We start from the raw sequence: 57,671 nt of genomic DNA on the forward strand, positions 1-57,671 counted from the left end.
ATTGGGGGATCAGCGCCAGCTCTCGGCCGCGAAGCTGGCGTTGGCGTGACGCGTTAAGCGGTTTGCCTTGATAGTAAAGCTGGCCGTTTAAGCGTGCAGGTGTTGGCAGTAAACCCATAATGGCATAAGCCAATAGGCTTTTTCCGGCACCGGAGGCGCCCACCACTGCATGAACCTCGCCAGGGAACACCGTTAGTGAAAATTCATCCAGGCAGGTGGCCCAGTCGCGCTTCCACCAGGAGGTATACAGAGGTAGCTGTAGCGATAATTGATCAATTGTTAACACGGTAGGCCTCCCATCAATAGTTTTACAGCCAGTGGTTTTTACAGCCAATGGTTTCTGAAAAGCGCTAAAGCGCACGGCGTAGGTGGCTTGAGAGGCGCTCGAAACCCAGCACCATCAGTAACAGCCCCAAGCCGGGAAATACTCCCAGCCACCAGTAACCGCCGCTTAAGTAGCGCATGGCATCGGCCAGTAATACGCCAATAGCGGGCTGACTGGGGCTTAAACCAAAGCCCAAAAAGGTCAATGCGGCTTCGTGGAGAATTGCGTGGGGAAACAGCAGTAACGCGCCGACCAGGCAATGGGGAATAAGATGGGGGAGCAGGTGGCCGTGGAGCACAAACCAGCGCGATTTACCTAGAGCGCGGGAGATGCGCACATAGGGCGCCTGCCGCAATTGCCACAGCTCGGCACGCAGCACCCGGGCTAGGCTTGGCCAGTGAGTCACCGCAACGGCAATAATCACTGCCTGGGTACCGCCACCCAGGGCAAAAGCGATCAGCATTAATAAAATCAAATGAGGCACGCTAAGCAGCGTATCAATCAGCAAACTAACCAGTGCGTCCAGCCGCGCTGACAGCGTGGCTATCGCTGCCAGGCTCAAGGCAATCAGCGTGCTCAGTAGCGCCGCCAAGCAGCCCACCCAGAAGCTTAGTGCCAGCCCCGCCAGAGTGCGCGCCCAGAGTTCACGGCCCAGCGCGTCGGTGCCCAACCAGTGGTCAACGCTGGGCGGTGCCAGGCGGGCGTCAAACTGCATCTGTTGCGGTGAATCACCCAGCAGCCACTGGCTAGCGACTAGTCCCATGACCAGCAGGGCAGTGGCACCCAGGCTGAAGGCGGCACGAAGGCGCGGTTGAGCCTGACTCATAAACCACTTGCCTTAATGCGCGGGTCAATAACGCCATACAGGCTATCGGCGATCATATTGCCGACGCTGACAAACAGGGCGGTAAAGAGTGCGATGCCCAGCAGCAGTGGGACGTCACTGCGCAGGCCCGCCGCCACTGTGGCTTGACCTAAGCCGGGGTAGGCAAATACCTGCTCGATTAAAATGGAGCCGCCAAACAGTTCGCCCAGTGAGGCAAACGCTAGCGTAATCGCCGGTACACTGGCATGGCGAAGACCGTGACGCCAAGCCACATCAAGACGGCTGGCGCCCTGAGCAAAGGCGTGGGTAGCAACGTCGGAGCGCATTAGCTCAAGCATGCGGGTGCGGGTGTGCAGGGTGATACTGGCGATGCCCAGCAGTGCCAGGGTAGCCACTGGCAGCAGTAAATGGTGCAACCGTGTGGCGAGGGTGACTTCCTGGTTTAACGCCCCGGCGGGGCCTGCGCAGCAGGTGGGTGTCCATCCCAGGGTTACCGAAAATAGCAGCACCGCAAGTATCGCCAGCCAAAAGGCGGGCGTGGAGGCGGTAATAAAGGCGTAGGTGCTGATGATGTTATCCAGCTTGGAGCCCTCTTTGGCACCCGCCACAACCCCGAGGCTAAACCCCACCAGCGCAGAGAGTAGCCAGGCACTGCCCAGTAGCGCAATGGAGCGCTGAAAGCGCTGAGCGATTACCTCACTGACCGGCTGGTTGTATACGTGGCTCCAGCCTAAGTCACCACTGACTAACTGGCGCAGCCAGTGGCCAAATTGAACGGCAGCTGACTCATCAAACCCCCAGCGTTGGGCAATCAGTGCGCGCTGCTCTGGGCTCACTTGGGCCATTTGTGGGCCTAGGTAGGCATCAACGGGGTCAATGGGGGCGGCCATCATAAGCCCATACGACACCAGGGCGACGCAGGTTAATACCAGCGCCAGGCGAGCCACGCGCTTGGCGATAGGCGCAATTAGTCGCACGTCCAGCGCCACTCAAGCAGGTTGGCGGTGATTGGCCAGCCGTGGCCGTGGGGCGCTACACCTAGATCTCCGACATCTAAGCAGGTATTGGTAAAATAGACATGCTCAAGATTGACCAGCCAGGCCCAGCTACTATCGCCGCGTACTCCGTAGCCGGTGGTGCCGTCCCACTGCGCTGCCTGCCACTCGCGGTTGGCTTGCTCAAGGCTAGACGCCGCCTGGGCGGCGTCCAAGTGGGCATCCACCTCTGGATTAGCGTAGAAACCACTGTTGTAGAAACCGTTGCCCGCATGCTGACTGTGGAAGAGGTAGTAAACTTCCTGGGGGCTATGGCTGCCAAAACCGAACATAATGGCATCCTGGTGCAGTGCTTCGCGCTGGATTTCGTCCCAGTGACGGCCGGTGGGTTGTATCTCAATTCCCAGTGGACGAACCATCTCGGCACTGACTTCCGCAAGCAGCTGTCGGGTGGTATCGCTGGAGGGGTAGGTAAGTCGAAAGCTAGCGGGCAGGCCACCTTTATAGCGCAGGCCATCATCGCGTAGCTGCCAGCCTGCGGCATCGAGTATCTCCTCCCCCGGTCAAGGTCGGGCGCGGCAAGGCGTTCATCGCTATCGCTCCAGGGGAGGCCGTCCGCCGGGCCAAAGGCGGGGCGCCCATAACCGTGCAGTGCCACTTCCACTAGCGTATCGCGGTCAACCGCAAGGTTGATCGCCTGACGTATAGCAATATCTGCCGTCACATTGTTACCAATCGGCGCGCCGGAGGCGGCGTGTTCGCCATTGGCAGGCTGCATGGGAAAAAGAATGCCGCGATTATCGACACTCTCCATAATCACCCGCTGCATATGTGCTGGCACATTGGCCGCCAGGGCAGGAGGAACCGAGGCGATATCCACTTGGCCAGCATGGGCGGCACTTCGCGTGGCGTCTTCACCGGTAAAGAGAAATACCAGCCGTTCAAAAGCAGGCGTAGGGCCATAGAAGTAAGGATTACGCTCAACAATTAGCTGCTCGCCTTCCTGCCACTCTACCAACTGATAGGGCCCAGACCCCAGGGGATGGCGGCCATACTGATCACTGTAGCCGTTATCACGCTCGGCGTGGGGCACAACGCCCAGTGTCAGCAACTGGTCGATAAAGGTAATGCGCGGGGCCTTCAGGCGGAGCGAAACAGTGTGCTTACCCAGCGCGGTTGCTTTAGCCAGGGCGCTAAGATCCGCTCGCCCGCCCGCCTGGGCCGCCGCATTAAAAGTATAAGCCACATCTTCAGCGGTCAGCGGTGTGCCGTCGGCAAAGCGGGCGTCCTCGCGAAGTGTAAGTGTCCAGGTCAGGCGGTCTTCAGAAAGCCACCACTCAGTGGCCAGCTCTGGCTGCGGCGCAAGATCCTTGCCCCGTGAGAGTAGCGTCGACTGAAACAGTGGATTGCCATACTGCCCCCAGCCCAGCAGTGGGTCGAAACCCTGTTCGGGTTCGCCGCCAATGGCAAGTACCAGCTGTTCTTTTGCCTGCACAGTGGAGGCTACGACTAAACAACTTAGCGCAATACCCAGTAAGATGGGCCGAGTTGGTTTAGTCATCGCTTTATCCTTTATGCTGTTAGCGTCACTAGTATGATGTTTTTACAATAACATCATACTACCGGTGGTGGCAGCGCATGCAAAGTTAATCAGTACAGGGGGCGTGAATGCAGCGTGTAACGGTAACGCTTGATGAGGAGCTGGTGGCAGAAGTGGATGCGTTGATGCGCGAGCGCGGCTATCAAAACCGCTCAGAGGCGATTCGCGATTTGACCCGCAGCGGCTTAAAACAGGCGAGAGAAGAGGCTGCACCTGACTCGCCCTGCATGGGCGCGCTGGTGTATGTCTATGATCATGCCGCTCGGGAGCTGTCCAAGCGTTTAACGCGTCACTCCCATGACCATCATGACCTGACGCTTTCGACCCTGCATGTACATATCAACCATGACAGTTGCCTGGAAGTGGCGCTGCTCAAAGGCCAGGGGCGGGCGCTCAAACAATTTGCTGCTGAAGTCACTTCGTCGCGCAGCGTGCGTCATGGGCAGTTAGTGCTGATACCTGACGAGTAGGCATAAAAAAGGTGACCCTGAGGTCACCTTTTCTGATCGGTAGCGCGAGCGTCTTAGTGCTCAACGCCGCCTTCGCCGTGCACGTGGCCGTGCTCGACTTCTTCAGCACTTGCTTCCCGTACTTCAGCGATCTCAACATCAAAGTTGAGCTGCTGGCCGGCCAGCGGGTGGTTGCCATCGACAACGACCGTATCGCCTTCGACTTTCTTGACGGTCACCATCAGAGGGCCGCCTTGAGTCTGGGCTTGGAACTGCATACCCGGCTCAATGCTTTCAACGCCCTGGAACGCGTCGCGGGGTACTTCTTGCATCAGCTGCTCTTGCAGCTCGCCATAACCCTCTTCAGGGGATACGGCAACGTTCAGCTTCTCGCCTGCTGCACGACCTTCCAGCTCTTTTTCAAGACCCGGAATAATGTTACCAGCGCCGTGGAGGTAGGTAAGCGGCTCACGGCCTTCGGAACTGTCTAGCACTTCACCTGCATCGTTGGTCAGGGTGTAGTGAAACGCGACAACCGAGTTTTGCGCAATTTGCATGGAATAACCTTTCGGTGAGTGCATGTCCCAATATGGTAACGCGTGTGCGCCGGCTTGTCAGGGGGTAGCGACGCTTTTTCCTACTCACCACTTTCGGCGGTATTGCGCGTCAGGGTGACCAGGGATACCCTACAACCATCATTTTTTCCTTTGCCCTATCACTTTTGGAGCATGTAATGACGATCTTGATTATTTGGCTTATCGCTTTTTGCCTGATTGCTTATTTTGTCTATCAGCGCTGGAATAGCGGCGTTAGCGAGGGGTTAGATAAGGTGTTGCCCGGTTTTTTGAAAAGCCATGGCGACAATCGCTATCTATGGGTGATTACGCTGGCAGTGTTGGGGGCCACCACCCTGGTGCAGCCGGTTGAAATGCTGCTGGTCGTCATCCTGCTTGCCCTGATTGGCTGGGCAATCATGGCGCTGGCTAAATGGGCTGGGAATAAAACCCATCACTAAGCTGTTCGCGATAAAATAAAAAGCCCGGTCCTCTCATTTGATGGCCGGGCTTTTTTGATACTTAAGCGCTAGATTAACGCTCTCGATTAATAGGGGGCCACGCTCATGTTGGCGCCATTGCCAATCAAACGCACACGCTGGCCGGCTTGGAACTGGCGATCCGCACGCTGAACGACAACCACGTCGGTACCGTCATCGCGACGAATTTCCATCTCCAGCGCATTAACGCGGTTAGTCGCATCTTCAGCGGCCGTACCTGCCACAGCGCCGCCCAGGGCGCCTGCCACAGTCGCCAACTGACGACCAGAGCCACCGCCGACTTGGCTACCCAGAAGACCGCCGATAACCGCGCCACCGCCGCTACCTAAAAGGCCGCCGGCACGGCTTTCCGCTTGGATCTGCACCGGGCGAACCGCCACGATAGTGCCGTAAGTAACACTTTGACTGGTTTTGGCTTGGCTGCCGCGATAGACATCACCAGAGTAGCCAGACGTATTGGCACAGCCTGCCAGCGTGAGAATGCTCAGTGCTACAACAGGTAGAAGAAGACGTTTCATTAAAACCTCCAGAGTGTCTATTTTTATAGCTGTCATCCATTGGCCTGTTATCCATATAGCGCTCATAACTGGGCAGGCACAGAGTAGATGCAGTTATAGAACAGTGTTCGTTAAAGATAGCCGATGCTAACGGCTTTGACCAGCGTTCATGAAAAAAGATCAAAGTTGGTAGAGCAGTCGCCAAAAAAAGCTTAACCAAGAGTTTAACAGCGTATTAAGAAAACAGTGTGCAAATACGTATAACCAAGCAAAAACAGGAGACCCGAAGGCCTCCTGTTGCAGGGGGACATAGTGAACTATGGTGTTGAAACCTGCTAATTAGCCAAACTGGTTCATGGTGTTGTCTTTGCCACCGGCTTTGAGGGCGGCATCGCCGTGGAAGAACTCTTTATGGTCATCACCGATATTGGAGCCTGCCATATCCTGGTGGCGAACGGTTGCAATCCCTTGGCGAATTTCCTGACGCTGTACGCCTTTCACGTAAGCCAGCATCCCTTCATCGCCGAAGTAGCCTTTCGCTAAGTTGTCGGTGGACAGGGCAGCCGTGTGGTAAGTTGGCAGCGTGATCAGGTGGTGGAAGATGCCCGCTTCGCGAGACGAGTCACGCTGGAAATTGCGTGTCCACTCATCGGCCAACTGGCCAAGTTCGGTCTCGTCGTACTCTGCGCTCATCAGCTTGTCACGCTGGTAAGCGGAAACGTCTTTACCCTCTTCCTGCCATGCATCGAACACCTGCTGGCGGAAGTTGAGCGTCCAGTTGAACGACGGAGAGTTGTTATAGACCAGTTTGGCATCCGGCACGACCTGGCGAATGCGGTTGACCATGCTGGCGATCTGGCCAACGTGGGGCTTCTCGGTTTCGATCCACAGTAGGTCGGCGCCGTTTTGCAAGCTGGTGATGCAGTCCAGTATAACGCGGTCTTCGCCGGTACCGGGTTTAAACTGGTAGAGGCCCGAAGCGAGGCGCTTGGGTTTAACCAGTTTGCCGTTCTGCTTGATGACCACATCGCCGTTGTTGATATCGGCGGCGTTTTCAATCACATCGCCGTCCAAAAAGCTGTTGTACTGGTCGCCGAGATCGCCTGGCTCGTTGGTAACGGCAATTTTTTGCGTCAAACCTGCGCCGAGTGAGTCGGTACGCGCGACGATAACGCCATCTTCAATGCCGAGTTCCAAAAAGGCGTAACGTACGGCGTTGATTTTGGCCAGGAAGTCCTCGTGGGGCACAGTAACTTTACCGTCCTGGTGACCACACTGCTTCTCATCAGAGACCTGGTTTTCCAACTGGATGCAGCAGGCGCCCGCTTGAATAAACTTCTTGGCTAACAGGTAGGTGGCTTCTGCATTACCAAAGCCAGCGTCGATATCAGCAATAATCGGTACGATATGAGTTGCGTAGTTATCGATTTTACCGATCAGTTCCTGCTCTTTTGATTTGTCGCCAGCCTCTTTGGCTTCATCGAGGGCGCGGAACAAGTGGTTAAGCTCCCAGGCATCGGCTTGTTTTAGAAAGGTATAGAGCTCTTCGATCAGGTTCGCGACGGAGGTTTTTTCGTGCATCGACTGGTCGGGCAGCGGGCCGAACTCGGAGCGTAGCGCGGCAACCATCCAGCCGGAAAGGTAGAGGTAGCTACGTTTGGTGGTGCCAAAGTGCTTCTTGATCGAGATTAGCTTCTGTTGACCAATGAAGCCGTGCCAGCAACCTAGCGACTGGGTGTACTGGGCGGTATCGGCATCATAGGCGGCCATATCTTCGCGCATGATCTTGGCGGTGTAACGCGCAATATCCAGGCCGGTGTGAAAGCGGTTCTGTGCACGCATGCGAGCGGCATACTCAGGTTTGATGGTTTCCCACTTGCCGCCTTGAGCTTCGCGTAGTTGGGCCATGGCTTTGATATCGTCGAGCAGTCCTGTCATGAGCTTATCCTCTTCGGGCTGGATAGTGTTTCGCAAATCAGCTTTTGCTTATGCTGCACCTGCGAAGTTGTATTTAGCATTATTGATTTTCGTGATTGTGTCTCTAGGTCAATCGTCTCTCATGCAAACGTCTTGAAAGCTGGAAGCAGTAACGCTAGAGACCTCAGCTACAGCGTTGAGCTTGATGGATTGACCCAATCCGCTTAACGCTGCAATGCAATAACTATCCACGAGGATGGCGCCTTCAACAATTGACACTTGGGGGCAGAGGCCGTTGTAACCCGACGACAGGGAGGTAGAGGAAGGGAGGGTTTGTGTAGTCGTTTTTCGTCAAGATGGCGGCAAGAGCGCATAAAAAAGCACTGCCGAGGCAGTGCTAGAGATCAATCAAGAGGGCTTGTTAATCGAGCGAAAGCGTCATTTCTCGATGAGGGATGCCTGCATCCAGAAACTCATCGCCATGGGCGATAAAGCCTAGACGCTCATAGAACGCCAGTGCGTGTACCTGGGCACTCAGGGCCACTTGGGAGTGGCCCGCATGGCGTGCCGCTTCAATCGCGGCCTGCATCAGCAGTACACCAATACCGGTGCCGCGGGCATTAGCGAGTACGGCGACGCGGCCTATATGCCCGTCGGGCAGCAGTCGTGCGGTGCCTACCGGCTGCTGATCAAGCATGGCGAGAAAGTGCTGGCACGCCGGATCCAGGCCATCCCACTCCTCATCCTGGGGCACGCTCTGTTCTTCAATAAATACCTTGCGGCGGATCTCGCTGGCCGTTGGGCCCAGCGTTTCCCAACTGCCAGTGCTAATGTGGGTAATCGCCATTAATACTCCTCGTCGTCATCACCTTCATCACTCATAAAGCCGAGGCTGCCGGTATTGACCAACTGGGTGATGAGCGCAGTTGCGCCGTCAAGCTCAAGGTCTTCGGCGTAGAGAGGGGTGGTGTCGGCTAGGCGTTTGGCTAATTCAGTTGAACAGGCGTGGCCGTCACCATCCACAAATAGCGTGGTACCGCTGGCATCGCGACGCCAGGCAAAGCGTGAGCCAGGCATATGGTAGAGCGGCTCCCCCTCTTGTAGTTGAGCAACAAGCGCCTCTTCGTCCAACGGTGTTTCAAGCGGTACCACTTGATCGACATATTTTGGCTGAGTCATCACCCGGCCAAACCACTGGGCAATCTGAGTAGGGTTATCCAGCGTCGACATAATCAGCTGACGCATACGCTCAACGGCTGCGTCGTCCAGTTCACCGACCTGCTGAGCAGGCGCCATGCCCGCATCGCTGTAACGCTGAGAGGCAGGCAACTGCTCACCCAAATAGTCGGCGTAGGAGGTGATCGCCTCATCGGCCGAAGGAGCGCGAAAGCCAACTGAAATGGTCATGCAGTCATCGCTTTGGCTAACGCCGTGATGCGCCCAGCCGGGAGGGAGATAAAGCATGTCGCCGGGGTCAAGCACCCAGTCGGAGTCGGGCTCTACGGTGAATTCTTTCAGGATGCGGAGATCGATACCTTGGATGATCGGCGCATCTTCCGTGAGCTTGCCGCCCAGCTGCCAGCGGCGGTGGCCGCTGGCCTGGAGTAAAAAGACATCGTACTGATCGATGTGCGCACCCACATTTCCGCCAGGAGGTGCGTAGCTGATCATCACGTCATCGAGCCGCCAACGAGGTAGGAAGTCAAACTCATTCATTAGCGCAGCCACCGATGGAACATAGTGGTCAACCGCTTGCACCAGAAGGCTCCAGTTTTTTTCCGGGAGCCGTTCAAAAGTGGCTTCATCGAAGGGGCCGTGGGAGACCTGCCAAGGGCCATCCGGGCCCTCCTCTTCAACCAAACGCGCCTCTACGCCAGGCTCGCAGGCGAGTCCAGCCAGCTCATCGGCTTCAATCGGGCTGATGAAGTCGGGCATGGCGCCACGAATCAGCAGCGGCTTTTGCTGCCAATAATTGGCCAGAAAGTCTGCAGCGGTAAGATCGCCCAGCAGTGTTAGCGGCTTATCGTGATGGTTCATGGCGTGTCCTGGTGTAGTGGTCGCAGTAACGTTGGTCACAGCAAGTTGGTCACAACAAATGGGTTACAGAGAGTTTAACTGATGTGTCAGTGCTTCGGCTTGCGCCTGGGCATTACCAATATAGTTGGCCGGTGAGAGCGCCTTCAATTCGGTTTTGACCTCGCTGGGCAGTTCAAGGGTATCAATAAACGCCGCAAAGCCTGCTTGGTCAATACGTTTGCCACGAGTCAGTTGCTTGAGTTTTTCATAGGGCTTTTCAATACCGTAACGGCGCATCACCGTTTGAATCGGCTCGGCGAGCACTTCCCAGCTGTTATCCAGATCAGCATCTAAACGCTCAGGGTTGGCTTCAAGCTTGCTGATGCCTTTGAGGCTGGCGTGGTAAGCAATCAACCCATATGCCAAGCCTACGCCAAGGTTACGCAGCACGGTGGAGTCAGTCAGGTCGCGCTGCCAGCGGGAGATCGGCAGCTTTTGCGCAAGGTGGCTAAGCACAGCGTTGGCCAGGCCCAGGTTGCCCTCGGAGTTTTCAAAATCAATCGGGTTGACTTTATGTGGCATGGTCGAGGAGCCAATTTCGCCCTCAACCGTGCGCTGCTTAAAGTAGCCCAGTGAGATATAGCCCCAAACGTCGCGATCGAAGTCGATCAGGATCGTATTGAAGCGGCAAATGGCGTCAAACAGTTCGGCGATATAGTCGTGGGGCTCGATCTGGGTAGTGTAAGGGTTAAAAGTCAGCCCTAAGCCTTCCACAAAGGTACGCGCATTGGCCTCCCAATCGATCTCCGGGTAGGTGGTCAGGTGGGCGTTATAGTTGCCCACAGCGCCATTGATTTTGCCGAGCACTTCCACCGCTTCGATCTGCTTCAGCTGGCGCTTAAGGCGGTACGCCACGTTGGCCATCTCTTTGCCCAGCGTGGTCGGGGTGGCGGTTTGACCGTGAGTACGCGACAGCATCGGCTGGGCGGCGTGGGCAATGGCTAGCTTGGCAATGTCATCGGCAACCTCGTGCATGGTGGGCAGCATGGCGTTCAGGCCGTCGCTGAGCATTACGCCGTAAGAGAGGTTGTTGATATCTTCGCTGGTGCAGGCAAAGTGAATAAATTCGGTGACCGCATGCAGCTCGGTTTGGCCTGCAATCTTCTCTTTTAGGAAGTACTCAACCGCTTTGACGTCGTGATTGGTGGTGCGCTCGATCTCTTTGATGCGTTCGGCATCCGCGATAGAAAACTCACGAATCAATTGCTCAAGGAACGCGGTAGCCTCAGCAGATAAGCGCGGTACCTCGGTAATCTGAGCATGCTCAGCCAGGCGCTGTAGCCAGCGAACCTCCACAATCACACGGGCGCGAATAAGGCCGAATTCACTGAAGTGTTCGCGCAGGGCGGCGGCTTTGGAGGCGTAGCGGCCGTCGACGGGGGAGGGGCGGTCAAAGCGGAGAGTTGCATGGCATCGTTTCCAGGAGGTTCGAAAGAAAATTAGTCGAGAGCAAGTTAATTGAAAAGACGTCGATCGAGAACAGAGTAGCCGTCTAGTTGAGGCTATCCAGTGCCCGGCGTAGCGCTTTACGCTGGAATACCAGTTTCCAGCGGCGACCGCCTTGCTGGTGCCACAATAATCCAAAGCGAATCCCCGCCATTAAGCAAGCGCGTACACGCTCAGGCATCATGCGGCTCTGCAGCAGTGATGGATCCCTTGCACCACAATGCGGGTTTTAAAGGTGGATATCGTTTCTTGGTACGCTTCCCCAAGACTGGCCACCACGTTTTCATGGGTAGTGCCAAAGTGCTCGGCTTGACCCTGAATGCGGGTTAATTTTTGGCCCAGTGAATCCATCATGTCGTTATTGGTACGCAGCTTATTCATTAGCATCAGCAGCGAAAAACCGTAGCGCAACACCACCGGGTTCGCCTGCTTACGCCCCACCAGGGCTTCTAAGGTATCCAGGCCGCGGCGCAGATTATTGGGGTGCCCGCCATAAATCGCCTCGAAGCTTTCCGGGTTAGTATCCACAGTGGCCTCAATCAGCGTTTCCCAGGCGCGGGTGTCGACCTGCCCGGTGCGAGCCAGCTCATCGACCAGGCTGGCGGCTTGAAAGACGCCAGCAAGGGCAAGTGCTTGGCGGACTGCCGGAGAATCGGGGGCGCGATGAATCGGGGTAGGATTCATGCAGCAGCCTCCGCGGCTTTCTTCCAGGTAGCGCGAATAACGCCGCGCCCAAGCATATGTCGCCATCGTAAAGCACCAACGACTGGCCAGGGGTGACCGCCCACTGCGGGTCGTCAAACGTGACCTCAACGCCACCGTCGGGCAGCGCGCGCATTTCACAGCCGCAGTCGCTTTGCCGATAGCGTGTTTTGGCGGTAAAGCGCCCCTGCTGAACCGGCGGCTCACCCGCCACCCAATCCATGGCCTCTGTGACCAAGGTATCGGAGTAGAGCAACTGGTCATGCTTACCCTGCACCGCGATCAGTACATTGCGATCAAGATCTTTTGCCGCCACGTACCAGGGGTCTTCGGAGTAGTTGGCAAGCCCGCCAATGCCTAGACCCTGGCGCTGGCCCAGGGTGTAGTACATCAGCCCCATATGTTTGCCGATGACATCGCCATCCGGCGTTTCAATGGTACCGGGCTGGGCGGGCAGGTACTGCTGGAGGAAATCGCGAAACCGGCGCTCGCCGATAAAGCAGATGCCGGTGGAGTCTTTTTTCTTAGCGGTGATCAAATCGTGCTGTTCTGCAAGCGCGCGTACGGCGGGCTTTTCCAGCTCACCTACGGGGAACAGAGTACGGGCAATGGCGGCTTCTGGCACTGCATGCAGGAAGTAGCTTTGATCTTTATTGCTATCCAGGCCTTTCAGCAGGCGCGGGCGAACATCGCCATCGCCTTGGCTAACATGCCCTTTACGAACATAGTGACCAGTGGCGATTTTGTCGGCTCCGAGCATTTCAGCGTACTCAAGGAAGACCTTAAATTTGATCTCCCGGTTACACAGAATATCCGGGTTGGGCGTGCGGCCCGCTTTGTATTCGGCTAAAAAGTGCTCGAATACATTATCCCAATACTCGGCGGCAAAGTTAGCGGTGTGCAGTTTAATGCCCAGTTTGGCGCAGACCGCCTCGGCGTCGGCGAGATCCTCTTTGGCCGTGCAATATTCGGTTCCGTCGTCTTCATCCCAGTTTTTCATAAACAGGCCTTCGACCTCATAGCCTTGTTGCATGAGGAGAAGGGCCGAAACGGACGAGTCGACGCCGCCGGACATACCGACAATCACTTTGCCATTAGCGGCTGTGGCGGATGACTCAGTGGTGGATGAGCCTGGCGTAGTTGGTTCAGTGGATGACATGGGCATCCTCAGTTGAAGTAGGGTGCAAATAAGCAGTGTGCAGTTGGGCGAGGATTATACACGATGGGGGGTAATGGCTTCGAGTGCTTCACTCGCGAATCACCGACAGGGGATAGCCAGGCCCGCTGAGTGCATCCTCGATACGTTTGAGTACCAGCGGGCTGCGTAGGCGCGCCTGCTGATCTAACGACCGTATTTGCTCAATGGTAAGCCAGTGGGTGGCAAAGATATCCGGGTCGAGGGGGAGGTCGAGTTGATGAAGCGGCGCAGCAATAAAGCCGTGGCTGTGAAACGTTTGCCCTTCGTCGGTATGAAATACGTATAAACCCAGATATCCGGTGAGCGATACCTGCCATGCAGTCTCTTCCAGTACCTCGCGCAGAATGGCCGCTATGGGACCTTCGCCGGGTTCAATATGCCCAGCGGGCTGGTTAAACACACTTTGCGGGCCGCCACGCTGCTCTTCTACCATCAAAAAGCGCTCGCCCTGCTGGATGACGCAGGCCGCCGTGCTGCGAATAAGGCTCATCAGGGGTTCCTGCGTTTTGTGGTGGGCCGCCTACGCTGATCTTTTCGCGGAGCAATCCGTCGCTGACTTGGGGGCGTATTCGTCGGTCTGGGCGCGTGTAGGGCTTCTTTGCGCCATTCGCCAGGTGCCAAACCATCCAGCCGCCAGGGGCCGATAGCTACGCGAATCAAGCGCAGGGTGGGGTAGCCGACATGAGCAGTCATACGGCGAACCTGGCGGTTACGGCCTTCGCTTATGGTTAGCTCCAGCCAGCTAGTCGAGGGGTGGCGTTTGGGGTCGATGGGAGGGTGGCGTGGTGCGGTCGTAGGCGGATCTATTCTGTGCGCTTTGGCCGGCTGCGTTGGGCCATCTTTCAGCGCAATGCCTTGGCGCAACGCCTTCAATGCCGTGTCATCGATTTGCCCTTCCACCTGGGCCCAGTAGGTTTTGGGCTGCTTATGGCGCGGATGAGAAATGCGGTGAATCAGCTCGCCATCATCGCTGAGCAGCAGTAGGCCTTCAGAGTCGTAGTCAAGTCGTCCTGCGGGGTAAATATCTTTCACATCGACATAATGCGCCAGGGTTTGCCGCCCCTCACGGTCGCTGAATTGGCTCAGTACCTGGAAAGGCTTATGCAGTAAATAAAGGTTGCTCATGACTTCTCGTTGCCCCTTTTACTTTCTATTCGCTCTCAGGAATGGGTATGTCGACAATGCGCACGGCGGGCAGCGCTGGTATACTCCGGCTACCTGATGGGGCGCCCATCGTTGAGCTCGCGCTCCGCTCAAGATTTCTTGCCATCGCAGCGAAAAGAGAGAGGTTAACGCAAAAATGACCAAAACGCCGAAGATCATCTATACGCTCACTGACGAAGCGCCCGCGCTCGCGACGCACTCCCTACTGCCGATTATCGATGCCTTTACCGATTCTGCCGGCATTCAGGTAGAGACCCGCGATATTTCCCTGGCCGCTCGCATCATTGCTCAGTTCCCTGACTATCTGAGCGAAGAGCAACGGATCGGCGATCACCTGGCGGAGCTTGGCGAACTGACCAAGACCCCAGAAGCTAACATTATCAAATTGCCCAACATTAGCGCCTCTCTGCCTCAGCTAAAGGCGGTGATTAAAGAGTTGCAGCAGCAGGGTTACAAACTTCCTGACTACCCTGAAGCGCCTCAAAGCGATGAAGAGAAAGACATTCAGGCGCGCTACGACAAAACTAAAGGCAGCGCCGTTAACCCGGTGTTGCGTGAAGGTAACTCGGATCGCCGCGCTCCGCTGTCGGTCAAGAATTACGCCCGCAAATATCCCCACCGCATGGGTGAGTGGAGCAGCGACTCCAAGTCCCATGTGGCGCATATGAGTGGAGGCGATTTCTACGGCAGCGAGAAGTCCGCGCTGATTGAAAAAGCCACCGATCTCAAGATCGAGCTGGTCGCTAAAGACGGCAGCACCACGGTGCTCAAGCAGAAAACCTCGGTACTGGAAGGCGAAGTCGTCGACGCTGCGGTCATGAGCCGTAACGCGCTGCGTCGTTTTGTGGCCGACGAAGTCGCTGACGCAAAAGCCAAAGACGTGCTGTTCTCGCTGCACCTTAAAGCGACCATGATGAAGGTCTCTGACCCGATCATGTTCGGTATGGTGGTCAGCGAGTTTTATCAGGACGTGCTGAGTAAGCACGCAGATGACCTCCAGCAGGCGGGCTTCGACCCCAATAACGGTATCGGCGATCTCTATTCGGCCATTAAGTCACTGCCGGAAGAGCGCCAGACCCAGATTGAGGATGAGATTCAAGCACTTTATGCCGAGCGCCCGCGTTTGGCGATGGTGAACTCCCATAAAGGGATCACCAACCTGCACGTGCCCAGCGATGTGATTATCGATGCTTCCATGCCGGCGATGATCCGCGACTCCGGTAAAATGTGGGGCGCCGACGACCAACTGCACGACGTCAAAGCCGTCATTCCTGATCGTTGCTACGCCGGTATCTATCAAACGGTCATCGACGATTGCAAACAGCACGGTGCCTTTGATCCGACGACTATGGGTAGCGTACCCAATGTAGGTTTGATGGCCCAGAAAGCTGAAGAATACGGCTCCCACGATAAGACCTTCCAGATTCCTACCGACGGTACCGTACGTGTCACCGATACCAGCGGCAATGTAGTGCTTGAGCACAGCGTTGAGCAGGGCGACATTTGGCGGATGTGCCAGACCAAGGATGCTCCGGTTCGCGATTGGGTGAAGTTGGCGGTTAATCGTGCCCGCGAAAGCGGAACGCCGGCTATCTTCTGGCTGGACGCCCAGCGCGCCCACGATGCTCAACTGATCAAGAAAGTCGAGAGCTACTTAAAAGAGCACGATACCACTGGCCTGGATATTCGTATCATGACGCCAGAGGAGGCCATGCGCTTCTCTCTGGAGCGTATCCGCAAGGGCGAAGACACTATCTCCGTCACTGGTAACGTACTGCGCGACTATCTGACTGACCTGTTCCCGATTATGGAGCTCGGCACCAGCGCCAAGATGCTCTCAATCGTACCATTGATGAATGGCGGTGGCTTGTTTGAGACCGGCGCTGGCGGCTCTGCTCCCAAGCACGTTCAGCAGTTGCTGGAAGAGAACCATCTGCGTTGGGACTCGCTGGGCGAGTTTTTGGCCCTGGCGGCATCCCTTGAACACCTGGGCAGCACCTTCGATAACGCTCGGGCAAAAATGCTGGCCAAAGCGCTTGATCAGGCGAACGGCAAGTTCCTGGATAGCAACAAGTCGCCGTCGCGCAAAGTGGGTGAGCTGGACAATCGCGGCAGCCACTTTTATTTGGCGCTATACTGGGCTGAAGCGTTGGCAGAGCAGAGCGAAGATAGCGAAATGCAGACGCTGTTCAAACGCTTGGCTGACGCGCTAACGGCCAAAGAAGCGACCATTGTCGATGAGTTGAACAGCGTTCAGGGCCAGCCTGCGGATATTGGTGGCTACTTCCACCCGGATCACGAGCTGACGGCTAAGGTGATGCGCCCCAGCCAGACTCTCAACGAAACGCTTGCCATGGTCGCAAAAGGCTAATAGAGACCGCCTGTGATTAGGCTGAATGACCCCCGTCCGCTTGGCGGGCGGGGGTTTTGCATTGCACTCGCTATTGCGCTCTGTAATATTTTAAGTTTTCCATGAACCCTTGCTGATCGAAAGCGTCTTACGTTTAGGCTAATAAGCTATAGTAGTTAAGAAATTATAGTAGTTAAGAGGCTACAGTTAAGAAACTACACTAGTGAATTGGCGATGTGAGGTCTGATAAACGCTTCCATCGGTCAGTGTCGAGACAACCAACCGTGCAGCTTATGCCCAACCAAGATAGTTCATACTTGACCGTGTTACCCGTAAAAGCGGGGATGACGCGGCCAGATATGCCCGATGAAGATGGTGATATAGCGGTACAGTCAGCAGAACCGGCGCTGGCGCAACCACCGCTTTATAAGGTAGTGCTTCACAACGACGATTACACGCCGATGGAATTTGTCATTGAAGTGCTGCAAGATTTTTTAACATGGACAGCGAGACGGCCGTTCAGGTCATGCTCGCCGTACATACCCAAGGAAAGGGCACTTGTGGCGTGTTTACGCGCGATATAGCCGAAACAAAAAGCTATCAGGTAAATGAATATGCCCGTGAGTGTGAGCACCCGTTGATAAGTGATATTGAGGCCGCCAATTAAAAGCGTTGAGAAATAATTGGTGGTGAGGCTTGCAACCGTGCCATTTGTACCCGATGTTGAGAGTGCCGGTCGACTAAATTGATCCGACGCAAGCCCTAGGTGGCGACACGCCCTAGGTAGTAGCGAAAAGGGGACTGCCATGCTGAGCAAAGAACTTGAAATGACCCTGAACACGGCCTTCACCGTGGCGCGCTCAAAGCGCCATGAGTTTATGACCGTTGAGCACCTGCTGCTAGCGTTGCTAGATAATGCCTCAGCGGTAGACGTACTGAAGGCCTGCGGGGCTAACCTCGACAAGCTGCGGTCCGATCTGCAGGATTTTATTAACTCGACTACGCCACTGATTCCAGAAGGCCAGGGTGATCGTGAGACCCAGCCCACGCTTGGTTTTCAGCGTGTTTTACAACGGGCGGTCTTCCACGTTCAGTCATCTGGCAAAAGCGAAGTGTCCGGTGCCAATGTGTTGGTGGCGATCTTTTCCGAGCAGGAGAGTCAGGCGGTATACTTCCTTAAGCAGCAGAACGTTGCGCGGGTCGATGCAGTCAACTACATCGCCCATGGTATCTCCAAAGTGGCCGGTCACGGGCCGTCTCCCTCGCCTTCTTCACCTGAGAGTGAAGACGCGGAGGAGGGTGGCAGTGAGGGCGCTGCGCATCCGCTCACTGGTTACGCTACCAATCTCAATGAACAGGCACGGCTGGGTAAAATTGATCCGCTGATTGGCCGCGACCACGAGCTTGAGCGCGTGGTACAAATTCTGGCCCGTCGGCGCAAAAACAACCCGTTGTTAGTCGGTGAGGCGGGTGTAGGTAAAACCGCAGTGGCCGAAGGCCTTGCCAAGCGTATCGTCGAAGAAGACGTTCCCGATGTTATTGCCGATGCAGTGGTCTACTCGCTGGACATGGGCGCGCTACTGGCCGGTACCAAGTACCGTGGTGATTTTGAAAAACGCCTCAAAAGCCTGCTGAGCGAACTACGCAAGCAGCCTAACGCTGTGCTATTCATTGATGAGATTCACACGGTGATTGGTGCAGGTGCCGCCTCTGGTGGCGTGATGGATGCGTCCAATCTGCTCAAGCCGCTGCTTTCTTCGGGCGAATTGCGCTGCATTGGTTCGACTACGTTCCAGGAGTTCCGCGGCATCTTTGAGAAAGATCGTGCTCTGGCACGGCGCTTCCAGAAGGTGGATGTGATGGCACCGTCGGTGGAAGACACCATCAAAATCCTCAAAGGGTTGCGTTCACGTTTTGAAGAGCACCACGAACTTAAGTACACCGATGGTGCGCTTGAAAGTGCCGCACGCTTAGCGGATCGCTACATCAATGACCGCTTCCTGCCCGACAAAGCGATTGACGTGATTGACGAGGCAGGGGCTCACCAGCGTCTATTGCCGCCAGAAGTGCGCGCCAAGACGATCGATGTCGAGCAAGTGGAAGCCGTGGTAGCGTCCATTGCACGTATCCCACCGAAGAGTGTTTCAAGCTCCGACCGCAAGCTGCTCGAGAAGCTGGATCGTGACCTGAAGATGCTGGTGTTCGGTCAGGATGAGGCGATTGATAGTCTCTCTGCGGCTATTAAGCTGTCCCGGGCCGGGCTTAAATCTCCCGATAAGCCCGTTGGTAGCTTCCTGTTTGCAGGTCCCACCGGTGTGGGTAAAACCGAAGTGGCCAAACAGCTGGCGCATATCATGGGTATTGAACTGGTGCGCTTTGATATGTCCGAGTATATGGAGCGCCATACCGTATCGCGCCTGATTGGTGCGCCTCCAGGCTATGTCGGTTACGACCAGGGTGGTCTACTGACTGAAGCGGTGACCAAGCAGCCGCACTGCGTGTTGTTGTTGGACGAGATTGAGAAAGCGCACCCGGAAGTCTTTAACCTGCTGCTGCAGGTCATGGATCATGGCCGCTTAACGGACAACAACGGGCGTGAAGCGGACTTCCGTCACGTTATCGTGATTATGACCTCTAACGCTGGTGCGGAGCAGGCGTCGCGTCGCTCCATTGGCTTCCAGCACCAGGATCACTCCACCGATGCCATGGAAGTGATCCGCCGTACCTTTTCACCGGAGTTCCGCAACCGCCTGGACGGTATTATTCAGTTCCACTCGCTGCCGGTCTCGGTGGTGCGCAATGTGGTCGACAAGTTCTTGATCGAGCTACAGGCGCAGTTGGATGAGAAGCGTGTTCAGCTGGATGTAGACGACATGGCGCGGGATTGGCTGGCCGATAAAGGCTACGATCCTGACATGGGTGCACGCCCAATGGCGCGCCTCATACAAGAGAAGCTGAAGAAGCCATTAGCCGAAATGATTCTGTTCGGAGAACTGGCTGATCAGGGCGGTATTGTCCACGTTAGCCTGGAGGAGGGCGAGTTGCACCTTTCCACAGAGACTGAGATGGCAGATGCGCCCTGAAAAGGGCGCTAAGCCGTGCTAAAAGCTATCTTTCTAATACTCATGCTATATGCATAAAAACGCAGCGCCCTGTCATCGACGGGGCGTTGTCGTTTTTAGTGAACCGCCATTGACGCTGATCGGCGCTGTCGTTAAAGGACAGTCTAGCTGGAGCAGTTAAAATCAGCCGAGCGCGTTAATGGTGTAACGACTTAGCGCGAGCGGTAAACGATACGGCCTTTAGACAGGTCGTAAGGTGTCAGCTCAACTTTTACCTTGTCGCCGGTCAGAATGCGGATATAGTTTTTGCGCATTTTGCCGGAGATATGAGCGGTAACAACGTGACCGTTTTCCAGCTCAACCCGAAACATGGTATTCGGAAGGGTATCGACGATAACGCCTTCCATTTCAATATGATCTTCGCGTGCCATATAGGCATGTCCTCACTGATGAGTTAGTAATGTCATTATCGGTCAGAATTTGAGTGCCGCTAGGTGGGCACTCAAGAAACAGCGCTATATTGTGCCGTAAGCCCGTCGTCAAGGCAAAAAAGCTGGCATTTTTAGCGAATCAGCGGCCGCCAATGGCGTCCATCGAGTATTTCCAATGGCGCGAAAGCCTGCTTGTAGCGCATCTTACGGCACTCTTCGATCCAATACCCTAAATAAAGGTGCGGCAGCGCTTTTTCGCGGCTGAGCTCGATGAGCTGAAGAATGGCAAAAGTGCCTAGTGAGCGCTTATCCAGAGTCTCGCTAACGGCAAAGAAGGTGTAGATTGCCGAGAGCCCATGCTCCAACTGGTCGAATGCAGCCACACCAACCAGCTCTTCGTCGAGGTACATCTCCATCAGATGGGCATAGGACTCATCAAGGGTAAGGAAGGTGCGGTACTGCTCGCGGCTGGGCGGGAACATATCGCCGTCAGCATGGCGCTGACGAATGTAATTCGCGTAAAGCGAGTAGTGAGTAGATGCAAAGTGAGCAGGTACAATGCGGACGTTTATATCGGCATTGCGGCGCCAAATTTTTCGTTGTGTGCGGTTAGCCGCAAACTGGTCAACCGGAATACGCACCGAGCGGCAGGCGTTGCAGCCCTCACAGTGAGGGCGGTAAAGATGGCGCCCACTGCGACGAAACCCTAGCAGCGCCAGCGAGTCATAGACACCTGGAACGGGCGACTCCTGCGGGTCGAGAAACAGCGTTGTCGCTTCCTTGCCGGGTAAATAGCTACAGGCATGCGGCACGGTAAGGAAAAAGCGCAAATCCCGCACCGGCCGACGCGGAGTGTTACTACTCACGGCCTGCCTCCTCATTGTAAAAAAATGGTTGGAACAGAATAAGTTCGTCACGATGGTTCATCACTACGCATTACCCTCGGTGGCAATCGCCTTAAGCCAGAGCGATGCAGGAACAGTGGGTGTTTCAGTGGGTGACGTGGTAAACGTAAATGCCTTATCGGGTAACCAGTTTTTAAGATAGTTGATGAATGCCTCGCGAGCGACTGTAATAGCGCCCAGGCTTGCCAGATGAGGCGTGTGCATTTGGCAGTCGATGAGTTTTCCGCCATGTTCGCGCATGGCCCTGGCGAGATGGGCCAGCGCTACCTTCGAAGCATCCGGGGCGTGGGAGAACATCGACTCGCCAAAAAACACCGGCCCCATGGCGATGCCATACAGCCCGCCCACCAATTGGCCGTGTTGATGGACTTCGATGCTATGAGCAATACCTAGAGCATGCAGCAGCCCGTAGGCCTCGCGCATTTCGTCTGTAATCCAGGTGCCCGCCTCTTCACCACGCGGGGCGGCGCAGGCCTGAATCACCTGATCGAAGTGTTGATCCAGGGTGATATGAAAGCCACCATGGCGTAATCGTTTGGTGAGGCTACGACGCTGCTTAAATTGCTCAGGTAGGAGTATCATGCGCGGGTCTGGACTCCACCACAAAATGGGGTCGTCGTCGCTGAACCAGGGAAATATGCCCTGCCGATAGGCTTCTACCAGCCAAGCGGGCGAGAGCTCCCCTCCGGCGGCCAGCAGGCCATTGGGGGAGGCCAGCGCTTGGGAGGTAGTTGGAAAATTAGGATGTGGCGAGGAAAGCCAAGGTAGCATTACTTGCTCCTGTTACGACGTTCTTGTGCTGAGCGCTTTACGATAGCCTCTGTGACGGCGGAAGGATGCTCGGTATCATGCAAACTCGCAAGTGGATTAAAGACGCCATTGAGGTGTAAAGGGAGAGTCGCTTGAAAGTGAATAAAGCAGTAAACAAGCGAACGCAGCGTAGCGCGCGTCAAACACCATCATCGGCTTCAGCTGCGCGCGTTAACGCCGCAAAGGATAAGGCTCGTCGTTTTGGCCTGCGCTTACAAGGCTCCGTGCGCGAAGGCGTAGTGGTGATCCTGCTGGCGCTGTGTGTTTTCTTATTATTAGCGCTATTTAGTTACCAACCCTCTGACCCAGGCTGGTCTTATCAGGGCCCTGAGACAGATGTGGGTAACTGGATGGGGCAGGTTGGCGCTTGGCTGGCCGATGTTCTCTACTCACTGCTTGGCGCCAGCGCTTTGTGGTGGCCGGGTATGTTCGGCTTTGCCGCTTGGTGGCTGATTCGCTCACGCCAGGTACGTTTTGAACTCGACCCCGTGGCAATTGCTGTCCATGCGGGTGGCTTAGTGCTACTTATTTTCGGCACGACCATGTTGGGGGCGCTGCACTTTTATCACCCTGAGAGCATACTGCCCTATGCCTCAGGCGGTATTTTGGGCGAAGGTTTGGTCGGTGCGTTAAGGCCTTTAGTGGGAAGTGGTGGTGTTGGTTTAATCGCTGCGGCGTTAATTTTAAGCGGCTTTCCGCTGTTTAGCGGTATGTCGTGGCTGCAAGTGGCTGATGAGCTCGGCAAGCGCATATGTCGGTTGGGTAGCTGGTTATCGGCACGACGCCAAGCGCGTCGTATGCGCGCTGCTCAGCGAGCGGCTGCTAAAACTGCCAAAACTGCGGCCAAGCCTCAAGCAGCGCCTGAAGCGCAGTCTCAAGAAGCTAAACCTGAAGCTGCACCCGCTGAGATAAAGCCTGCGGCAGAGCCAGTAGGCAAAAGCCCCAGTGGCCGCGAACGCCGTGAGCCAGGCTTCTCTGTACCACTTTCCAGTCGTGAGGCGAACAGCTCTTCAGAGAGCAATGCGTCAGAAGCGAGTCCTTCAAATAGCAACGAAACCACGGATACTTCGATTCCCTGGGAGGCCGCAGCGTTTTCAAGTAATAAGCATGTGCCTGCTAAAACACCCGCGTCTATCTCTTCGACACCTACCGCGGAGCCGACGGTTTCAGCGCCTGGGGCAGCCCCGTCAGTGACGCCAGCGGCTAAAACGGCAGAAGAGGAGGGAGCAGCGGCACCCCCAGCGCCGCGGGAAAATGCCTTTGTCCAGGCAGAGGTAACGTCAGCAGCGCCTGAGACTCAAGCACCTGCACCCGGTGATGAACCCAAAGAAGCCGAGACTTCCTTCCCGCTGCGTGCTACTCGTCAAGAAGAGCCTCCGGCGCCTGCCAGGAGTAACTTCTTTGCCAGCGATGAGGCGCCCGCCGAGAAAGAGACTGTTCATGCCGCGCCCGTTGAGCGTCGCAGTGAGCCATCACTCACCGCTGATCCCAGCAGCAGCCAAGCTGAACCACGTGTTGGTGAGCCACATATTGGTGACACTGATGCTGCCTGGAGCCCTGAGCGCGTCACCGCGCCTGAGCCTGCACGTAAACCTGAACGTGTAGCGGAAGTAGTGCCTGAGCCGGTGTGGGACGATGAAGAGATGGATGATGAGCTGTATGCCCAAGGCCGCGATGGAGGAGCGCACGCAACGACTACTCCTCCGTCCACGCCCCCCCAGCAGCTCGCCAAGAACCCAGCTTTGCGCCCGAAGAGAGCACGCCAGAGGCGGATGAAGGCCCCGCCCTGTGGACCGTGGAGCATTTGCAGAGCCAGCGGCCTGCTTTTGAAACTCTGGACGAACCTGAGGGCGACGTGCCGAGCTTGCAGCTGTTGACACCTGCAGAGCCGTATCAACCCAATTATAGTGACGAGCAGTTGGCTGATATGGCTGAGCTGCTTGAAGTGCGGCTGCGCGAATACGGTGTGAAAGCGGAAGTGGTGGATACCTGGCCTGGCCGGTGATTACCCGCTTTGAGATCAAGCCCGCCGCGGGCGTCAAAGTGTCTAAAATCAGTAACCTCGCCAAAGACCTGGCGCGCTCCCTGATGGTGAAAAGTGTGCGAGTGGTCGAGGTTATTCCAGGGCGTCCCACGGTGGGTATTGAAATACCTAATCCCAACCGGGCCATGATCCGCCTGCGCGAAGTTATCGACTCCGACCGTTACCAGCAGGAGACGTCACCACTCACCATGGCGTTAGGCCAAGATATTGGTGGCAGCCCAGTGGTCGCCAACCTGGGCAAGATGCCCCACTTGCTAGTAGCCGGTACCACCGGGTCGGGTAAGTCGGTGGGCGTTAACGCCATGCTGATCTCAATGCTGCTTAAAGCAAAGCCCAGTGAGCTAAAGCTGATCATGGTCGACCCGAAAATGTTGGAGCTGTCGGTATATGACGGCATTCCCATCTGCTGGCGCCCGTGGTCACCGATATGAAAGAAGCGGCCAACAGCCTGCGCTGGTGCGTGGCCGAGATGGAGCGCCGCTACAAGCTCATGGCGGCCATGGGTGTGCGCAACATCGCGGGCTTCAATGGCCGTTTGGATGAAGCGGAGCGCGCCGGTGCCCAAGTGGCAGACCCGCTCTGGGAACCGCAGCCCTGGGAAGTGCATCAGCCGCATCCAGTGCTGGAGAAACTGCCCTACATCGTCGTGGTGATCGACGAGTTTGCCGATATGTTTTATGATCGTCGGCAAAAAAGTCGAAGAGCTGATTGCGCGCTTGGCGCAAAAGGCACGCGCCGCAGGTATCCATTTGATTCTGGCTACCCAGCGCCCCTCGGTGGATGTTGTGACTGGCTTGATCAAAGCCAACATTCCTTCGCGGATGGCGTTTCAGGTCTCATCCAGAATTGATTCGCGCACCATTCTGGATCAGGGCGGCGCTGAAAGTCTGTTGGGGCATGGTGACATGCTCTATCTGCCTGCAGGTTCCGGACCACCTAACCGCATCCACGGTGCCTTTGTGGACGATGACGAAGTACACCGCGTGGTCGATGACTGGAAGCGCCGTGGAGCACCCGAGTATATCGAAGAGATCCTTTCTGGTGGCGTATCCGCCGATGCCTTAACGGGTCTTGAGGCTGAGGGGGGGGATGGCGACGATGCGGAGCAGGATGCGCTCTACGATGAAGCCGTGCAGTTTGTCACTGAAACGCGCAAAGCCTCGATTTCCGCCGTGCAGCGTCGCTTTAAAATTGGCTATAACCGGGCCGCTCGCTTAGTTGAGGCAATGGAGGGCGCCGGTGTGGTGACCTCTATGGGCTCTAACGGTGCTCGGGAAGTGCTTGCCCCGCCTCCGGTGGGCCACTAACCGCTTGATGAAAGCCACAATTATGCAATAAGCGTGAAAGTAGCGCCGCGGGTGAAACCCTGCGGCGTTTTTCTCGTCTGATTGTTACGTTTTTGAGTTAGCCATGGCCGGTTAAGCCGACCTCACTGCTTGATTTTTAAGCAACAGTTACCGGGCAACGGTTGCCTAGGGAGATTATATGCGCGATACGCAAACAAAACGCACTTCAGCAATGGGCGCTTCGCCACTGGCATTTGCGGCAAGTGCCTTGGGTTTAACCTTTGGTGCTCCCGCTTGGGCAGACGATGCTGCCGAGCGTTTGACTGAACGGCTGGATCCGCTTGAGCGTTATCAAGCGGATTTTGAGCAGCAAATTCTTGATGGCAGCGGGGAACGCCTCCAAAGCGCGCGTGGTGAGATGTGGCTGTCTCGCCCCGGTATGCTGCGTTGGGAAGTGGAAGCGCCTTACTCTCAAACCGTGGTCTCTGACGGCGATGATGTGTATATGTACGATCCCGACCTTGAACAAGTCACCGTTCAAGAGATGGACGATCGAGTAACCCATACCCCTGCGTTACTGCTGTCGGGAAGCGTGGACGATTTAACCGAAAGCTATGAGGTGTTCTACGAGCAGGACGGGGAGAAGATGTCTTTACCCTAGTGCCTATCTCGGCCGATACGCTGTTCGAAGAGCTAAGCATGGTGTTCGATGCCGATACGCTAACCGAGCTGTGGATGATGGACAGTACCGGCCAGCGCACCGCCATCACCTTTAGCAATATTACCCTCAATGGCGAGATTGCTGAGGACATGTTTGATTTCGAAATTCCCGAAGGCACCGATGTTATTCGTGAAGAGCTTTAAGGGTTGGGAGTGAGGAGTGAATGGTGAGGAGTTGGTAAAGAGTTGCTGGAGGGTGGCGGTTAATCAATAACCTGCCACTGGTTTAACCATCAGGCGCCTTAGGGCGCCTGATCTGCTTCCTGGTCAAGATTTTCCCGCCATGCCATGATTTCCCCAAAGCGCTTCTCCTGACCAAAGGCACTTGGCTTGAAGAAGGTGGCTTTAGGCAGCTCTTCAGGCCAGCAGTCGTGGGCGCTTCCCGCCGGGTAGCCGTCTGGTTCGTTATGCGCATAGCGATAGCCTTCGCCATGACCCAACTGCTCCATCAGCTTAGTGGGCGCGTTGCGCAGGTACGTCGGTACCTCAACCTGGGGCTGCTGGCGTACGTACTGCTTGGCTTCACTCCAGGCGCGGTCAATGCGGTTACTCTTGGGCGCCACTGCTAAATGAATTGCCGCGTGGGCAATTGCCCGCTGGCCTTCGTAATCGCCCAGGCGTAAATAAGCATCCCAGGCGGCAATCACCAGCGGTAGCGCGCGAGGGTCAGCATTGCCGACGTCTTCTGAGGCAATCGCGGTCAGTCTGCGCACTACGTCCAACGGGTCACCGCCGCCCTGCATAAAGCGGGCCATATACAGCAATGCCGCGTTAGGGCGTGAAGAGCGTATCGACTTATGAATGGCCGAAAGTAGATCATAATAAGCGTCCCCCTGCTTATCGAAGGCGCTGGCCTGATGGCCGATCACATCGGCGAGTACCTCTTTATGCAGTACTTCGCCGTTTGCTTCCTGAGTAGCGAAATCGCAAGCGGTTTCCAGTAATCCCAGCGCCCGTCGTGCGTCGCCAGCGCTAGCGTGGGCCAGAGCAGTTAATACTTCGTCATCAACCTGAATGTCACGCTTGCCCAGCCCTCGCTCTACGTCGCTGAGTGCCTGGCGCATCACCGTGATCAGTTCCTCATGGGTAAGCGATTTCAGCACATATACCCGCGCACGGGATAGCAACGCCGAGTTGACTTCGAAGGAGGGGTTTTCGGTGGTGGCACCAATCAACGTTAACAGGCCCGACTCCACGTGGGGCAATAATGCGTCCTGCTGGCTCTTGTTGAGGCGATGAATCTCATCTAAAAAGAGGATAACCGTGGAGGACATCTGTTGGGCCCGCTCCACCACAGCGCGAATCTCTTTTACTCCGGCCATCACCGCGCTGAGGTGCTCCAGATGGGCCTGGGAGGCTCGGGCCAACAGCTCTGCCAGCGTGGTTTTGCCAACCCCTGGCGGCCCCCATAAAATCATTGAGCGCACAATGCCTGACTCCGCCATGCGACGTAGGGGTTTATCTGGCCCCACCAGCGCTTGCTGGCCCACGTAATCGTCCAGTTGGCGTGGCCGCATACGAAAGGCTAACGGAGCATCGTCAGCCGGTGTCGCCTGAGCGCTATCAAAAAGATCCATGTAAGCTTCCGTTATAAATCAGTACGTTGAGCAACAAATTGCCAACAAGTATAGGTGGTAAACTGCGTCTTAGAGAACTACCTTAGACGTAACCTATCAGAAAGATACACTTGCGAGGATAGCTTGAGAGGGGCATTGTTCATGATAACTGTTGTTGATAACCCCCGTTAGTTACGACACGCTCAGGTTACGATATGTTTTAGCGACACAACATGTTTGTTACCTCGCGCTTATTATCGCATGCCGTCAATCACGAAGGCTCGACGGTAGGCATGACACAATAAAGGAGACAGTTCGATGTTAAACCAACTGCGTCTAGATCATGCCAACATGGCGAGATTACTCCATGTGCTGCAGCTTAAGCAGAAAACCCTTGCCCAAGGTGAGCGGCCCAACTTCCAGCTTATGCGCGAGGTCGTCGACTATATTTTGTCCTATATGGATGGTTTTGCAGCCCCTCTGGAACGCGTCTGCGTGGAGCGATTGCAAACCCAGGCCCCAGAGCACGTTGCCCTGACCGAACAGATGGCGAATGACTATCGTGAGTTAAAGCCGCGCTTACAGCGCCTCTCCAACGACATTGACATGGTGTTAATGGATAACATCATTCCGATGGATCGTTTTGCCGACGACCTGAAAGATTATTTGGAAGCGCATCGTGCCTATTTGCGTCACGAACGCGAGGGGCTGTTCCCGCTGATTGACGAGCACTTTAGCGAGGAAGATATGGACGAGCTGCGTCAGGCGCTCCCCGAAGGCGCAGAGAAAGAGCTAGAGCGCCTACAGGACGCTTATCCCGAGCTCTATGCTGAACTGCGTGGTGCTGACGTGCCTGTGGTATAGCGCTAGCGGACAAGTGGCCGCTACGGGGCATCAATAAAATGACGGAGCATGCTAAAATAGCGGCTCCGTTTTTTTTAGGCAGAGCCATGATAGGCAGAGCCATGATAGGCAGAGTCAGGAAAGGCCCCGTGTTAATTTTTGATTCCGGTGTCGGCGGCCTGTCGGTGGCGCAGTCGCTGCGCCAACACTACCCTGATGCTGCCCTGTGCTATGCCTGCGACAATGCTTGGTTGCCCTATGGGCTGCGCGAAGATGCAGCCCTGACCGACCGCATTGTGGCGGTATGTCGTTCCGCTGTGGAAGCGTGCCAGCCGAGTGTTTTGGTTGTCGCCTGCAATACCGCGAGCACTCTGGCGCTGGAAAACTTGCGCGAGCAGTTGGCGATCCCTGTCGTGGGCACCGTACCTGCTATCAAACCTGCCGCAGCGATTAGCCAGACACGCCATATTGGGCTGTTAGCCACCAAGGCCACGGTAGGGCGGCCCTACACCCAGCGCTTGATTGATAGTTTTGCCAGCGACTGTGTGATTACTCGCGTCGCCGCCGATGCCTTGGTGGTCGAGGCGGAAGCATACCTGGCTGGTGTCACCCCCAATATTGATCGCATGCAGGCGGCGCTGGCACCGTTATGGCACGCCGTTGCACCTCCATCGTCTGCGCATTGTTTATCGTCTGCTCATCAGGCGCTGGATACCCCAGAGCTAGATACAGTGGTACTGGGCTGCACTCATTTCCCGCTGCTAAAGCCCTGGCTGACGCAGCTGGCCCCCGTGCCGCTACATTGGGTCGACTCCGGCGATGCGATAGCCCGACGGGTTTCGCAAGTCGTTTCTGAGCTAAACAGTGATCAGCAGGATGGCCGCTGCTTTACCACTGCCCCTGCTGCCAATCTGACCGCTGGTCTAGCCCGCTATGGGTTTAAGGCGTCCCAATTGCTTAATGTGGGCGACTGAGCACTATTTACTACTATTGCTGATCGAATTATTCAAAGGAGCAGCCTTGGCTATCCCCGTTGTAGAACCTGAACGCTACGCTGAGCAGCTAGCCGCCAAACGCGACTATCTGGAAAGTACCTTTGCCGCTTTTCAACCACCGGCATTAGAAGTGTTTGAATCGCCGCCAGGCTATTACCGTCAGCGCTGCGAGTTTCGCATATGGCACGAAGAGGACGACCTCTTCTACGCCATGTTCGAGGTAGACCCTGAGAATCCGAAGAACAAGGGGTGATTCGGTTAGATCAGTACGCAGTCGCCAGTGAGCGAATCAATCAGCTAATGCCGCAGCTACGCGAAGCTTGCCTTCGCTGTGATGAGCTGCGTCGGCGGCTGTTCCAGGTAGAGTTTCTAACCACGCTGTCAGGTGAGGCGCTGATAACGCTGATTTACCACCGCCCGTTAGGCGATGAGTGGGAGCGCGAAGCCCGCGCTCTGGAGGCTGAGCTGGGTATTATGATTATTGGCCGCTCCCGCAAGCAGCGTATCGTACTTACCCGAGACCACGTATGGGAGCGGCTAGAGGTGGATGGCCGCACGCTGCACTACCAGCAGGTCGAAAACAGCTTTACCCAACCCAATGCGCATATCTGCCAGAAAATGCTTAGCTGGGCGCGAGAAGTCACCGCTGGCCAGCAGGAGAGTAATGCGAAGAAAGACCTAGTCGAACTCTATTGCGGTAATGGCAATTTTACCATTGCCCTGGCGGATAACTTCCGCCGCGTGCTGGCCACAGAGATTTCCCGCACGTCAGTGGCTAGCGCCAACGTAAACCTGGAAGCCAATGGGGTAACGAACGCGCAGATTGGTCGTATGTCAGCGGAGGAGTTTTCGCTGGCGCTGAAGGGCGAAAAAGCCGGGCGTCGCGTGGCGGAAATGGCGCTGGGAGAGTACGATTTTTCCACCGTGCTGGTCGACCCGCCCCGTGCTGGTTTAGACGAGCAGAGCTGTGAACAACTCAGCGAGTACGCTCAAATCGTCTATATTTCATGCAACCCAGCCACGTTAGCTGAAAACTTGACCATACTGACCAACACTCATCGGATAGAACGCTTTGCGCTATTTGACCAGTTTCCGTTTACCGACCACTGTGAGTGTGGAGTGCTGTTGAAGCGGCGGACAGGCGAGTAAGCATACGACCTAATGCGTAAACGGTATGTGCCATGAACAACACGTCAAGTGATTAGGGACGCGACGATAGGTAGCGTAAGCTAGCCGTTATGTTGGCCTAAAGGCCTATTGTCCTTCGTTTTTTGGCCGTTTAATGGCCTAGGCAGTCGAGGTGATGGATGCACTACGTTGCGATTGAAGAGAGTCGGCAAGATCTTTTGAAGCAGCTCCAGGAGCGGCTACACGCGCGGTTAGACCCCGCTCGCGCCGCCACTGTGGACGCTTTTGCTCGGCACTTTTATGCCACCGTGCCGGTGGAAGACCTAGTGGATCGTCGCCTGGACGATCTGTATGGCGCAACGCTGTCGGTCTGGCAGTTTTTGCAGCATCACGACCCACAAAGTCCCAAGGTAAGAGTATTTAACCCTGATTTTGAAGAGCACGGCTGGCAGTCGACGCATACTTTTGTCGCCGTTCTCCATGAAGATATGCCGTTTTTGGTCGACTCGGTGCGTATCGAGCTCAACCGCCGCGGTTTGACGGTACACGCCATTCAAAACGCCGTGCTGGCGGTCGCCCGTGATGAGCGCCATCAGTTGCAGGCGCTGGCCTCGCCCAGGGCAGAAAACGCGCCAGAAGCGCGCGAGTCGCTAATTGTCATCGAAGTAGACCGGCACACCGACGTAGCGTTGCTTGAGAAAATCGAAAGCAACCTAAATGACGTGCTTCGCGATGTACGTACCGCTGTGGGCGATTTCGACGCCATGTGTTCGCAAATCACCGCCTCGATTCAAGAACTCGAGAAAAACTGCCCGCCGCAGATCGATCCTGACGACCACGAAGAGGCGATTGCCTTTTTAGAGTGGATGCTCAAAGATAACTTTACTTTCCTGGGCTACGACGAGTACCTGCTGGAAGGCAGCGAGTTAAAGCGTGACGCAGATAGCGTGCTGGGCGTCTTCCGCCTGGATCAGCCGCGCTACTGCGAGCGTATTCGCACCGAAGAGGGGGTGGATGAGCACAATGATTATGTGCTGGTGCCGCAGCTACTATCGTTTGCCAAAAGCGCCCATCACTCTCGGGTGCACCGTCCTACCTACCCTGACTACATTACCGTTGATCGCTACGACGACGACGGCAATGTAATTGGTGAGCGGCGCTTCTTTGGTTTGTTTACCTCTACGGTGTATAACGAATCGCCACGCAATATCCCGCTGCTGCGCCGTAAGCTAAAAGCGGTGATGGATATTGCCGGATTCAATCCCCAGGGTCACAACGGCAAGCAATTGCTCCAGGTGCTGGAAGTTTACCCCCGGGATGATCTTTTTCAGATCGATACCGAGTCACTGGCCAGCACTGCGCTGGGCATCCTCAATATTCGCGAGCGCCGCCAGGTGCGGCTGTTTATCCGCGCCGATATCAGCGGCAAGTTCTACTCTTGCCTGGTGTTTGTCCCCCGGGACGTGTTCTCCACGGATCTGCGTCAGCGGATTCAAAACGTGTTGTGCGACGAGTTAGACGCCCACTTTGGCGACTTCAATACCTATTTATCTGAGTCGGTGCTGGCGCGTATTCAATTGATTTTACGCTTTAATGGCGACGCGCCCAGCGACTATGACCTCAAGCGTTTGGAAAGCAAAGTGTCACGGCTGGCGCGCAGCTGGCGTGACGAGCTGCAGAACGCCATGATCGAAGGCTTCGGTGAAGAGCGCGCCAACAACCTGATGGATCGGTTCCGCGAGGCGTTCTCGGCCAGCTACCGTGAAGACTTCTCTGCGCGCACCGCGGTGTTTGATGTTCAGCACCTGCTGACACTGGATAGCGAGAACGACCTCTCGCTGTCGCTCTATCGGCCACTAGAAGAACAGGGTGGTGGCGTTAACCTGAAACTGTTCCACCGTGAATCGCAGATTCCGCTCTCTGACGTGCTGCCGATGATGGAAAACCTTGGCCTGCGCGTAATTGGTGAACGCCCCTACGATATTAACGCCCCTGAACAGCGCTACTGGATTCACGATTTTGAGCTTGAGCACAGCGGTGCGGATGTCAGCCTGGGCGATATGCGTGATGTATTCACGGAAGCCTTCAAGCGCATCTGGACCGGCGAGGCCGATAACGATGCGTTTAACCGCCTGATTATCGGCGCTGGGCTGGATTGGCGCGAAGTGGCCATGCTGCGCGGCTACGCCCGCTACCTCAAACAGATCCGCTTCGGCATGTCCCAGGATTACATCGCTGCTACGCTGGCCAACTATCCTGCCATTACCCGTGAGTTAGTTGAATTATTCCGCCTGCGTTTTGATCCTGAGCAGCAGAGCCACGCCACCGACGAGTGCATCGCGAGCTTAAATGAGCGCTTGGAAGGAGTTGCCAGCCTTAACGATGACCAGCTACTGCGCCGCTTTATGGAGCTGATCCTCGCCACCCTACGCACCAACTACTACCAACTGGCTGAGGGTGGGCGCTTTAAAGATTACATCGCCTATAAGTTGGAGCCTTCCAAGGTTACCGGCATGCCCAAGCCGCGACCAATGTTTGAAATTTTTGTCTGCTCGCGCGGGTGGAAGGTGTTCACCTGCGTGGCGGCAAAGTGGCCCGCGGTGGCCTGCGCTGGTCGGATCGCTTTGAAGATTACCGTACCGAAGTGTTGGGGCTGGTGAAAGCGCAGCAGGTTAAGAACGCCGTTATCGTACCGGTTGGTGCTAAAGGCGGTTTTGTCTGTAAACGCATGCCGGAAAATGCCAGTCGCGATGTCGCCCAGAAAGAGGGCATTGCCTGTTACCAAATCTTTATCCGTGCGCTGCTGGATGTCACTGATAACCTGGGGGCGGCGATGTTGTGCCGCCGGAAAATGTTGTCCGCCACGATGAGAACGACGCTTATCTCGTGGTAGCTGCCGACAAAGGCACCGCTACCTTCTCAGATATCGCCAACGAAATTTCCATTGAGTATGGCCACTGGCTGGGTGATGCCTTTGCCTCTGGCGGTGCTAACGGCTACGACCACAAGAAAATGGGCATCACCGCTCGCGGTGCCTGGGAATCAGTTAAGCGCCACTTCAAAAATCTGGATCTCGACACCAGCGCGACCTGTTTAGCGTGGTGGGAATCGGCGATATGGCCGGAGATGTCTTCGGCAACGGCATGCTGCTTTCCGACAAGATCCAACTGGTGGGTGCCTTCAACCACCTGCATATCTTTGTAGACCCCAACCCGGACGCCGAGGCGTCCTTTGCCGAGCGCAAGCGATTGTTCGCTCTGCCACGCTCCAGCTGGGAAGACTACAGCCAGGAGCTGATCTCCGCTGGGGGCGGCATCTTTAGCCGTAGCGCCAAGTCGATTAGCATCACGCCGGAGATGCAGCAGGTATTTGGTATCAAGGAAGAGCGCCTGTCGCCTAATGAACTGATCCGCGCCATGCTCAAATCCAAGGTGGACTTGATCTGGAACGGCGGTATCGGTACCTACGTGAAGGGTTCCGACGAAACCGATGCGGATGTGGGCGATAAAGCCAACGACACCCTGCGCATCAACGGCAATGACCTGAATTGCCGTGTGGTCGGCGAGGGCGGTAATCTCGGCTTGACCCAGCGCGGACGAATGGAAGCCGCCGCCAAAGGCGTGCGCGTTTACACTGACTTTATTGACAACGCCGGTGGGGTGAACTGCTCCGACCACGAGGTCAATATCAAGATTTTGATCGATGAAGTGGTCAAGCGCGGCGACATGACCGAGAAACAGCGCAATCAGCTGTTGGCGGAAATGACCAATGAGGTGGCGGATCTGGTGATCCTGGATAATTACCGCCAAAGTCAGGCGCTGGATCTATCGGCTACCCTTTCCGACCAGTCAATGGGCCCTTACCGCCGTTTTATCAGCGAGCTGGAGGCTGCCGGACAGATTGACCGCGAGCTGGAATTCCTGCCTACCGATGATGTGCTCAAAGAGCGGGCCAGCAACAATCAAGGGATGCGCCTGCCGGAGCTGTCGGTACTGATCTCCTACGCCAAGAGCACCCTGAAAGGCGACTTGATCACCTCTGACGTACCGGACGATCAATATATTCACCGCCACCTGGAGCGGCTGTTCCCATCAGTGCTGGTCGAGCGCTTTAAAGACGAAATGTACGAGCACCGTCTGAAGCGTGAAATCGTTGCGACACAGGTCGCCAACGACTTGGTCGATCATATGGGGGTCGTCTTTGTACGCCGCCTGATGGACTCCACCGGAGCGGGACGCGCCGATATTGCGCGAGCCTACATCGTGGCCCGTGATAGCTTTAACTTGCCCAGTCTATGGGCGCAAATTGAAGCCCTCGATAATCAGGTGCCCAACCGCATTCAGTACTCGATGATGCTTGACCTGATGCGCTTGATTCGTCGTGCCACGCGCTGGTTTGTGCGTCAGCACTTAGGGCTTTCGACACAAGATACCATTGAGTACTTCGCTCCTCGCTTGGCGCAGTTGCAGGAAGGTATTGGTGAGCTACTCAGTGGTGAAGAGCTTGGCGCCTGGAACTCGCGTCGTGACGAGTTGTTGGAGGCGGGTGTGCCAGATGCACTGGCATCCAGCGTGGCGGCGTCATCAAGCCTTTATGCGGGGCTGGGTATTATCCAGGCGGCGCGCCTGACCAATGAAAAACCCCAGCGGGTGGCGGAAGTGCTGTACGAAATTGGCAGCCGCCTGGAGCTACCGTGGATGATTCAGCAGGTAACCCAGCTGGAAGTGCGCGACGCCTGGCAGGCTCAGGCTCGTGAGACTTTCCGCGACGACATTGAGCGTCAGCAGCTGGCACTGACCACCAGCGTGTTGAAGCTCGACGCCGGCAGCCGCGATACCCAAGAGCGGGTTGCGCAGTGGTTGGATCAGCACGCCGATCTGCATCGCCGCTGGTGCCGCCTTATTGAAGAGGTGCGCGGTGGCAGTGAAGGAGGCTTTGCGCTCTTCGCCGTGGCGGTACGCGAGCTGGTAGATCTTGCCGAGAGCGATAGCGAAGCGTAGACGTACCCTAATCCACTTAAAAAAGCGCGCCCTGGTTCTCCACCAGGGCGCGCTTTATTGCGTTATACTGATGCCCGTTTTCAGCCTCCGCTTCAAGAGATCCGCTATGTACAACCTCGCTCGCTCGCTTTTTTCGCGTTGACCCAGAGACCTCTCACGGGATGGCCTTGAGCGCTCTGGATGCACTGCATCGGGTGGGTGGGGTAGCACGCCTGTTTGGTCAGCAGGTGAATGATCCTATCGAGCTGATGGGGCTGCGATTTGCCAATCGGGTGGGTCTTGCCGCTGGGTTGGACAAGAACGCCGACCACCTGGATGCCCTTGGCGCGTTGGGGTTTGGGTTTGTCGAAGTGGGTACCGTCACGCCTAAGCCGCAGCCAGGCAATCCTAAGCCTCGGCTATTTCGCTTAGCGCAGCATGAGGCGATCATCAACCGCTTTGGCTTTAACAACAAAGGGGTTGAGCACCTGATCCAGCAGGTCAAACAGCGCCACTACGGCGGCATTGTGGGCATTAATATTGGTAAAAACCTGACGACGTCAGTAGAACACGCGCTGGATGACTACTTGGTATGCTTAGACGCGGTGCACTCTTATGCGGATTACATTGCCGTTAACGTCTCTTCACCGAATACCCCTGGGCTGCGCAGCCTACAGTTCGGCGAACAGCTGGATGCGCTGTTGGGGCCGATTCGAGCACGAGCCTCAGAGCTCAATGACCAAACGTGCCGCAACGTACCATTGCTGATTAAGATAGCCCCGGATATGAGCGCTGAAGAAGTAGCCTTGATGGCAGAAAGTATTCAGCGCAATGCACTTGATGGCGTGATTGCCACCAATACAACGGTTTCCCGCGCGGGGGTAGAGGGTGACTCACAAGCGGAGGAGGCTGGAGGGCTCTCTGGGAAACCGGTCTTCGAGGCATCCAATCGCGTCATTCGCCAACTGCGTGAGCATCTACCATCGTTACCTATCATAGGTGTCGGTGGGATCGATAGTGCTGCTGCTGCTCAGGCCAAAATCGCGGCGGGAGCTGATTTAGTGCAACTCTACTCGGGGTTGATCTATCAAGGTCCTAAACTGGTCGGTGAATGCGCGAGGGCACTGAAAGCTAAAGGTTGAGCGCGAAGATGATTAGCGAAGCAGTGTGGGCATAAAGGGGCACTAAAAAGCCCACTTGAAAAAGTGGGCTCATTGAAAACCTCTCGCTTAAAATTTTTCTTTTAAAACCTTGAAAAATAAAACGTTAGGCCATGACTAAGGGATTTTTGTGGATGCCGAGATGCCGGTCATCCATCCCACTGGTCGCCGCGACCTTCACGCCAACCGCTCATCCAGTATTCGCGTAAATTGATATCTTGACTGGGACAGTCGTCACGAGAACGACCCGATACACCCGCTTTGTAGCCGTGGACATAAGCCCGCTGGAAGCGATCACGTTTTTGCCGTTTCATTGGCTAACCTCTTTTCACGAAAGCCTTTGATAAGAAATAGGGTGTTATCGACTTATGTTATCAACAACAACCACTATTCCGAGAGCTTGCTTCAAGAGCGAGACGCCGCTTCAGCCCTTGTTTGGCACTCACGGGCGGAACGAGCCGAGCGGCAATCTCTTACAAAAGAACACTTATACGCCATAGGTCTGGTCTTGAACCGACCCTGACAAGAAACGCATGCGTTTTTCAGTAGCTACTCTCTTATTGTTAGACCATGATGGGGTCATCTGTCGACTACCAATTTGTCATAAAACGTAAACTCATTTGTTATATACAGGAATATTGCGCCTTTACGCGCCGTTATTATCATGACCGAGTTGAATCAAAACGCCCCCTTGAGTCTGCTAGCCACTTGCCCGAAAGGCATTGAAGGCTTGCTTCACGATGAACTAGTGGCATTGGGCGCCACGCCGGGTAAAACCACTGTGGCGGGCGTCTATTTCACTGCCAGCCAAGCGATCGCTTATCGTGTCTGCCTGTGGTCGCGGTTAGCTAACCGGGTCATTTTGACCCTGGTACGCGAATCGATGATCGATACCGCTGAGCAAGTGCGCGATGTGGTTGCCCGTATTGCCTGGACGCAGCACCTAGCGCCGGGTAACACTTTGGCAGTCGATTTTCACGGCCGCAGCGAACATATTCGCCACACCCGTTTTGGTGCCCAGACCGTTAAGGACGGCGTAGTTGATGCCCTTCAACTGGCAGGGCAGGAACGTCCCAACGTTGATACTAAAACCCCACATTTGCGCATATACGCCCACCTCCACCGGATGAACCTGACTATTGGGTTGGATCTCTCTGGTGAAAGCCTGCACCGTCGCGGTTATCGCCGGGATGTGGGCCATGCGCCGCTAAAAGAGAATCTGGCCGCCGCGCTGCTGGTGCGCGCAGGCTGGCCTGAGCGCCTCAAAGTCGGTGAACCGCTGATTGATCCGCTTTGTGGTGCAGGCACGTTACTGATCGAAGCCGCCATGATGGCCGCTGATCAAGCACCTAACCTGAACCGCGAGCGGTTCGGCTTTCACGGCTGGGCAGGGCACGATGACGAAGCGTGGCGGGAACAGAAGCGTGAAGCCGAAGCGCGCGCGTCGATTGGTCGCAAGCGCTGCAAAGCCCAGCTATTAGGTTTCGACCAGAGTCCCGCGGCGCTTACGGCGGCGAAGTCCAATGCTATGCGGGCAGGCATCCTAGCCTTGATTACCCTGCATGGGCAGAGCCTTGCCCAGTTAACGCGTCCCGAAACACTGACTGCTGAGAGCGGCCTGCTGATCACCAATCCCCCTTACGGCGAGCGGCTGGGCGAGCTGCCCGAACTGGTGCGTCTCTACGCCCAGCTAGGTGATAAAGCCAAAGCGCTGTTTCCCGGCTGGACCCTGGCGGTGTTTACTGGCAACCCGGATTTAGGCCATCGGCTGGGTATGCGTGCGCACAAACAGTACGCACTCAAAAACGGGGCCCTGGAGGCCAAGCTGCTGCTTATGGAGATTGGTGGCGCCGAGCATCCGCCTGCCGCGAGCGATACAAAGCCCGTTCAGAACGAGAACAGTGCAGTAGCGGCACCTAATGAAGAGGCTAGCGAAGAGCAAGCTGTTCACAAAAACCAAGACAATGCCCAGATGTTTGCCAATCGGCTGATCAAAAATCAGAAGCGCTTGAAGAAATGGCTGAAGCAGAGTGGTGAGACCAGCTATCGTGTGTATGATGCCGATATGCCCGAGTATGCACTAGCGGTAGATCGCTACGGTGACCGCGTGCACGTGCAAGAGTACGCGGCGCCCAGTTCGATCAATCCGGCTCAAGCGCAGAAGCGTTTGTACGATGCCTTGGAAGTCATGCCCGAGGCGCTTAACGTTGACGCCAGTAAAATCTATATCAAGCGCCGCGAGCGCCAAACCGGCAGCGCCCAGTATCAGAAGCGTGCCGCTAGTGGCGAGCGTTTTGAGGTGCAAGAGGGCAAGGCACGGCTCTGGATCAATCTGCGCGACTACCTGGATACCGGGTTATTCCTTGACCACCGCCCGGTACGTCGGATGCTGGGCGAAATGGCCAGCGGCAAGCGCTTTTTAAACCTGTTCTGTTACACCGCCACAGCAACGGTGCAGGCCGCCTTAGGCGGCGCCAGCGACAGTGTGAGCGTGGATATGTCCAACACCTACCTGGAGTGGGCCAAGGACAACTTTGCGCTGAATAAGCTCGATACACGACTGCACCGAGTGGTGCGCGACGACTGTTTCCGCTGGCTGGAAACCGCCAATGCTGAGTTTGACCTGATCTTTATGGATCCGCCGACGTTCTCTAACTCGAAGAAAATGCGCGATACCCTCGACGTGCAGCGTGATCATCCGCGGCTTGTGGAGCTCGCCATGGCGCGCTTGGCACCCGGTGGAACCTTGGTGTTTTCTAATAACCAGCGGCGCTTTAAACTCGATGAAGCGCTTAGCGAGCATTACGCTGTTGAGGATATCACCGGGCGTAGCTTCGACCCCGATTTCCAGCGGCGCACCAACCTGCACCACGTGTTTTTACTTCGTCATAAGGCGTCATAAGAGAGCTTTTGCATGATTCAGCTATCGCTTTACACAACGATGGGCTGCCACCTATGCAGCCAGTTAGAGGCTTTGGTGGCGGCACTAGCGAATCAAAAGGTGTGGCTGCACCACATCGAGATTAGCGACGACGACGCCCTGGTTGAGCGCTACGGCCTGCGGATACCGGTGCTGGTGGATGGTGACGGCAATGAGCTGGATCGTGGCTTTGAGCTGGAGCGATTAAGTGCATGGTTGCGCGAGCGCGGCTGGCTGGATGAAGACGCGCTGGCGGGGTTCACAGTACCGCCAGACACTACGCCGCCTAAAGGCGCCCATAAGCGTCATGGGCGGCGTTTCTTAGGTTAACAAGTGCGTGGTTAACAAGTGCGTGGTTAACAAGTGCATGGCTGGGTTCGAGTGGTTTACATCACGTCCAGTAGCGATAGTTGACGCATGGCTTCTTGGCCTTCGGGGGTATGGTCGGCCACTTCCAGCACCTTGCGAAAGCCTCGTGAGGACTGGATAGTGGTCTCGTCCTCCAGCCACATATGGGCTTGATCCAGCGTATCGGCTAGCTGATGTTTCAGACCGCCAAACTGAGTGCCGATTTGGCCCCAGGCGCGGCTGAAAATCCAGTCACCAAACATATCCTGGTGAATATGAACCAACACATAGTCATGGTTGGTTTCCCAGCGTACGATCACAACACTCTCCTTACTTAGCCTTTAAAAGATAGCCTTTAAACACGCCTGCCCATCAAGCCGTCGCGGGCGTATTGTAAAGCTCGGATACCCAAACGCCTATGAAACTTGTCATCGACGCCAATATCCCCGCTGCCGAACGCTGTTTCGGCCATTTCGGTAAGCTCATCCGCGTGCCAGGGCGGGAGATAAACGCCGCCCACCTTCAGGACGCCGATGCGCTCATCGTCCGCTCCATTACCCAGGTCAACGATCAGTTGCTTGCCGATAGCCCCGTGCGCTTTGTTGGTACTTGCACCATCGGCACCGATCATATCGATCAGGCAGCGCTCGCTCAGCGCGATATTGCCTTCGCCAGTGCGCCAGGCTGCAACGCTGAAGCGGTGGTTGATTACGTACTAAGCGGCCTGCTAACGCTGGCGGAACGCGATGGCTGGGTACTTAGCGAGCGTACCGTGGGTATTGTGGGGGCGGGCAATGTCGGCAGCCGGCTGCAGGCGCGGCTAACCGCCATGGGCGTGGCAACGCTGGCCTGTGACCCGCCCAAGGCAGCTGTAGAGAGGGCAGAAGAGGAGCCTGAGCAAGGCTTTCACTCCTTGGGCGCCCTGATCGAGCGCTGTGACGTGCTCTGCCTGCATACACCACTAACCCGTGAAGGCCCGCACGCGACTTATCAGCTACTCAACGCCCAGCGTATCGATGAGCTGGCGCCAGGTAGCGTAGTGCTGAATGCGGGGCGTGGGGACTGTGTGGATGGTTTAGCGCTGCGTAGTCGTCTTGCGGGCAAGGGCGATATCAGTGCCATACTGGATGTGTGGGAGGAAGAGCCCGATATTGACGCTGGCTTGCGTGATTTGGTCTCTCTGGCAACGCCGCATATTGCCGGGCATAGCCTAGATGGCAAGCTGCGCGGTACCTGGATGATTGAGCAGGCGCTAGCCCGCTACTGCGGCCAGTCAAGCGATCTCACGTTTGCTGATATTTGCCCGCCGCCTGCGCTGGCGTCCCTGCATCTGCAGCACGCACTTCCCCCGGAAGACGCCCTGCGGCTCTGTATGAGAGCGGTATATGACGTGCGTCGTGATCACGATGCTCTCCAGCGCCAAACGCTGAATTATGGAATGCGTAAAGGCTTTGATGACTGCCGCGCCAACTACCCGCTGCGGCGTGAATTCGCCACGCTCAATGTGCAGTTATCAGGGGAGGCGGTAGCGCTAGAGGGCATGCTGCGTGGGGCAGGGTTTGTAGTAACGCTAGCTAAGTAGTGAAAAAAAAGTAGTGAAAAACAGTAAGGCCCGCAGATGCGGGCCTTAAATGTATAAACAGCAGAGAAAACTTACTGACGATAAGCGGCTTCTTTTAATGCCCGGATGCGCTCATCCAGCGGCGGGTGGCTGGCAAATAGCTTTTCCACCAGCGAGCGTGTTTGGCCTTTGGTGATCGCCATGGCGCGCAGCGTATCCGGCATTTGGTCGGGCAGTTCGGTTTCGGTTTTCAAGCGTGCCAGGGCGCTGACCATCGCGTTGGTGCCAGCTAAGCGCGCACCGGCTTCGTCGGCGCGGTATTCGCGGTAGCGCGAGAACCAGGCGACGATAGCCGAGGCCAGAATACCAAACACAATTTCAGCGACCATGACCACCGCAAAGTAGCCCATAAAGCCCAGGCCGCCTTCGCCATCGCTGCGGCTGCGCAGGAAGTTATCGACTAGATGCGCCACGATCCGGGCAAAGAACATCACAAAGGTGTTCACCACGCCCTGAATCAGCGCCAGCGTTACCATATCACCGTTAGCGACGTGACCAATTTCGTGAGCCAGTACTGCACGCACCTCTTCTGGACGCATGCGATTCATTAAGCCTGCCGAGACGGCTACCAGCGCATCGTCTTTGTTCCAACCCGTGGCAAAGGCGTTTGACTGCTGAGCCGGGAAAATACCCACTTCCGGGGTTTTGATACCCGCCTCGCGGGAGAGCTCAGCCACTGTGTCCAACAGCCACTGTTCGGTAGAGTTGGAGGGCGTTTCGATAATCACCGTGCCGGTGCTGCGTTTAGCCATCCATTTGGAGATAAACAGCGAGATAATGGAGCCCGCCATACCGAAAATAAAGCAGAAAATCAGCAGGCTGGTGAAGTTGATGCCCTGGCCGCGCAGGTAACCCTCTACGCCTAGCAGGCGCAGGGTAATGCTGGCGACCAGCAAGACCGCTATATTGGTGCCTAAAAACAGCAGAATTCGCATCATGGTGCAGGTTCTCCCCTCAAGTTCATCGAAGCATTACTAGATTAATGGCTTAGATACGTGCTGTTCATGGCAGTTTCAAGTCATGGCTACAAAAAGCTACTGCCGATAGCGTGACAAGAAGTTGGCAAAACGGTCGAGTGCATCGCCTAATTGGTCGGCCCAGGGCAGCGTGACGATGCGCACATGATCCGGCTCTGGCCAGTTAAAGGCCGTGCCTTGTACCAGTAAGATTTTTTCCTGTAGCAGCAGATCCAGCACCATCTGCTGGTCGTCTTTGATATTGAAGACCTTGGGGTCGAGCCGTGGAAAGGCGTACAGCGCGCCTTTAGGTTTTACGCAGGAGACGCCGGGGATTGCGTTCAGTTTCTCCACCGTGATGTCTCGCTGGGCCAACAGCCGCCCGCCGGGCAGGATTAAATCATTGATCGACTGGTAGCCCCCCAGCGCGGTTTGAATCGCGTGCTGGGCGGGTACGTTGGCACACAGTCGCATAGAGGCCAGCATATTCAGCCCCTGGATATAGTCCTGAGCGTTTAGCTTGGCCAAGGTGCCGGAGATAGTCATCCAGCCCGAGCGAAAGCCTGCACAGCGATAGCTTTTGGAGAGACCGTTCATGGTGATGACCAGTTGGTCATCGTCCGCTAGTGCGCCCGTGGCAGTATGTTCGACGCCGTCATAAAGGATCTTGTCGTAGATTTCGTCTGAGAACACCACCAGGTTGTGCTGTTTGGCGATCGCCAATACCTCTTTCACCACGGCGGGTGGATACACCGCCGGTGGGGTTGTTGGGGTTGATCAGCACAATGGCACGTGTGTGGCTGGTGATCTTGGCGCGAATATCCGCTGTGTCAGGCGTCCAGTCCGCCTGCTCGTCGCATAGGTAGTGCACCGCGTGACCACCGGAAAGGTGGGCGGCGGCGGTCCAGAGCGGGTAGTCCGGCGCGGGAATGAGTACTTCATCGCCGTCGTTGAGCAGCGCCAGCATGGTCATCACGATCAGCTCAGAGACGCCGTTGCCGATGAAGATATCTTCGATACCTACGCCGGGAATCTGTTTGCGCTGGCACTCCTGCATAATCGCTTTACGGGCAGAGTAGAGGCCTTTGGAGTCGCAGTAGCCCTGGGCCGTGGGCAGGTTGCGCATCACATCCTGGAGAATCTCTTCCGGCGCCTCAAAACCAAAGGGCGCAGGGTTGCCAATGTTTAGCTTGAGAATTCGTTGACCTTCCTCTTCCAAGCGCTTGGCGTGGTCGAGTACCGGGCCGCGAATGTCGTAGCAGACATTGTGCAGCTTATGAGATTTCTTTAACGGTTGTGATTCGTGCGACTGCGGGGTATCCATGAGGTGTCTGTCCAAAAGTAGCTAGAGGCCCAAAAGTGTCCAAAAAGCATGAGTGACTAAAAACAGCGTCCACAAGCCATCGTCGGCTATAGAGCTATTAGGCCATTATGCGTCGGAAAGTGCTTGATTGTCTTCGTCGTTTTGCACGGGCGGCGGAGGAATGTCTGCCGGGGTTTCAAGCGTTAGCCTGCCCAGCTTGCCATCACGCAGTTCGTGAAGCAGCACTTCCGCGCCGCGGTGCAGATCAACGGCGCCGCCGGGACGCAGGCCGCCTCGGCGGGCAGCGATATCTTTTAAGATGGCGTTACCGTCGAAGCCAGCAATAGCGAGAAAGTCGGGCTTTTTCGGGCCATCCGCATCAATGTCATGGGGGATATCCGGCGCGGTGTAAGAGGGCAGCTCTTTGAGCTTATAACGCTCGGTGAGCGCTTCGGGGTAGCGTTTGGCCAGCTCTGCGCTGGTAACAATGGCTACATCGGCGTACTCGATAGCGGTATCGCGAATGGCGCCGGTGGCGGCAAGCCGATAGGCGCTGGCCTGGTCCTCAATCTTCGGCCACAGCACTCCCGGGGTGTCGGTGAGTGCCACACGCCCATCGATACGCACCTTTTGCTGGCGCTTGGTGACTGCTGGCTCATTGCCGGTTTTAGCGATTTTTCGCCCGGCCAGGCCGTTAATCAGCGTGGATTTTCCCACGTTGGGAATACCCATCACCATCACGCGCACATCCCGGTCAGCACGAACGGCACCGGCCAGCTCATGGCACAGCTTGGGAATTTTCTTTAGCTCGCGGGTGTTGGTCGTCGTGACTGCCAAGGCACGCATATTCTCTTGGGCATCGAAATAAGCCACCCATTCGGCCGTTCGCTCCGGGTCAGCGAGATCTGCCCGGGAGAGAATTTTCAGCACCGGCTTATGGCGGGTTAGCTCGGCCAGCATTGGGTTGGCGCTGGAGTAGGGCAGACGCGCATCGAGTACCTCGATGACTACGTCAATTTCAGGCAGCACCTCCTTAATCTGGCGGCGGGCCTTGTTCATATGTCCGGGGAACCAGCCGAGCATGGGTTTCTCCTGCAAGTACAAAATAGCGGCACAAAAAAGCGGGCTGCCATTCTAGCAGATGGCGCCCGCCTTGCTGGGTTTCCTTGAGAGGATTTATCAGCGATTACTCGTCGGGGTGAAATTCCAACGACACTGAGTTAATGCAGTAGCGCAACCCAGTAGTCTCCGGTGGGCCGTCGGGGAACACATGGCCCAGATGAGCATCGCAGTGGGAACAAACTACCTCCGTGCGCTGCATGCCGTGAGTGGTATCCGTATGCTCCTCAACGCAGCGGCTACCCAGTGGCCGATCAAAGCTTGGCCAACCGCAGCCAGCATCGAATTTGTGCTCATTCTCAAACAGCGGCGCATGACAGCAGACGCAGTGGTAAATACCCTGCGCATCACGCACCTGATAATCGCCAGTGAATGGGCGTTCTGTGCCTTTCTCACGTGCTACGCGGTACTGCTCTGGGGTTAGCTGCTGTTGCCACTCGTCAGGGGATTTTTCTATTTTCGCCATGCTCTGTTCCTCTCCCTTATGCATTGCGCTTACATCGCTGAGGCCAAGTGTTGTTTGGACTCACTAGCCTAGTGACACCACTTGATCATCATGAGTTTCAGCATGGGCGATTATACATCGCTGTGCCAGTGTAAGCGCTATACGCTAGCCGCGCCGCCGTTACTGCGCGGGTCGTGGGCGCTCTCTATCAACCCATCCGGATGGTGCACAATACCGCCTGCATGGCCCATGGTGTCACTGAATGCCTCGGGCAGCACTTCCACATCGTGGCCTGCCGTTGCCAGGGCGGTGACTAGGGTGTCGTCAAAACGCGCTTCGAGTTTCAAGTTAGTGCTGGTTTCGCCCCAGGTGCGCCCCAGCAGCCAGCGGGGGGCCGTAATCGCCTGCTGCAGCGGCATGCCATGCAGCGCGTAGCGCGAAAATACCGCTGCCTGGGTTTGCGGCTGGCCTTCACCGCCCATAGTGCCGTAAACCATGGTGCGGCCATCGTTAAACTTGGCAAGCGCCGGGTTAAGAGTGTGGAAAGGTTTACGTCCAGGGGCTAAGCCGCGCAGGTCGTCGGGGTTAAGCGAGAAGCTGATGCCGCGGTTTTGCCATAGCACGCCGCTTTCTGGCAGCACCACGCCACTACCAAACTCCCAGTAGATGCTCTGAATAAAGCTCACCGAACGTCCTTCGCTATCCACGGTGCCCATCCAAATGGTATCGCCTGGCGCTGGTTCGTGGGGCCAGGGTAGGGCGTGCTGCGGGTCGATCTGAGCCGCTTCTAAGCCAATGTTCTCTTCGCTGAGCAAATCTTGCAGCGGTGTTGGCACACGGCCGGGGTCAGTGATGTTTTGGTCGCGCAGGATAAAGGCGCGTTTGGTGGCTTCAATCAGGCCATGCAGGTGGCCAAAACCGTTGGGCTCGGCGGCTTTTAGGCGCTCGTAGATACCTAAAATCATTAACGAGGCCATGCCTTGGGTCGGCGCAGGCAGGTTATAGAGCGTGGCATCCTGAAGAGTTACTTCCAGCGGTGTGACTCGCTGGGCGCGGTAGGCGTGAAAGTCTGCCAGTCGTAATGGGCTGCCTACCGCCTCTAAATCTCGCGCCATGCTGGCGGCCAACTCGCCGCGGTAGAAATCATCCAATCCCGCTTCCGCCAAGCGCTTAAGTGTCGTGGCCAAGCGCGGCTGGCGCAGCCGTTCGCCTTCCTGGGGTACCTGGGCGTTAAGCAGTAGGGCGTCACTAAAGCCTGGGCTTTGGGTTAAACGCTCAAGGTGTTTAGCGGTAAGCGCTTCCTGGCTCTGGGAGACCGCAATACCCGTCTCGGCATGATGAATGGCGTCGGCCAGTAGCGTGGTGAGAGGCAACTGCTTGCCCCATGCTGACGCCACGATCAGCGCTTCATGCCAGCCGTCAATGGTACCGGCCATGGTGAGGGCGGCTTTGGGGCCGCGCTCGGGAATCTGCGTTTCACCGGCGTAGAAATCTGCGCTGGCAAGCCCCGCCGCAGGGCCGCAGGCGTCAATGGCAATGGGCGCTTTGCCCGGCTCATGAATTAGCCAGAATCCATCGCCACCCAGGGCGTTCATATGCGGGTAAACCACCGCAATGGCAGCAGCGGCTGCGACCATGGCTTCCACCGCGTTACCACCCTGTTTAAGCACATCTCGCCCGGCACTGGCAGCTAGGTGATGAGGAGCGACGCAGCTGCCGCCGTAACTACGTTGGGTGTGGAGCATCTTTGAATCCTTATTGTTAAATAAATGCTAAGGCAGATCGTTACCAGCCAATGGCTTCGGGCAACCAGGTAGCAATGCTGGGAAAGATAAATACCAGCGCGACGGCGACAAACTGTAAGCCGATAAACGGTAGGGCGCCTTTATAAATATCCAGCGTCGAGACTTCTTTCGGCGCTACACCCTTGAGGAAAAACAGCGACCAGCCAAAGGGTGGGGTAAGAAACGACGTTTGTAGCACCAGCCCCACCAGAATGCCCAGCCACACCATATCGACGCCCATCTGCACAAAGAAGGGTAAAAATAACGGTAGGGCAATATAGCTGATCTCAATCCACTCCAGGAAGAAACCCAGCACAAACATCAGCAGCAGCATGAATAGCATCGCGCCTAATTCGCCGCCGGGCACCCAGTCGAACATACGGGCAACCAAATGCTCGCCGCCCAATCCGCGAAATGCCAGGCCAAATACCTGGGCGCTGATCAAAATAAAGAACACCATGGCCGAGATCACCAGCGTGGCCTTGGCAACTTCTTTGAGTAGCGCAAAGGTTAACCGCCCCGAGCAGGCTACAATTAGCAATGCTCCTAGCGCACCCATTGAGGCTGCTTCAGTAGGCGCGGCAATGCCGCCAATAATCGACCCTAATACCGCAAACACCAACCCCACTGGCGGGCCTACCACGGTAATCACTTTGCGTATCAACTGACCCCGGCCCATTTCTGCACGCTCCTCGGCAGGAATAGGCGGCATTAAGTTGGGGTAGAGCTTGGCGATCACCAGAATGGCAATAATATACACCGCCGCCAGGGTTAGTCCCGGCACCATGGCGGCGGCGAACATCGTACCGACTGATTCACCCAGAATTTCCGCCAGCAGAATCAGCACCAGGCTGGGCGGAATAATCTGCCCCAGGGTGCCGGATGCGCAGATCATCCCGGTGGCCAGGGTTTTAGGGTAACCGCGGCGTAGCAGCGTCGGTAGCGTGAGCAGGCCAAGGGTAACGATAGTGGCGCCCACAATGCCTGTGGCGGCGCCTAACAGCACTCCCACGAGGATGATCGCCACGCCCATGCCGCCTGAAATGCCGCCGAACAAGTGGCCGATGACATCGATCAACTCCTCTGCCAGCTTCGACTTCTCCAGCATCACCCCCATAAACACAAATAGCGGTATGGCCATAAAGGTGTAATTGGTCACTACGCCGTAAATACGTGATGGCAGCAGATTAAACAGCATTGGCCCAAAGCCAACGTAGCCAAAGAAAAAGGCCGTCGCCGCGATACTGATACCGACCGGAATACCTATCAGCAGGAACACAAAAAAGCCACGATCATGCCGATCGCGAGCCATTCATTGGGAGACATGCGTTATTCACCTCGTGTGGGTAGGGCGAAAGCCTGACGCAGCGCGTGGGCCAGCCCTTGCAGCGCGAGAAGGAGAAAACCGAATGGGATCAGAGATTTGAGAAGCCAGCGCAGAGGCAGGCCGCCGGGGTTGGGCGACGCCTCGCCGCGGGCGAACGACTGGGCGATCCAGGGCAGCGTCAGCCAGGCGATATACAGCCCCATCACCAGCAGCAAGAGTCCGCCGATCACTTCAATCACCCGTTGCAGGCCTACAGGGAAGCGCTCGTAGAAAACATCGACGCGCACCTGCTCGCCCATCAATAGCAAATACGACATGCCAAACAGTGCAATAGGTGAGATCAAGTGCCACTGCAGCTCCTGCAGCCATATCGCGCCAATGCTGAACACATAGCGCATCAATACGTCGCCAGCGACGAGTCCGACTAAAACCACGCAGGTCCAGGCGGCGATCCAGCCAAATAGCCGAACCACCGCCTCAACTCCGTGGACAAAAAATGCCACGGCGCGCATATCAGACTCCGATAATGTCGTTTAACCAGGCACGCTCACTGGCGCCCGCCCAGCGGTCATGATTGGCTTTAAACGCCATGTAGCTATCGTGCACTTTGCGTACCAGAGGGTCGGCGTTGGCCTCTGTTGCCAGGGTATCTTGAGTGGCTTCGTGCAGCGCATCGATAACGGGTGCGGGAAGCATGCTGGCAGTGACGCCTTCGTTCTCCACTAGATCTGTCATGGCTTCGCCATTGACCGCTTCAGACCAAGTCACACTCTCTAAGCAGGCGGCCATACAGGCGGTTTTGACAATCATCTGCAGATCTTCTGGCAGACTATCCCAGTGGGTTTTCGAGATAAGCAGTTCGCCCGTGGTCGAGGGTTCGTGCCAGCCTGTAGTGTGGTAGAACTTGGCGGCGTTATGCAGGCCCATGCGACGGTCTTGGAAGGAGCCTACGAATTCAGCTGCATCAATCACGCCACGCTCCAGCGCGGGGAAGATTTCACCACCGGGCAGTACACGGGCATCCACGCCAAGCGAAGAGTAAACCTGGCCCGCCAAGCCAGGAACGCGCATGCGCAGCCCGTTGAGTTGGCTAATATCCTCGATCGGTTCGCGGAACCAGCCGGTCATTTGCACGCCGGTATTGTTCAGCGGGAAGGCGACCATGCCGTAGGGCTCATACACTTCGTGCCAAAGCTCCAAGCCGCCGCCGTGGTAAAGCCACGCCATATGGCCCATAAAGCTCATACCAAATGGAACGGTAGTGAAGTACTGAGCGGCAAAGGTGGTGCCTGACCAGAAGTAGCTATTGGCGGCATTCATTTCGATGGTGCCGCTTTGAACTGCTTCAAAGCCTTCAAAAGCTGGAATTAGCTCGCCGGATGAAAAATGCTGAATATTGAGTCGCCCGCCGGACATGGCGTTGATTTTGGCGATCACGTCAGTGGGGCTGCCTGGGCCTTCCACGTAAAAGGGCGAGCCGGGCGGGTAGGCATTGGTCATACGCCAGTTGAAGCTCTCGGCGGACTGCGCACGGGCGATAGACGGGGCGCCCAAGACAAGGCCTGCCGTGGAGGAGACGGCAGCTGTGGTGAGAAACTTGCGACGGGATAAGGACATAGCACACCTCATTTATGATGGAATTGGTCAGCCAGGGAACACAATGAAGTAGCAAGGGGTGTGCCATAAAAATCGATTTTATTTTAAATAAAAGATTTTTAAGGGTTTTGTCGGTCTCTGCTGAAAAGACTAAATATAAGAAAAATAACCGTTTGCACCGTTATGACGCCGAATGAGTGTCCAGGGCACCCTCGGTGTGCATACTGGCTTCGCAAAAATTGGACGTAGAGGTAGGTAATTGAAAGCGTGTCAGTTAGTTTGGTGAAGGCAGGGTGCTTGACAGCTCAATAAGGTCTGAGTAACATACGCGCCACCTCGACGAGGCAATGCAACGTCCCATTCGTCTAGTGGTCTAGGACACCGCCCTTTCACGGCGGTAACAGGGGTTCGAACCCCCTATGGGACGCCACTTATTTTTCTTTCTAGAGCTAGAGTAAGCGGTCGTCAGGGTTATCGGAATGCGGGAATAGCTCAGTGGTAGAGCATCGCCTTGCCAAGGCGAGGGTCGGGAGTTCGAATCTCCTTTCCCGCTCCAAGCATTAAAGTGCTTAATAGTGTCCCATTCGTCTAGTGGTCTAGGACACCGCCCTTTCACGGCGGTAACAGGGGTTCGAACCCCCTATGGGACGCCACTTCCGGTAAGTTAGGTAAAAGCTAAGTAAGTGTTCTATAAGCGGGAATAGCTCAGTGGTAGAGCATCGCCTTGCCAAGGCGAGGGTCGGGAGTTCGAATCTCCTTTCCCGCTCCAGTTTTAGTAGTACCGGATCGGTAAGCGATGGGTCGGGAGCTGGAACGCCAGCCCGGTCGATTTCCTTTCCCGCTCCAGGTTTGATTTAGTCCCATTCGTCTAGTGGCCTAGGACACCGCCCTTTCACGGCGGTAACAGGGGTTCGAACCCCCTATGGGACGCCATCTAGTATGTTGTTTGCGTTGCGGGAATAGCTCAGTGGTAGAGCATCGCCTTGCCAAGGCGAGGGTCGGGAGTTCGAATCTCCTTTCCCGCTCCATGTAAGCAGTATCAGGTAGCTACGCCAAAGTCGGGAACTGGAATGCCAGTCCTGCGACATGCCAGCCCTATAGCTCACCTTCTCCGCTAAGCTTCTATTATCCCAAACTTCTCCGATCTCACTGCTTTATATGCAGTCTTGGTCTAGGTTCTTTTTGCTGATACTGAGTCAGTGGCTTTCAGCACAATAGGGCTCTGACTAAAGGTCGTGGATGGCCGTGGGCTGATCTGCTTTGGTTTTTAGCCCAAACTCAGCTGGTTCGCCAGTACTCCCGCCTGTCAGGTTATCATCGTCGTTCAAGATCATGTGAAGCTTGTGGCTTCCATGTTGGCGGTTAGGAATCTTATTAATTTGAAGATAAGCCAGTAACTAACGCTCTCACTTACTTATTACCGTCAGCGGCGGCCTCCACTGAGGTACGGCGGCTATTGCGACTGTGTGCGTTCACAACGGAAGCGCACGCAGACATGATCCATGACAATATACAAATGCTTAACCTTGGCTATGATGGTGACCCAGCGGTGCATGGTCGTGGGTACATCTACCACTCAGATCGCGATGACCAATGTGCGCGCTGACTTTTATTCCCACATGCAGTGAGGCTTCGATGGCCGACGATCGCAGGCAGCTGCCGGGCGCTTTGACTCACCGAGGCTGAGGCATACGGTATCGACTCGATTGGTGGTGTGCCACCGTGAGGGTCAGGCCGTCATCGACGAGCTGCTCTGCTCACCAATTTGTGTCCGCCACCATGTCGATGAATATCAAAACTGCAGGCATAGGACGGGGATGTCTGCTGGAGAGGGGGTAGTCCAGGGTAATCGTTTCTTTTCACAGTGATTTTGGGGGACCTGCGCGCTGACCTGATGCACACAGATAACCCGAGTAACGGAGGGTTAAAAGAATGGCTTATGCAACGACCAATCCCTATACTGGGGAGACAATCAAAAATTTTCCCAGCGCAACCGATGCAGAGGTCGCTCTGGCGCTGGATCGCGGCGATGCAGCATTCGGCAACTGGAAGAGCACCCCCATCCAGCAGCGGATCGCTATCCTGCAGAAAGCTGCCGACTTGTTGCGAGCCAATAGCGAGGAGTATGCGAAACTGCTGACCCTGGAGATGGGCAAGCTGCTGGGCGAGGCGCAGGCGGAGGTCGAGCTGTCAGCTGCGATCTTCGAGTACTATGTCGAGAGCGCCGAGCGGCAGCTGGCACCTGAGAAACTGCCGTCCAAGGATCCGGTGGTGACCGAGGCCTGGCTGGTACACGAGCCGCTGGGCATTATCCTTGCGATAGAGCCGTGGAACTTCCCCTATTATCAGATCGCCCGCATCATCGCTCCTCAGCTTGCCGCCGGTAACGTGGTCGTGCTCAAGCATGCATCCAACGTTCCGCAATCGGCTGCGCTTTTCGAGAAGCTGATGCTTGACGCTGGCTTGCCGGTTGGCGGATTCAAGAATCTCTATGCAACGCGCGAACAGCTGGAAACCATCATTAACGATCCACGCGTTCACGGTGTCGCTTTGACCGGTTCTGAAGGAGCTGGCGCGGTGGTGGCTGCACAGGCTGGCAAGGCGCTGAAGAAGTCAACGATGGAGTTGGGCGGCGCCGACGCGTTTGTGGTGCTGGATGATGCCGACATCGACAAGGCGGTGAAATGGGCCGTGTTCGGCCGCCACTGGAACGCTGGGCAGGTGTGCTGTTCGTCCAAGCGGATCATCGTCGTCGAGGAGGTTTATGACGCCTTCCTGGAGAAGTACAAAGCCAGCGTCGCCGTACTCAAGGCGGGGGATCCCATGGATCCGACGACGACATTGGCGCCTTTGTCGTCTCAGAGCGCAGCGGATGATATCCAAAAGCAAGTGGAAGATGCAATTAAGCATGGTGCTACGGCGACCGTAATCGGTGCCGCAATACCCGAGCGCGGTGCATTCGTGCAGCCCGTGCTGTTGACGGACTTGACGAAGGATAACCCTGCCTACTACTGGGAGTTCTTTGGTCCGGTATCTCTGGTGTTCAGAGCCAAGGGTGAGTCCGAAGCCATCGAGATCGCCAACGATTCTCCCTTTGGATTAGGCGGATCAGTGTTCACGCAGAACATTGAGCGAGGTCGCCAGGTGGCGGCTCAGATATCCACCGGTATGGTTTACATCAATCACCCAACGGCAGTGAAGGCCGACTTGCCTTTCGGCGGCGTTCGTCGCTCCGGCTATGGCCGCGAGTTGATCGGCCTCGGGCTGAAGGAATTCGTCAACCACAAGTTGATTGGAGTTACCGACATCGACGGTCAGTTCTGATCGTCATGCTCGGGAGTGCATTGTTAATGTGAATTTTCTTGCCAGTACGCACGAAGTGGGGTTATCGGTCACAGCATGTTTTCAAGGTTTTGAAACATGCTCTAAACGACTCTTAGGGGCATGTGACTGGTGGTCTTGCACTCCGCAGGGCCGACGAGCTAAAGTACGGCTACAGTATTATTGAGAACCTTATTGAGGGGGAGCGCTGACTGCAAAAGCCTCCTTTCCCACTCAAAGCGCTTCTAGTTTCAATTTCTTCCCTGATGCATCAGCTATTTGCTGGGCGTCTTTTTTTGCGTGTCTGGCGTTCGGCTCGATTGCCCACCTTGAAAAAAGTCGTTTGCGCCCTAATGTTTCTCCTTCTCTTCTTATTTTGCTGACAGGACATGTTCATGGCCGAACCGGCATTGTCGATCCGTGGCCTTACCAAAGTGTATGGCAACGGCTTTCAGGCGCTCAAAGGTATTGATCTCGACGTCCAGCAGGGCGATTTTTTTGCTTTGTTGGGCCCCAATGGCGCCGGCAAGTCCACCACCTTGGGGGTGGTCTGCTCGCTGGTGCAAAAGACGGCGGGCAAGGTCTCCATATTCGGCATTGATGTGGATAAAGACTTCGCTAAAGCCAAGTACCAGCTAGGCGTAGTGCCTCAAGAGTTCAACTTCAATCAATTTGAGAAAGTGCTCGATATCGTACTGGCCCAGGCAGGTTACTACGGCATGACCAGTCGCGAGGCTTTGCCCCGAGCTAAACAGCTACTGACGATCTGGGCCTATGGGAAAAGCGCAACGGCAGCGCGCGCATGCTGTCAGGTGGAATGAAACGCCGCCTGATGATCGCTCGAGCGTTGATGCATCGTCCTAAGCTGCTGATTCTGGATGAGCCAACCGCCGGGGTGGATATCGAACTGCGGCGCAGTATGTGGGAGTACATGCGACGAATTAACCAAGACGAAGGCACCACCATCATCCTGACGACGCACTACCTGGAAGAGGCTGAGAGCCTGTGCCGTAATGTGGCGATTATCAATAATGGCGACATTGTGCGGAACACTAGCGTGCGAGGCCTGCTGGCTGAGCTGAATACCGAGACCTTCCTAATTGATACCTCGGAAGCCATTACAGACATACCCAAGATCGACGGGTTTGAGATAAAACAGCTGGAGTCTACTCAGCTATCACTCGTGGTGCATCGCGGGCAACGTTTAAACGATGTCTTCAAGGCGTTGAGTGAGCAGGGCATCCAGGTGGTTTCCATGCGTAATCGCGCCAACCGCTTAGAGGAGATGTTTGTGTCGATGGTGGAAGGCAGTGGGCTAGGGGCGATAGACCAGCGCGTTGAGAAGACGGAGGAGCGCGTATGAATGCTACGCAAACATTGATCGCCCTGTGGACGCTGGTGCTAAAAGAGATCAAACGCTTCACCCGCATTTGGCCGCAAACGTTGCTGCCGCCCTCGATCACCATGGCGATGTACTTTATTATCTTCGGCAACCTAATCGGTTCGCGGATTGGTGACATGGACGGCTTCAGCTACATGGACTTTATTGTTCCAGGGCTGATCATGATGTCGGTGATTACCAACAGCTACTCCAACGTGGCGTCGAGTTTCTTCTCCAATAAGTTTCAGCGTTCGATCGAAGAGATGATGGTTTCGCCCATGCCCAATTGGGTGATACTGGCCGGCTTTATTTTAGGCGGTATGGCACGTGGGTTGGGCGTCGGGCTGATTGTGACGGTCGTTTCACTGTTCTTTACCCGCCTAACCATGGAACACCCGCTGCTCACGGTATTAGTCGTAGTGCTCACGTCTGCGCTGTTCTCTATTGGCGGCTTTATTAATGCGTTACTGGCCAATAAGTTCGACGATATTTCTATCGTGCCGACGTTTATCCTGACGCCACTGACCTATTTGGGAGGAGTGTTTTATTCTATCTCAATGTTGCCTGACTTCTGGCAGGGCGTTTCCATGCTCAATCCAATTTTGTACATGGTCAACGTTTTCCGTTATGGCTTCTTAGGTGTGTCGGATATTCCCGTTGGCTGGGCGCTCGCTGCCATTTTTGCCTTCATCATTGTGTTGTTTAGTATTGCATTGGCGATGCTAGAGCGCGGCAAAGGTATCCGCAGCTAGCAGGCTGCTAGACGCATCAATCTGATTGAGAAGAGAGAGCTTTATACAATGGCACATCGCCCAGACACTTTAGCGCACGCGCCGTTAGGGCGCGATTCCGCTTACCCTGAGCAGTATGACGCGGGGCTGTTATATCCTATTCCCCGCGCGGTTAATCGAGAGCCGCTGGGGATTGAAGAGGGGACTCTGCCGTTTGTGGGGGAAGATGAGTGGCACGCCTTTGAAGTCTCCTGGCTGAACAGCCGCGGTAAGCCTATTGTGGCCGTGGCGCGCTTTCGCTTGCCAGCAGCCTCACCTAATCTGATTGAGTCCAAATCCTGGAAGCTCTACCTCAATAGCTTCAACCAAACCCGTTTCTATAGTCGTCAGGAAGTGATGGAAACGCTGGCCAATGACCTCTCCTTAGCGGCGGGGGCTGAAGTGAGTGTCGAGCTGTTTGATGTGGATGCGCCAGAGCTTTCGCCACAGCACTTACCGGGCGAATGCTTGGACGATTTAGATATCGCAGTAAGCGACTATACGCCTAGCAGTGACCACCTCACGGTAGGGGAAGAGGTCGTCGAGGAGACGCTCTACTCCCATCTGCTGAAATCCAACTGCCCGGTTACCGGCCAGCCAGACTGGGGCAGCGTGCTGATTCGTTATAAAGGCCCGAAAATCGACCGCGAAGGGCTGCTGCGTTACCTGATTGGGTTTCGCCAGCACCAGGATTTTCACGAGCACTGCGTTGAGCATATTTTCTGCGATTTAATGGCCCAGGCAAAGCCTACGCAGCTGCTGGTACTGGCGCGTTATGTGCGGCGCGGCGGGTTAGATATCAGCCCCTGGCGCGCAACCCCAGGGTTAACGCCCCCCGCGCCACTGCGCCTAGCAAGGCAGTAAGCGGCAATGTTATAAATGACAATGCTATAAATGACGGTGCTAAAGTAGCCTCACACAATTGGACTTGGAGTCATCAATGGACGCACTCACGCTGCTTCACGAGCGTAGCTCAATGGGCAAGCTGATGGAGCCAGCGCCCAGCGGCGAACAGCTCAGCGCCATTTATCAGGCCGCGCTACGTGCCCCGGATCATAAAGAGCTGCGCCCCTGGCGCTTTATCGAGTTTAGCGGGGAAGGGCGAGAACGCTTGGGCGAGCTATTCGCCGAGGCGGAGTTTCAGGAGGATCCTAGCGCCGATGACAAAACGCTCAACTCGGCGCGTAAAAAGCCGCTGCGGGCGCCGATGATTATCGCCGTGATCGCCAAGGTCACGCCCAAACTTGAAAAAGTACCCAAAATGGAGCAGGTGATCTCCGCCGGGTGCGCCGCCCACGGCATACTGCTAGCCGCCCACGCCTTAGGGTTGGGAGCAATGTGGCGCAGCGGAAAGTACGCTTTCGACCCCGTAGTTCGCAAAGGGCTGAATCTGGATGAAGATGACGAAGTCGTCGCGTTTATCTATCTGGGCACTTTGGGTGGTCGCCATAAACCGGTACCGCAGCATAATGTTGCTGACTTTGTAGAGCGTTGGGACTAGCGATGAGTCCCCCGTCAGCCAGGCATCCCTCATCCACGATTGCCACTACCAAAAGACCAGCCGGAAAATCTGGCCGTTTTTCAGCAGTGGCTGAGCGACGCCATACCCATGGTGGGCGCGTTAGGTATTAGCAAAATGACGCGTCAGGGTGATTCACTAGCCTGGCAGTTAGCGCTGGAGCCCAACCTTAACGATAAAGGCACGGGCTTTGGTGGTGCACTGACGGCGCAGACGACGCTACAAGGCTGGTGCTGGGTAACGCTATGGCTACGTGAGCGGGGCATTGCGCGGGATGTCGTGGTTGCCGAGGCTAGCCAGCGTTTTCTGGCGCCGGTAACCAGTGACTACCGCCTGATATGCACGCCAGCAGTGCCAGAAGGCCCTACTCAGCTTGCCAACAAGCTCGCTGAGCGAGGAAAAGGCCGCATAGCGCTAACCCAGCAGCTCTATTGTGGCGAGACGCTCTGCCTGGAAGCCAACGGCAGCTACGCTGTATTGTCTGAACGATAACCGGGGTATGTCACTAACCTAAAGGTTCGTCAGCCGGAAAAGGCTTGCTATTTCGAGGCTTAGCCAATAGTATATGCGCCGTTCTGTCGCGAAAGGTTCAGCCTTTCAACAGCGCCAAAACGCGGAGGGGTGTCCGAGTGGTCGAAGGAGCACGCCTGGAAAGTGTGTAAGCCGCAAGGCTTCGAGGGTTCGAATCCCTCCCCCTCCGCCAAGAATATAGATTAAGCCGCTGATTTCAGCGGCTTTTTTGT

General features: G+C 55.9%; 37 protein-coding genes, 7 tRNA genes and 12 pseudogenes (1 of these 56 running past the window's edge). 28 read left to right on the plus strand and 28 right to left on the minus strand.

Translation table 11 applies throughout. The features are described 5' to 3' along the window. From FDY98_RS06915 to FDY98_RS06930, 4 genes are all read right to left on the minus strand, one after another. Window positions 1-286, minus strand: partial view of an ATP-binding cassette domain-containing protein gene (locus tag FDY98_RS06915; RefSeq protein ID WP_027959693.1) — the 5' end (the start) only. The gene continues 539 nt to the left of window position 1, outside the view; only the first 286 of its 825 coding nucleotides appear in the window; its start codon is at window positions 284-286; its stop codon lies beyond the left edge, outside the window. A 64-nt stretch (window positions 287-350) separates the two neighbouring features. Next, entirely contained in the window at window positions 351-1,151 is an 801-nt protein-coding gene (locus FDY98_RS06920; protein ID WP_027959692.1) for an ABC transporter permease, read from the minus strand. Continuing rightward, the gene (locus FDY98_RS06925) at window positions 1,148-2,128 is read right to left on the minus strand and encodes an ABC transporter permease (protein ID WP_035538523.1); all 981 of its coding nucleotides are present in this window, start codon (window positions 2,126-2,128) and stop codon (window positions 1,148-1,150) included. Before FDY98_RS06925 ends, FDY98_RS06920 begins: the two co-directional genes overlap by 4 nt. A 76-nt stretch (window positions 2,129-2,204) precedes the next feature. Next, on the minus strand, window positions 2,205-3,707 hold the full coding sequence (locus FDY98_RS06930) for an ABC transporter substrate-binding protein (RefSeq protein ID WP_340146803.1): 1,503 nt from the start codon (window positions 3,705-3,707) through the stop codon (window positions 2,205-2,207). Window positions 3,708-3,814: 107 nt separating this feature from the next. Between FDY98_RS06930 and nikR the strand changes: the two genes are divergently transcribed. After that, window positions 3,815-4,216: a nickel-responsive transcriptional regulator NikR gene (nikR, locus tag FDY98_RS06935; protein ID WP_027959689.1), complete on the plus strand. Its 402-nt coding sequence runs from the start codon at window positions 3,815-3,817 to the stop codon at window positions 4,214-4,216. Between the two features lie 53 nt (window positions 4,217-4,269). Here nikR and FDY98_RS06940 read toward each other — a convergent pair whose 3' ends face one another. Next, window positions 4,270-4,752: an FKBP-type peptidyl-prolyl cis-trans isomerase gene (locus FDY98_RS06940; protein ID WP_022520436.1), complete on the minus strand. Its 483-nt coding sequence runs from the start codon at window positions 4,750-4,752 to the stop codon at window positions 4,270-4,272. Window positions 4,753-4,928: 176 nt separating this feature from the next. Between FDY98_RS06940 and FDY98_RS06945 the strand changes: the two genes are divergently transcribed. Next, window positions 4,929-5,210, plus strand: a complete 282-nt coding sequence (locus tag FDY98_RS06945; RefSeq protein ID WP_027959688.1) for a hypothetical protein — start codon at window positions 4,929-4,931, stop codon at window positions 5,208-5,210. Between the two features lie 86 nt (window positions 5,211-5,296). Here FDY98_RS06945 and FDY98_RS06950 read toward each other — a convergent pair whose 3' ends face one another. From FDY98_RS06950 to FDY98_RS06990, 9 genes and pseudogenes are all read right to left on the minus strand, one after another. Beyond that, window positions 5,297-5,767 carry a glycine zipper 2TM domain-containing protein gene (locus FDY98_RS06950; protein ID WP_027959687.1) on the minus strand — a complete coding sequence of 157 codons (471 nt, stop codon included), beginning with the start codon at window positions 5,765-5,767 and terminating at the stop codon, window positions 5,297-5,299. 318 nt (window positions 5,768-6,085) lie between these two features. Beyond that, window positions 6,086-7,684 (minus strand): isocitrate lyase, encoded by a 1,599-nt coding sequence (locus FDY98_RS06955; RefSeq protein ID WP_027959686.1) that lies wholly within the window; start codon window positions 7,682-7,684, stop codon window positions 6,086-6,088. A gap of 400 nt (window positions 7,685-8,084) precedes the next feature. After that, complete coding sequence (locus FDY98_RS06960; protein ID WP_027959685.1) at window positions 8,085-8,510, minus strand: GNAT family N-acetyltransferase; 426 nt, start codon at window positions 8,508-8,510, stop codon at window positions 8,085-8,087. Next, window positions 8,510-9,700 carry a cupin domain-containing protein gene (locus FDY98_RS06965; RefSeq protein WP_022520430.1) on the minus strand — a complete coding sequence of 397 codons (1,191 nt, stop codon included), beginning with the start codon at window positions 9,698-9,700 and terminating at the stop codon, window positions 8,510-8,512. The genes FDY98_RS06960 and FDY98_RS06965 overlap by 1 nt, the downstream gene beginning before the upstream one ends. 63 nt (window positions 9,701-9,763) lie before the next feature. Then, window positions 9,764-11,148, minus strand: a pseudogene (purB, locus tag FDY98_RS06970) (adenylosuccinate lyase). Between the two features lie 83 nt (window positions 11,149-11,231). Continuing rightward, window positions 11,232-11,869: pseudogene (gene hflD / locus FDY98_RS06975) on the minus strand (high frequency lysogenization protein HflD). Then, window positions 11,866-13,052: pseudogene (mnmA, locus tag FDY98_RS06980) on the minus strand (tRNA 2-thiouridine(34) synthase MnmA). Before mnmA ends, hflD begins: the two co-directional pseudogenes overlap by 4 nt. 82 nt (window positions 13,053-13,134) lie before the next feature. Next, on the minus strand, window positions 13,135-13,575 hold the full coding sequence (locus FDY98_RS06985) for an NUDIX hydrolase (RefSeq protein WP_027959682.1): 441 nt from the start codon (window positions 13,573-13,575) through the stop codon (window positions 13,135-13,137). Next, window positions 13,575-14,210 carry a pseudouridine synthase gene (locus FDY98_RS06990; RefSeq protein ID WP_027959681.1) on the minus strand — a complete coding sequence of 212 codons (636 nt, stop codon included), beginning with the start codon at window positions 14,208-14,210 and terminating at the stop codon, window positions 13,575-13,577. The genes FDY98_RS06985 and FDY98_RS06990 overlap by 1 nt, the downstream gene beginning before the upstream one ends. A 175-nt stretch (window positions 14,211-14,385) precedes the next feature. Between FDY98_RS06990 and FDY98_RS06995 the strand changes: the two genes are divergently transcribed. From FDY98_RS06995 to clpA, 3 genes and pseudogenes are all read left to right on the plus strand, one after another. Continuing rightward, the gene (locus tag FDY98_RS06995) at window positions 14,386-16,620 is read left to right on the plus strand and encodes an NADP-dependent isocitrate dehydrogenase (RefSeq protein ID WP_027959680.1); all 2,235 of its coding nucleotides are present in this window, start codon (window positions 14,386-14,388) and stop codon (window positions 16,618-16,620) included. Window positions 16,621-16,958: 338 nt separating this feature from the next. After that, window positions 16,959-17,266: pseudogene (gene clpS, locus FDY98_RS07000) on the plus strand (ATP-dependent Clp protease adapter ClpS). 139 nt (window positions 17,267-17,405) lie between these two features. Continuing rightward, the gene (gene clpA, locus FDY98_RS07005) at window positions 17,406-19,682 is read left to right on the plus strand and encodes an ATP-dependent Clp protease ATP-binding subunit ClpA (protein ID WP_022520422.1); all 2,277 of its coding nucleotides are present in this window, start codon (window positions 17,406-17,408) and stop codon (window positions 19,680-19,682) included. Between the two features lie 191 nt (window positions 19,683-19,873). Here clpA and infA read toward each other — a convergent pair whose 3' ends face one another. The 3 genes from infA to aat form a co-directional block, all read right to left on the minus strand. Then, window positions 19,874-20,092, minus strand: coding sequence for a translation initiation factor IF-1 (infA, locus tag FDY98_RS07010; RefSeq protein WP_007111068.1), 219 nt, complete (start codon window positions 20,090-20,092; stop codon window positions 19,874-19,876). A gap of 131 nt (window positions 20,093-20,223) precedes the next feature. Further along, entirely contained in the window at window positions 20,224-20,958 is a 735-nt protein-coding gene (locus FDY98_RS07015) for an arginyltransferase (RefSeq protein WP_022520421.1), read from the minus strand. 63 nt (window positions 20,959-21,021) lie between these two features. After that, the gene (gene aat, locus FDY98_RS07020; protein WP_009288042.1) at window positions 21,022-21,768 is read right to left on the minus strand and encodes a leucyl/phenylalanyl-tRNA--protein transferase; all 747 of its coding nucleotides are present in this window, start codon (window positions 21,766-21,768) and stop codon (window positions 21,022-21,024) included. Between the two features lie 131 nt (window positions 21,769-21,899). Here aat and FDY98_RS07025 point away from each other — a divergent pair. Together FDY98_RS07025 and lolA are read left to right on the plus strand one after the other, a co-directional pair. Beyond that, window positions 21,900-25,158: pseudogene (locus FDY98_RS07025) on the plus strand (DNA translocase FtsK 4TM domain-containing protein). Window positions 25,159-25,336: 178 nt separating this feature from the next. After that, window positions 25,337-26,001 (plus strand): annotated as a pseudogene (gene lolA / locus FDY98_RS07030) (outer membrane lipoprotein chaperone LolA). 98 nt (window positions 26,002-26,099) lie between these two features. Here lolA and FDY98_RS07035 read toward each other — a convergent pair. Next, window positions 26,100-27,434 (minus strand): replication-associated recombination protein A, encoded by a 1,335-nt coding sequence (locus tag FDY98_RS07035; RefSeq protein WP_027959677.1) that lies wholly within the window; start codon window positions 27,432-27,434, stop codon window positions 26,100-26,102. A gap of 297 nt (window positions 27,435-27,731) precedes the next feature. Between FDY98_RS07035 and FDY98_RS07040 the strand changes: the two genes are divergently transcribed. From FDY98_RS07040 to FDY98_RS07060, 5 genes and pseudogenes are all read left to right on the plus strand, one after another. Further along, the gene (locus tag FDY98_RS07040) at window positions 27,732-28,277 is read left to right on the plus strand and encodes a hemerythrin domain-containing protein (RefSeq protein ID WP_009288045.1); all 546 of its coding nucleotides are present in this window, start codon (window positions 27,732-27,734) and stop codon (window positions 28,275-28,277) included. A 101-nt stretch (window positions 28,278-28,378) separates the two neighbouring features. Then, the gene (gene murI / locus FDY98_RS07045) at window positions 28,379-29,230 is read left to right on the plus strand and encodes a glutamate racemase (protein ID WP_035538518.1); all 852 of its coding nucleotides are present in this window, start codon (window positions 28,379-28,381) and stop codon (window positions 29,228-29,230) included. A gap of 46 nt (window positions 29,231-29,276) precedes the next feature. Then, window positions 29,277-30,400: pseudogene (gene trmA, locus FDY98_RS07050) on the plus strand (tRNA (uridine(54)-C5)-methyltransferase TrmA). Window positions 30,401-30,558: 158 nt separating this feature from the next. Continuing rightward, window positions 30,559-35,379 (plus strand): annotated as a pseudogene (locus FDY98_RS07055) (NAD-glutamate dehydrogenase). A gap of 106 nt (window positions 35,380-35,485) precedes the next feature. Continuing rightward, window positions 35,486-36,500: pseudogene (locus tag FDY98_RS07060) on the plus strand (quinone-dependent dihydroorotate dehydrogenase). 124 nt (window positions 36,501-36,624) lie between these two features. On the opposite strand, the pseudogene rmf reads toward FDY98_RS07060, so the two are convergent. Then, window positions 36,625-36,832 (minus strand): annotated as a pseudogene (gene rmf / locus FDY98_RS07065) (ribosome modulation factor). Window positions 36,833-37,182: 350 nt separating this feature from the next. Between rmf and rlmKL the strand changes: the two are divergent. After that, window positions 37,183-39,420, plus strand: a complete 2,238-nt coding sequence (gene rlmKL / locus FDY98_RS07070; protein ID WP_027959672.1) for a bifunctional 23S rRNA (guanine(2069)-N(7))-methyltransferase RlmK/23S rRNA (guanine(2445)-N(2))-methyltransferase RlmL — start codon at window positions 37,183-37,185, stop codon at window positions 39,418-39,420. Between the two features lie 12 nt (window positions 39,421-39,432). Beyond that, window positions 39,433-39,768 (plus strand): glutaredoxin family protein, encoded by a 336-nt coding sequence (locus FDY98_RS07075; protein WP_022520414.1) that lies wholly within the window; start codon window positions 39,433-39,435, stop codon window positions 39,766-39,768. Window positions 39,769-39,824: 56 nt separating this feature from the next. Here the strand turns inward: FDY98_RS07075 and FDY98_RS07080 are convergent, their stop codons facing one another. Beyond that, the gene (locus FDY98_RS07080) at window positions 39,825-40,106 is read right to left on the minus strand and encodes a hypothetical protein (RefSeq protein WP_022520413.1); all 282 of its coding nucleotides are present in this window, start codon (window positions 40,104-40,106) and stop codon (window positions 39,825-39,827) included. Between the two features lie 98 nt (window positions 40,107-40,204). On the opposite strand from FDY98_RS07080, the gene pdxB reads away from it, so the two are divergent. Continuing rightward, window positions 40,205-41,368 (plus strand): 4-phosphoerythronate dehydrogenase PdxB, encoded by a 1,164-nt coding sequence (pdxB, locus tag FDY98_RS07085; protein WP_027959671.1) that lies wholly within the window; start codon window positions 40,205-40,207, stop codon window positions 41,366-41,368. 71 nt (window positions 41,369-41,439) lie between these two features. Here the strand turns inward: pdxB and htpX are convergent, their stop codons facing one another. The 8 genes and pseudogenes from htpX to FDY98_RS07125 all read right to left on the minus strand — a co-directional run bounded on the left by htpX (window position 41,440) and on the right by FDY98_RS07125 (window position 49,958). After that, complete coding sequence (gene htpX / locus FDY98_RS07090; RefSeq protein WP_027959670.1) at window positions 41,440-42,345, minus strand: protease HtpX; 906 nt, start codon at window positions 42,343-42,345, stop codon at window positions 41,440-41,442. A 96-nt stretch (window positions 42,346-42,441) separates the two neighbouring features. After that, window positions 42,442-43,687: pseudogene (locus FDY98_RS07095) on the minus strand (pyridoxal phosphate-dependent aminotransferase). A 105-nt stretch (window positions 43,688-43,792) separates the two neighbouring features. Further along, window positions 43,793-44,749, minus strand: a complete 957-nt coding sequence (gene ylqF, locus FDY98_RS07100; protein WP_022520409.1) for a ribosome biogenesis GTPase YlqF — start codon at window positions 44,747-44,749, stop codon at window positions 43,793-43,795. A gap of 103 nt (window positions 44,750-44,852) precedes the next feature. Then, window positions 44,853-45,251, minus strand: a complete 399-nt coding sequence (msrB, locus tag FDY98_RS07105) for a peptide-methionine (R)-S-oxide reductase MsrB (protein ID WP_022520408.1) — start codon at window positions 45,249-45,251, stop codon at window positions 44,853-44,855. A gap of 137 nt (window positions 45,252-45,388) precedes the next feature. Next, window positions 45,389-46,975, minus strand: coding sequence for a gamma-glutamyltransferase family protein (locus FDY98_RS07110; RefSeq protein WP_027959669.1), 1,587 nt, complete (start codon window positions 46,973-46,975; stop codon window positions 45,389-45,391). A 40-nt stretch (window positions 46,976-47,015) separates the two neighbouring features. Continuing rightward, window positions 47,016-48,326 carry a TRAP transporter large permease gene (locus FDY98_RS07115; protein WP_155705732.1) on the minus strand — a complete coding sequence of 437 codons (1,311 nt, stop codon included), beginning with the start codon at window positions 48,324-48,326 and terminating at the stop codon, window positions 47,016-47,018. 17 nt (window positions 48,327-48,343) lie between these two features. Further along, window positions 48,344-48,853, minus strand: a complete 510-nt coding sequence (locus tag FDY98_RS07120; RefSeq protein ID WP_009288055.1) for a TRAP transporter small permease subunit — start codon at window positions 48,851-48,853, stop codon at window positions 48,344-48,346. Window position 48,854: 1 nt separating this feature from the next. After that, a complete protein-coding gene (locus FDY98_RS07125; RefSeq protein WP_027959668.1) occupies window positions 48,855-49,958 on the minus strand; it encodes a TRAP transporter substrate-binding protein in 1,104 nt (367 codons plus the stop codon). A gap of 333 nt (window positions 49,959-50,291) precedes the next feature. On the opposite strand from FDY98_RS07125, the gene FDY98_RS07130 reads away from it, so the two are divergent. The 13 genes and pseudogenes from FDY98_RS07130 (at window position 50,292) to FDY98_RS07190 (ending at window position 57,631) form a co-directional block, all read left to right on the plus strand. Continuing rightward, window positions 50,292-50,367 (plus strand) — tRNA-Glu (locus FDY98_RS07130). A gap of 51 nt (window positions 50,368-50,418) precedes the next feature. After that, window positions 50,419-50,493: transfer RNA gene (locus tag FDY98_RS07135), tRNA-Gly, on the plus strand. Between the two features lie 21 nt (window positions 50,494-50,514). Further along, window positions 50,515-50,590 (plus strand) — tRNA-Glu (locus FDY98_RS07140). 41 nt (window positions 50,591-50,631) lie between these two features. Further along, a tRNA-Gly gene (locus tag FDY98_RS07145) sits at window positions 50,632-50,706 on the plus strand. An 88-nt stretch (window positions 50,707-50,794) separates the two neighbouring features. Next, window positions 50,795-50,870, plus strand: a tRNA-Glu gene (locus tag FDY98_RS07150). Window positions 50,871-50,890: 20 nt separating this feature from the next. Further along, window positions 50,891-50,965 (plus strand) — tRNA-Gly (locus FDY98_RS07155). Window positions 50,966-51,869: 904 nt separating this feature from the next. After that, window positions 51,870-53,261, plus strand: coding sequence for an NAD-dependent succinate-semialdehyde dehydrogenase (locus tag FDY98_RS07160; RefSeq protein ID WP_027959667.1), 1,392 nt, complete (start codon window positions 51,870-51,872; stop codon window positions 53,259-53,261). Window positions 53,262-53,653: 392 nt separating this feature from the next. Further along, window positions 53,654-54,621, plus strand: a pseudogene (locus FDY98_RS07165) (ABC transporter ATP-binding protein). Further along, on the plus strand, window positions 54,618-55,391 hold the full coding sequence (locus tag FDY98_RS07170; RefSeq protein WP_027959666.1) for an ABC transporter permease: 774 nt from the start codon (window positions 54,618-54,620) through the stop codon (window positions 55,389-55,391). The pseudogene FDY98_RS07165 and the gene FDY98_RS07170 overlap by 4 nt, the downstream one beginning before the upstream one ends. 48 nt (window positions 55,392-55,439) lie before the next feature. Continuing rightward, window positions 55,440-56,273, plus strand: coding sequence for an NADPH-dependent 7-cyano-7-deazaguanine reductase QueF (gene queF, locus FDY98_RS07175; protein ID WP_027959665.1), 834 nt, complete (start codon window positions 55,440-55,442; stop codon window positions 56,271-56,273). 76 nt (window positions 56,274-56,349) lie between these two features. After that, complete coding sequence (locus tag FDY98_RS07180) at window positions 56,350-56,910, plus strand: nitroreductase family protein (RefSeq protein WP_027959664.1); 561 nt, start codon at window positions 56,350-56,352, stop codon at window positions 56,908-56,910. Window positions 56,911-56,949: 39 nt separating this feature from the next. Then, window positions 56,950-57,420, plus strand: a complete 471-nt coding sequence (locus FDY98_RS07185) for a YiiD C-terminal domain-containing protein (RefSeq protein WP_340146804.1) — start codon at window positions 56,950-56,952, stop codon at window positions 57,418-57,420. A 123-nt stretch (window positions 57,421-57,543) separates the two neighbouring features. Continuing rightward, a tRNA-Ser gene (locus tag FDY98_RS07190) sits at window positions 57,544-57,631 on the plus strand. The last annotated feature ends 40 nt before the right edge of the window (window positions 57,632-57,671 follow it).

Origin of the sequence: Halomonas sp. PA16-9 (assembly GCF_009728585.1) — a bacterium.
Taxonomy (GTDB): Bacteria; Pseudomonadota; Gammaproteobacteria; order Pseudomonadales; family Halomonadaceae; genus Vreelandella; species Vreelandella titanicae.

Coding starts and splice junctions, on each gene's coding strand:
- FDY98_RS06920 (WP_027959692.1), bottom strand. CDS start 1,151: ATGAGTCAGGCTCAACCGCGCCTTCGTGCCGCCTTCAGCCTGGGTGCC.
- FDY98_RS07170 (WP_027959666.1), top strand. CDS start 54,618: ATGAATGCTACGCAAACATTGATCGCCCTGTGGACGCTGGTGCTAAAA.
- infA (WP_007111068.1), bottom strand. CDS start 20,092: ATGGCACGCGAAGATCATATTGAAATGGAAGGCGTTATCGTCGATACC.
- FDY98_RS06940 (WP_022520436.1), bottom strand. CDS start 4,752: ATGCAAATTGCGCAAAACTCGGTTGTCGCGTTTCACTACACCCTGACC.
- FDY98_RS07035 (WP_027959677.1), bottom strand. CDS start 27,434: ATGGATCTTTTTGATAGCGCTCAGGCGACACCGGCTGACGATGCTCCG.
- htpX (WP_027959670.1), bottom strand. CDS start 42,345: ATGATGCGAATTCTGCTGTTTTTAGGCACCAATATAGCGGTCTTGCTG.
- murI (WP_035538518.1), top strand. CDS start 28,379: ATGATAGGCAGAGTCAGGAAAGGCCCCGTGTTAATTTTTGATTCCGGT.
- FDY98_RS06955 (WP_027959686.1), bottom strand. CDS start 7,684: ATGACAGGACTGCTCGACGATATCAAAGCCATGGCCCAACTACGCGAA.
- ylqF (WP_022520409.1), bottom strand. CDS start 44,749: ATGCTCGGCTGGTTCCCCGGACATATGAACAAGGCCCGCCGCCAGATT.
- rlmKL (WP_027959672.1), top strand. CDS start 37,183: ATGACCGAGTTGAATCAAAACGCCCCCTTGAGTCTGCTAGCCACTTGC.
- FDY98_RS07110 (WP_027959669.1), bottom strand. CDS start 46,975: ATGCTCCACACCCAACGTAGTTACGGCGGCAGCTGCGTCGCTCCTCAT.
- FDY98_RS06995 (WP_027959680.1), top strand. CDS start 14,386: ATGACCAAAACGCCGAAGATCATCTATACGCTCACTGACGAAGCGCCC.
- nikR (WP_027959689.1), top strand. CDS start 3,815: ATGCAGCGTGTAACGGTAACGCTTGATGAGGAGCTGGTGGCAGAAGTG.
- FDY98_RS06960 (WP_027959685.1), bottom strand. CDS start 8,510: ATGGCGATTACCCACATTAGCACTGGCAGTTGGGAAACGCTGGGCCCA.
- FDY98_RS07040 (WP_009288045.1), top strand. CDS start 27,732: ATGTTAAACCAACTGCGTCTAGATCATGCCAACATGGCGAGATTACTC.
- FDY98_RS07160 (WP_027959667.1), top strand. CDS start 51,870: ATGGCTTATGCAACGACCAATCCCTATACTGGGGAGACAATCAAAAAT.
- FDY98_RS07180 (WP_027959664.1), top strand. CDS start 56,350: ATGGACGCACTCACGCTGCTTCACGAGCGTAGCTCAATGGGCAAGCTG.
- clpA (WP_022520422.1), top strand. CDS start 17,406: ATGCTGAGCAAAGAACTTGAAATGACCCTGAACACGGCCTTCACCGTG.
- FDY98_RS06950 (WP_027959687.1), bottom strand. CDS start 5,767: ATGAAACGTCTTCTTCTACCTGTTGTAGCACTGAGCATTCTCACGCTG.
- pdxB (WP_027959671.1), top strand. CDS start 40,205: ATGAAACTTGTCATCGACGCCAATATCCCCGCTGCCGAACGCTGTTTC.
- FDY98_RS07125 (WP_027959668.1), bottom strand. CDS start 49,958: ATGTCCTTATCCCGTCGCAAGTTTCTCACCACAGCTGCCGTCTCCTCC.
- aat (WP_009288042.1), bottom strand. CDS start 21,768: ATGCTACCTTGGCTTTCCTCGCCACATCCTAATTTTCCAACTACCTCC.
- FDY98_RS06990 (WP_027959681.1), bottom strand. CDS start 14,210: ATGAGCAACCTTTATTTACTGCATAAGCCTTTCCAGGTACTGAGCCAA.
- FDY98_RS06965 (WP_022520430.1), bottom strand. CDS start 9,700: ATGAACCATCACGATAAGCCGCTAACACTGCTGGGCGATCTTACCGCT.
- FDY98_RS07115 (WP_155705732.1), bottom strand. CDS start 48,326: ATGGCTCGCGATCGGCATGATCGTGGCTTTTTTGTGTTCCTGCTGATA.
- FDY98_RS06930 (WP_340146803.1), bottom strand. CDS start 3,707: ATGACTAAACCAACTCGGCCCATCTTACTGGGTATTGCGCTAAGTTGT.
- FDY98_RS06985 (WP_027959682.1), bottom strand. CDS start 13,575: ATGAGCCTTATTCGCAGCACGGCGGCCTGCGTCATCCAGCAGGGCGAG.
- FDY98_RS07120 (WP_009288055.1), bottom strand. CDS start 48,853: ATGCGCGCCGTGGCATTTTTTGTCCACGGAGTTGAGGCGGTGGTTCGG.
- queF (WP_027959665.1), top strand. CDS start 55,440: ATGGCACATCGCCCAGACACTTTAGCGCACGCGCCGTTAGGGCGCGAT.
- FDY98_RS06945 (WP_027959688.1), top strand. CDS start 4,929: ATGACGATCTTGATTATTTGGCTTATCGCTTTTTGCCTGATTGCTTAT.
- msrB (WP_022520408.1), bottom strand. CDS start 45,251: ATGGCGAAAATAGAAAAATCCCCTGACGAGTGGCAACAGCAGCTAACC.
- FDY98_RS07075 (WP_022520414.1), top strand. CDS start 39,433: ATGATTCAGCTATCGCTTTACACAACGATGGGCTGCCACCTATGCAGC.